Annotated in this window: 53 protein-coding genes; 43 read left to right on the top strand and 10 right to left on the bottom strand. The window is 75.1% G+C overall.

All coding sequences use genetic code 11. The features are described from left to right. Positions 1 to 106: 106 nt before the first annotated feature. Positions 107 to 1,306, top strand: a complete 1,200-nt coding sequence (locus ACPCUX_RS16825) for a Vms1/Ankzf1 family peptidyl-tRNA hydrolase (protein ID WP_114553103.1) — start codon at positions 107 to 109, stop codon at positions 1,304 to 1,306. Positions 1,307 to 1,369: 63 nt separating this feature from the next. Here the strand turns inward: ACPCUX_RS16825 and valS are convergent, their stop codons facing one another. Next, positions 1,370 to 4,177, bottom strand: a complete 2,808-nt coding sequence (gene valS / locus ACPCUX_RS16820) for a valine--tRNA ligase (protein WP_423389213.1) — start codon at positions 4,175 to 4,177, stop codon at positions 1,370 to 1,372. A 206-nt stretch (positions 4,178 to 4,383) separates the two neighbouring features. Here valS and ACPCUX_RS16815 point away from each other — a divergent pair, with 206 nt between their 5' ends. From ACPCUX_RS16815 to ACPCUX_RS16800, 4 genes are all read left to right on the top strand, one after another. Beyond that, entirely contained in the window at positions 4,384 to 6,312 is a 1,929-nt protein-coding gene (locus ACPCUX_RS16815; RefSeq protein WP_085388146.1) for a DUF4914 family protein, read from the top strand. 101 nt (positions 6,313 to 6,413) lie between these two features. Next, entirely contained in the window at positions 6,414 to 7,412 is a 999-nt protein-coding gene (locus tag ACPCUX_RS16810) for a TIGR03557 family F420-dependent LLM class oxidoreductase (RefSeq protein WP_085388145.1), read from the top strand. Then, complete coding sequence (gene cofE, locus ACPCUX_RS16805; RefSeq protein ID WP_423389212.1) at positions 7,409 to 8,332, top strand: coenzyme F420-0:L-glutamate ligase; 924 nt, start codon at positions 7,409 to 7,411, stop codon at positions 8,330 to 8,332. Before ACPCUX_RS16810 ends, cofE begins: the two co-directional genes overlap by 4 nt. Before the next feature lie 66 nt (positions 8,333 to 8,398). After that, the gene (locus ACPCUX_RS16800) at positions 8,399 to 8,788 is read left to right on the top strand and encodes a hypothetical protein (protein WP_043654766.1); all 390 of its coding nucleotides are present in this window, start codon (positions 8,399 to 8,401) and stop codon (positions 8,786 to 8,788) included. Positions 8,789 to 8,816: 28 nt separating this feature from the next. Here the strand turns inward: ACPCUX_RS16800 and ACPCUX_RS16795 are convergent, their stop codons facing one another. The 4 genes from ACPCUX_RS16795 to ACPCUX_RS16780 all read right to left on the bottom strand — a co-directional run bounded on the left by ACPCUX_RS16795 (position 8,817) and on the right by ACPCUX_RS16780 (position 11,581). Next, on the bottom strand, positions 8,817 to 9,182 hold the full coding sequence (locus tag ACPCUX_RS16795) for a VOC family protein (RefSeq protein ID WP_086151368.1): 366 nt from the start codon (positions 9,180 to 9,182) through the stop codon (positions 8,817 to 8,819). Positions 9,183 to 9,284: 102 nt separating this feature from the next. Further along, complete coding sequence (locus tag ACPCUX_RS16790) at positions 9,285 to 10,496, bottom strand: AI-2E family transporter (RefSeq protein WP_423389211.1); 1,212 nt, start codon at positions 10,494 to 10,496, stop codon at positions 9,285 to 9,287. Between the two features lie 60 nt (positions 10,497 to 10,556). After that, a complete protein-coding gene (locus tag ACPCUX_RS16785) occupies positions 10,557 to 11,150 on the bottom strand; it encodes an HhH-GPD-type base excision DNA repair protein (RefSeq protein ID WP_137280287.1) in 594 nt (197 codons plus the stop codon). Further along, on the bottom strand, positions 11,147 to 11,581 hold the full coding sequence (locus ACPCUX_RS16780; protein WP_043654772.1) for a hypothetical protein: 435 nt from the start codon (positions 11,579 to 11,581) through the stop codon (positions 11,147 to 11,149). The genes ACPCUX_RS16785 and ACPCUX_RS16780 overlap by 4 nt, the downstream gene beginning before the upstream one ends. A gap of 50 nt (positions 11,582 to 11,631) precedes the next feature. On the opposite strand from ACPCUX_RS16780, the gene ACPCUX_RS16775 reads away from it, so the two are divergent. After that, on the top strand, positions 11,632 to 12,135 hold the full coding sequence (locus ACPCUX_RS16775; RefSeq protein WP_043654774.1) for a metallophosphoesterase family protein: 504 nt from the start codon (positions 11,632 to 11,634) through the stop codon (positions 12,133 to 12,135). A gap of 4 nt (positions 12,136 to 12,139) precedes the next feature. On the opposite strand, the gene ACPCUX_RS16770 is transcribed toward ACPCUX_RS16775, so the two are convergent. Beyond that, positions 12,140 to 13,090: an AraC family transcriptional regulator gene (locus tag ACPCUX_RS16770; RefSeq protein WP_043654777.1), complete on the bottom strand. Its 951-nt coding sequence runs from the start codon at positions 13,088 to 13,090 to the stop codon at positions 12,140 to 12,142. Positions 13,091 to 13,220: 130 nt separating this feature from the next. Here ACPCUX_RS16770 and ACPCUX_RS16765 point away from each other — a divergent pair, with 130 nt between their 5' ends. From ACPCUX_RS16765 to ACPCUX_RS16750, 4 genes are all read left to right on the top strand, one after another. Beyond that, positions 13,221 to 14,159 (top strand): NAD(P)H-binding protein, encoded by a 939-nt coding sequence (locus ACPCUX_RS16765; protein ID WP_170963623.1) that lies wholly within the window; start codon positions 13,221 to 13,223, stop codon positions 14,157 to 14,159. Next, positions 14,156 to 14,623, top strand: a complete 468-nt coding sequence (locus ACPCUX_RS16760) for a DUF1772 domain-containing protein (RefSeq protein ID WP_423389210.1) — start codon at positions 14,156 to 14,158, stop codon at positions 14,621 to 14,623. Before ACPCUX_RS16765 ends, ACPCUX_RS16760 begins: the two co-directional genes overlap by 4 nt. 67 nt (positions 14,624 to 14,690) lie before the next feature. Further along, positions 14,691 to 15,134, top strand: coding sequence for a CoA-binding protein (locus ACPCUX_RS16755; protein WP_021483339.1), 444 nt, complete (start codon positions 14,691 to 14,693; stop codon positions 15,132 to 15,134). A gap of 2 nt (positions 15,135 to 15,136) precedes the next feature. Next, positions 15,137 to 15,562 (top strand): TIGR03667 family PPOX class F420-dependent oxidoreductase, encoded by a 426-nt coding sequence (locus ACPCUX_RS16750; protein WP_137280291.1) that lies wholly within the window; start codon positions 15,137 to 15,139, stop codon positions 15,560 to 15,562. Between the two features lie 7 nt (positions 15,563 to 15,569). Here ACPCUX_RS16750 and ACPCUX_RS16745 read toward each other — a convergent pair whose 3' ends face one another. Genes ACPCUX_RS16745 through ACPCUX_RS16735 form a run of 3 tightly spaced genes read right to left on the bottom strand, consistent with a single transcriptional unit; the run spans position 15,570 to position 18,534 of the window. Then, positions 15,570 to 16,391, bottom strand: a complete 822-nt coding sequence (locus ACPCUX_RS16745) for a putative F420-0 ABC transporter ATP-binding protein (RefSeq protein WP_423389209.1) — start codon at positions 16,389 to 16,391, stop codon at positions 15,570 to 15,572. Then, complete coding sequence (locus ACPCUX_RS16740) at positions 16,388 to 17,482, bottom strand: putative F420-0 ABC transporter permease subunit (RefSeq protein WP_423389208.1); 1,095 nt, start codon at positions 17,480 to 17,482, stop codon at positions 16,388 to 16,390. The genes ACPCUX_RS16745 and ACPCUX_RS16740 overlap by 4 nt, the downstream gene beginning before the upstream one ends. Continuing rightward, positions 17,479 to 18,534 (bottom strand): putative F420-0 ABC transporter substrate-binding protein, encoded by a 1,056-nt coding sequence (locus tag ACPCUX_RS16735; RefSeq protein WP_034651349.1) that lies wholly within the window; start codon positions 18,532 to 18,534, stop codon positions 17,479 to 17,481. The genes ACPCUX_RS16740 and ACPCUX_RS16735 overlap by 4 nt, the downstream gene beginning before the upstream one ends. Positions 18,535 to 18,730: 196 nt before the next feature. Here ACPCUX_RS16735 and ACPCUX_RS16730 point away from each other — a divergent pair, with 196 nt between their 5' ends. The 32 genes from ACPCUX_RS16730 (at position 18,731) to ACPCUX_RS16575 (ending at position 55,078) form a co-directional block, all read left to right on the top strand. Beyond that, on the top strand, positions 18,731 to 19,570 hold the full coding sequence (locus ACPCUX_RS16730) for an SDR family oxidoreductase (protein WP_423389207.1): 840 nt from the start codon (positions 18,731 to 18,733) through the stop codon (positions 19,568 to 19,570). 88 nt (positions 19,571 to 19,658) lie between these two features. Further along, positions 19,659 to 21,227 carry a molybdopterin-dependent oxidoreductase gene (locus tag ACPCUX_RS16725; RefSeq protein WP_423389206.1) on the top strand — a complete coding sequence of 523 codons (1,569 nt, stop codon included), beginning with the start codon at positions 19,659 to 19,661 and terminating at the stop codon, positions 21,225 to 21,227. 358 nt (positions 21,228 to 21,585) lie between these two features. Next, positions 21,586 to 21,837, top strand: coding sequence for a hypothetical protein (locus tag ACPCUX_RS16720; RefSeq protein WP_144722802.1), 252 nt, complete (start codon positions 21,586 to 21,588; stop codon positions 21,835 to 21,837). Between the two features lie 245 nt (positions 21,838 to 22,082). Then, positions 22,083 to 25,532 (top strand): isoleucine--tRNA ligase, encoded by a 3,450-nt coding sequence (gene ileS / locus ACPCUX_RS16715; protein ID WP_085388803.1) that lies wholly within the window; start codon positions 22,083 to 22,085, stop codon positions 25,530 to 25,532. Further along, positions 25,529 to 26,950 (top strand): bifunctional folylpolyglutamate synthase/dihydrofolate synthase, encoded by a 1,422-nt coding sequence (locus ACPCUX_RS16710; RefSeq protein WP_423389205.1) that lies wholly within the window; start codon positions 25,529 to 25,531, stop codon positions 26,948 to 26,950. The genes ileS and ACPCUX_RS16710 overlap by 4 nt, the downstream gene beginning before the upstream one ends. 144 nt (positions 26,951 to 27,094) lie before the next feature. Beyond that, complete coding sequence (gene dhaK / locus ACPCUX_RS16705) at positions 27,095 to 28,090, top strand: dihydroxyacetone kinase subunit DhaK (RefSeq protein WP_043658407.1); 996 nt, start codon at positions 27,095 to 27,097, stop codon at positions 28,088 to 28,090. Positions 28,091 to 28,159: 69 nt separating this feature from the next. Then, entirely contained in the window at positions 28,160 to 28,804 is a 645-nt protein-coding gene (dhaL, locus tag ACPCUX_RS16700) for a dihydroxyacetone kinase subunit DhaL (protein ID WP_061269007.1), read from the top strand. Next, the gene (dhaM, locus tag ACPCUX_RS16695; RefSeq protein ID WP_051028644.1) at positions 28,801 to 29,538 is read left to right on the top strand and encodes a dihydroxyacetone kinase phosphoryl donor subunit DhaM; all 738 of its coding nucleotides are present in this window, start codon (positions 28,801 to 28,803) and stop codon (positions 29,536 to 29,538) included. The genes dhaL and dhaM overlap by 4 nt, the downstream gene beginning before the upstream one ends. Positions 29,539 to 29,613: 75 nt before the next feature. Next, complete coding sequence (locus tag ACPCUX_RS16690; RefSeq protein ID WP_255218755.1) at positions 29,614 to 30,303, top strand: TetR/AcrR family transcriptional regulator; 690 nt, start codon at positions 29,614 to 29,616, stop codon at positions 30,301 to 30,303. A 134-nt stretch (positions 30,304 to 30,437) separates the two neighbouring features. Further along, entirely contained in the window at positions 30,438 to 32,159 is a 1,722-nt protein-coding gene (locus ACPCUX_RS16685) for an MDR family MFS transporter (protein WP_085388130.1), read from the top strand. Positions 32,160 to 32,163: 4 nt separating this feature from the next. Further along, a complete protein-coding gene (locus ACPCUX_RS16680) occupies positions 32,164 to 32,658 on the top strand; it encodes a DUF4233 domain-containing protein (protein WP_306303334.1) in 495 nt (164 codons plus the stop codon). 77 nt (positions 32,659 to 32,735) lie between these two features. Next, positions 32,736 to 33,188, top strand: coding sequence for a nucleoside-diphosphate kinase (ndk, locus tag ACPCUX_RS16675; RefSeq protein WP_031317103.1), 453 nt, complete (start codon positions 32,736 to 32,738; stop codon positions 33,186 to 33,188). A gap of 135 nt (positions 33,189 to 33,323) precedes the next feature. Further along, positions 33,324 to 36,878 carry a chromosome segregation protein SMC gene (gene smc, locus ACPCUX_RS16670; protein WP_423389204.1) on the top strand — a complete coding sequence of 1,185 codons (3,555 nt, stop codon included), beginning with the start codon at positions 33,324 to 33,326 and terminating at the stop codon, positions 36,876 to 36,878. A gap of 151 nt (positions 36,879 to 37,029) precedes the next feature. Continuing rightward, positions 37,030 to 37,413 carry a hypothetical protein gene (locus tag ACPCUX_RS16665; RefSeq protein ID WP_043660617.1) on the top strand — a complete coding sequence of 128 codons (384 nt, stop codon included), beginning with the start codon at positions 37,030 to 37,032 and terminating at the stop codon, positions 37,411 to 37,413. 29 nt (positions 37,414 to 37,442) lie between these two features. Continuing rightward, positions 37,443 to 38,624 carry a signal recognition particle-docking protein FtsY gene (gene ftsY, locus ACPCUX_RS16660; RefSeq protein WP_144722805.1) on the top strand — a complete coding sequence of 394 codons (1,182 nt, stop codon included), beginning with the start codon at positions 37,443 to 37,445 and terminating at the stop codon, positions 38,622 to 38,624. Positions 38,625 to 38,906: 282 nt separating this feature from the next. Further along, complete coding sequence (locus ACPCUX_RS16655; RefSeq protein WP_085388128.1) at positions 38,907 to 40,220, top strand: ammonium transporter; 1,314 nt, start codon at positions 38,907 to 38,909, stop codon at positions 40,218 to 40,220. Then, positions 40,217 to 40,555, top strand: a complete 339-nt coding sequence (locus ACPCUX_RS16650; RefSeq protein ID WP_021483028.1) for a P-II family nitrogen regulator — start codon at positions 40,217 to 40,219, stop codon at positions 40,553 to 40,555. The genes ACPCUX_RS16655 and ACPCUX_RS16650 overlap by 4 nt, the downstream gene beginning before the upstream one ends. A 16-nt stretch (positions 40,556 to 40,571) precedes the next feature. Beyond that, on the top strand, positions 40,572 to 42,419 hold the full coding sequence (locus tag ACPCUX_RS16645; protein WP_423389203.1) for a [protein-PII] uridylyltransferase: 1,848 nt from the start codon (positions 40,572 to 40,574) through the stop codon (positions 42,417 to 42,419). A gap of 111 nt (positions 42,420 to 42,530) precedes the next feature. Then, positions 42,531 to 44,144: a signal recognition particle protein gene (gene ffh / locus ACPCUX_RS16640; RefSeq protein ID WP_034652454.1), complete on the top strand. Its 1,614-nt coding sequence runs from the start codon at positions 42,531 to 42,533 to the stop codon at positions 44,142 to 44,144. 147 nt (positions 44,145 to 44,291) lie between these two features. Beyond that, positions 44,292 to 45,413: an amidohydrolase family protein gene (locus ACPCUX_RS16635; RefSeq protein ID WP_423389202.1), complete on the top strand. Its 1,122-nt coding sequence runs from the start codon at positions 44,292 to 44,294 to the stop codon at positions 45,411 to 45,413. 179 nt (positions 45,414 to 45,592) lie between these two features. Then, positions 45,593 to 46,030 carry a 30S ribosomal protein S16 gene (rpsP, locus tag ACPCUX_RS16630; RefSeq protein ID WP_021482888.1) on the top strand — a complete coding sequence of 146 codons (438 nt, stop codon included), beginning with the start codon at positions 45,593 to 45,595 and terminating at the stop codon, positions 46,028 to 46,030. Further along, positions 46,030 to 46,269 (top strand): RNA-binding protein, encoded by a 240-nt coding sequence (locus ACPCUX_RS16625; protein ID WP_021482889.1) that lies wholly within the window; start codon positions 46,030 to 46,032, stop codon positions 46,267 to 46,269. Before rpsP ends, ACPCUX_RS16625 begins: the two co-directional genes overlap by 1 nt. A 135-nt stretch (positions 46,270 to 46,404) precedes the next feature. Then, positions 46,405 to 46,995, top strand: a complete 591-nt coding sequence (rimM, locus tag ACPCUX_RS16620; protein ID WP_086151345.1) for a ribosome maturation factor RimM — start codon at positions 46,405 to 46,407, stop codon at positions 46,993 to 46,995. A gap of 1 nt (position 46,996) precedes the next feature. Then, entirely contained in the window at positions 46,997 to 47,815 is an 819-nt protein-coding gene (gene trmD / locus ACPCUX_RS16615) for a tRNA (guanosine(37)-N1)-methyltransferase TrmD (RefSeq protein ID WP_144722807.1), read from the top strand. A gap of 273 nt (positions 47,816 to 48,088) precedes the next feature. Further along, the gene (rplS, locus tag ACPCUX_RS16610) at positions 48,089 to 48,448 is read left to right on the top strand and encodes a 50S ribosomal protein L19 (RefSeq protein WP_021483307.1); all 360 of its coding nucleotides are present in this window, start codon (positions 48,089 to 48,091) and stop codon (positions 48,446 to 48,448) included. Positions 48,449 to 48,591: 143 nt separating this feature from the next. Then, positions 48,592 to 49,407: a signal peptidase I gene (gene lepB / locus ACPCUX_RS16605; protein ID WP_170982093.1), complete on the top strand. Its 816-nt coding sequence runs from the start codon at positions 48,592 to 48,594 to the stop codon at positions 49,405 to 49,407. Next, positions 49,404 to 50,234, top strand: a complete 831-nt coding sequence (locus ACPCUX_RS16600) for a ribonuclease HII (protein WP_369824901.1) — start codon at positions 49,404 to 49,406, stop codon at positions 50,232 to 50,234. The genes lepB and ACPCUX_RS16600 overlap by 4 nt, the downstream gene beginning before the upstream one ends. A gap of 50 nt (positions 50,235 to 50,284) precedes the next feature. Further along, positions 50,285 to 50,584 (top strand): DUF2469 domain-containing protein, encoded by a 300-nt coding sequence (locus ACPCUX_RS16595; RefSeq protein ID WP_024840525.1) that lies wholly within the window; start codon positions 50,285 to 50,287, stop codon positions 50,582 to 50,584. A gap of 113 nt (positions 50,585 to 50,697) precedes the next feature. Beyond that, the gene (locus ACPCUX_RS16590; protein ID WP_021483325.1) at positions 50,698 to 51,057 is read left to right on the top strand and encodes a YraN family protein; all 360 of its coding nucleotides are present in this window, start codon (positions 50,698 to 50,700) and stop codon (positions 51,055 to 51,057) included. Next, entirely contained in the window at positions 51,057 to 52,595 is a 1,539-nt protein-coding gene (locus ACPCUX_RS16585) for a YifB family Mg chelatase-like AAA ATPase (RefSeq protein ID WP_423389201.1), read from the top strand. The genes ACPCUX_RS16590 and ACPCUX_RS16585 overlap by 1 nt, the downstream gene beginning before the upstream one ends. A gap of 25 nt (positions 52,596 to 52,620) precedes the next feature. Then, entirely contained in the window at positions 52,621 to 54,000 is a 1,380-nt protein-coding gene (gene dprA, locus ACPCUX_RS16580; protein WP_144722808.1) for a DNA-processing protein DprA, read from the top strand. A gap of 181 nt (positions 54,001 to 54,181) precedes the next feature. Beyond that, positions 54,182 to 55,078 carry a tyrosine recombinase XerC gene (locus ACPCUX_RS16575; RefSeq protein ID WP_061268943.1) on the top strand — a complete coding sequence of 299 codons (897 nt, stop codon included), beginning with the start codon at positions 54,182 to 54,184 and terminating at the stop codon, positions 55,076 to 55,078. Positions 55,079 to 55,139: 61 nt separating this feature from the next. Here ACPCUX_RS16575 and ACPCUX_RS16570 read toward each other — a convergent pair whose 3' ends face one another. After that, complete coding sequence (locus ACPCUX_RS16570; RefSeq protein WP_255438105.1) at positions 55,140 to 55,829, bottom strand: murein hydrolase activator EnvC family protein; 690 nt, start codon at positions 55,827 to 55,829, stop codon at positions 55,140 to 55,142. Positions 55,830 to 56,260: 431 nt separating this feature from the next. Between ACPCUX_RS16570 and rpsB the strand changes: the two genes are divergently transcribed. Then, the coding region (gene rpsB, locus ACPCUX_RS16565) for a 30S ribosomal protein S2 (RefSeq protein ID WP_423389200.1) at positions 56,261 to 57,216 on the top strand (956 nt) is incomplete at its 3' end.

Genomic DNA, 57,216 nt, shown 5'->3' with positions numbered 1-57,216 from the left:
GTCGATCTGACGGACCCTGGTGGGGACCCAGGGCGGGCCCCCGGCGTCGGCACCGCCGCGTCGGGCGGCCCTCCCGCCACGCCGACGGACGTCATGAGGTGTTCGCATGAAGATCGATTGGCTCAAGCCCCTCCTCGGCCATCCTGGCCCCTTCGCGACGGTGTACATCGACGCGACGCGCGCCAACGAGGCCGGGGACCGCGAGGTCGAGAACCGCTGGAAGGGAGTGCGGCGCCAGCTGCACCAGGAGGGCGCGCCGGACGCGGTCCTCGACGACCTCGAGGAGGTGGTGCTGCGGCCGACGCGGGTCGGGGGCACCCACGGGCGGGTGCTGATCGCCGACGACACGGGCGTGCTCGTCGACCGGGTCGTCAAGGACCCGCCCGCGCTCACGAAGGGCTCCTGGGGGCCCGTGCCCGCGCTGCTGCAGGCGGCGCGCGCGGCGGACGAGTCGGTCGACTACGTGCGCGTCGTCGTCGACCGGCAGGGCGCGGACCTCACGTGGTCCGTCGCGGGCGGCCACCTGCCCTACTCGGAGCCGGAGACGGTCGAGGGCGGCCACGACGTCATCAACAAGGTCCGCACCGGCGGGCTCTCGCACAAGCGCATCGAGTCCCGCGCGGAGGACTCCTGGGAGCGCAACGCCGAGGCGGTCGCCGCGGAGCTGGAGCGCCAGGCGGCCGAGTACCGGCCCGAGCTCGTGCTGCTCACCGGTGACGTGCGCGCCGTGCCGCTCGTGCGGGGCGCGCTCGGGCACGCGATCTCCGAGCTCGTGGTCGAGGTCCCGGGCGGCGGCCGGGGCGCGGGCATCAACGAGGCCTCGTTCGAGGCGAACGTGGCCGACGCGCTCGACAGCTACCGGGAGCGTCGCCGCGAGAAGGTCCTCGCGGAGTTCCGCCAGGAGCAGGGCCGTGAGTCCGGCGCGGTGACGTCCGTGGAGGACGTCGTCGCGGTGCTCGCGCGCGGCCAGGTCAAGGAGCTCGTGCTGGCCGACGAGTACGGGCAGGACGGCGCGCTCGACGACCGCTCGCTGTGGATCGGGCCCAGCCCGCTGCACATCGCGGCGACCCGCGAGGAGATCGAGTCCCTCGGCGTGACGGACGGCCTGGAGAAGCTGCCCGCCACGGTCGCGCTCGTCCGGGCCGCCGTCGGGCAGGACGCCGGGCTGACGTTCGCGCCCGAGGGCAGCGTCGAGCTCATCGAGGGCGTGGGCGCCACGCTCCGCTGGGCGGACGAGGGGACGCCGCGCGAGGTCGCGGCGACGATGTCCGGCGACGACTCGCGGCTGCGCGGCGAGATCATCTAGGCCCCAGCCACCGACGACGACGCCCTCCCCGGCCGCGGCCGGGGAGGGCGTCGTCGTACGGGGTCAGCCCTTCTTGCGGGCCTCGGGCTCGCCGAGCTCCGAGGAGACGACGATGATCCCGCCCTGCACGGCCGGGTCGCCCTGGCCCTCGGCCGCCGCGACGAGGTCGAGCGTGCCGGTGACGCGCCCACCGTTGCGGACGTCGACGACGGACGCCTCGACGCCGGGGAGCGACGCCGCCGGCACCGCGACCTGCGCCGCGAGGATCGGGGTGCGCATCGACACCTTCGCCTCGGACTTGATCTTGCGCAGCGCCGCGAGCGCGTGGCCCGCCGCGGTGAGGACGGCCGGGTCGGCGTCGCCCGCGGCCGAGCGCGCGACGTCGGGGGTGGGCCACGGTGCGCGGTGGATCGAGCCCTCCGACGCGCGCCACCACGACCACACCTCTTCCGTCGCGAACGGCACGAACGGCGCGAACAGGCGCAGGAGCGTGTCGAGCGCGATGGCGAGCGCGACGCGCGCGGACCGGGTCTCGGCGGAGACGTCGGAGGCCGCGGCCCCGGCGCCGTACGCGCGGTCCTTGACGAGCTCGAGGTAGTCGTCGCAGAACGTCCAGAAGAACGTCTCGGTGACCTCGAGCGCGCGCGTGTGGTCGTACGCCTCGAACGCCTCGGTCGCCTTCTCGACGACGGTCGCGAGGCCCGCGAGCATCGCACGGTCGAGCGTCTCGGTGACGAGCGCCGGGTCGAGGACGATCTCGCCCGTCCCGGTCTCGGCGTCGACCCCGAACGACAGCGCGAACTTCGACGCGTTGAGGATCTTGATCGCGAGGCGACGGCCGATCTTCATCTGCCCGACCTCGAACGCCGCGTCCGTGCCGAGGCGGGCCGACGCCGCCCAGTACCGCACGGCGTCCGACCCGTGCTCCTCGAGCAGGCCCATGGGCGTGACGACGTTGCCCTTGGACTTCGACATCTTCTTGCGGTCGGGGTCGAGGATCCAGCCGGAGATCGCGGCGTTCTTCCACGGCAGCGAGCCGAACTCGAGGTGCGAGCGCACGACCGTGGAGAAGAGCCACGTGCGGATGATGTCCTGGCCCTGCGGGCGCAGGTCCATGGGGAAGACGCGCTCGAACAGGTCGGGGTCGACCTCCCAGCCGCCCGCGATCTGCGGCGTGAGCGACGACGTCGCCCACGTGTCCATGATGTCGTTCTCGCCGACGAACCCGCCCGGCACGCCGCGCTGGTCCTCGGTGTACCCGGCCGGCACGTCGGACGACGGGTCGACGGGCAGCGCGTCCTCGGACGGCACGATCGGGTGGTCGTGGTCGACCTCGCCCGACTCGAGCACGGGGTACCACAGCGGGATCGCGACGCCGAAGAAGCGCTGGCGCGAGATGAGCCAGTCGCCGTTGAGGCCGCCGACCCAGTTCTCGTAGCGCACGCGCATGAAGTCGGGGTGGAACGCGAGCTCCTTGCCGCGGTTCAGCAGCTCCTGGCGCAGGTCGCGCGTCGTGCCGTCGGCCGTCGTCCAGTCGCGGCCGCCGTTGCGGATGTACCACTGGCGCGACGTGACGATCTCGAGGGGCTTGTCGCCCTTCTCGAAGAAGTTCGCCTTGCGCTGGGTCGGCACGGGCTCGCCGTCGAGGTCGCCCGCGTCGCGCAGCGCGTCGACGACGACCTGGCGTGCCGAGAACGTCGTCTTGCCCGCGAGCTCGGCGAACACGCCCTGGCCGGCGTGCGAGGTGATCCAGTCCGGCGTCTCGCGCACGATCCGGCCGTCGCGCGTGATGATCGAGCGCGTCGGGAGCTGCAGCTCGCGCCACCACTGCACGTCGGTGAGGTCGCCGAACGTGCAGCACATCGCGATGCCCGCGCCCTTGTCGCGCTCGGCGGCGGGGTGGGCGAGGACGGGCAGCTCGACGTCGAACAGCGGCGAGCGCACCGAGGTGCCGAACAGGTGCTGGTACCGCTCGTCGTCGGGGTGCGCGACGAGCGCCACGCACGCCGCGAGCAGCTCGGGGCGCGTGGTCTCGATGAGGACGGGTGCGCCGTCGTCCGGGGTGCCCGGCGCGACCCGGTGGAACGCGACCTTGTGGAAGTGGCCCGGGTAGTCGCGCGCCTCGAGCTCGGCCTGCGCGACGGCGGTCTGGAACGTCACGTCCCACAGCCCGGGGGCCTCGGCCTGGTACGCCTCGCCGCGCGCGAGGTTGCGCAGGAACGCGCGCTGCGCCGCGGTGCGGGACCGTGCGTCGATCGTCTGGTAGTGCTGCGCCCAGTCGACCGAGAGCCCGAGCCGGCGCCACAGCGCCTCGAACTGCTTCTCGTCCTCGGCCGTGAGCCGCTCGCACAGCTCGATGAAGTTGCGACGGCTCACCGGTACCTGGTCGGCGGCCTTGACGGACTTGCCCTCGCCGCCCTCGTGCGGGGGCTCGAAGCCCTCGACGTAGGGGAGCGTGGGGTCGCAGCGGACGCCGTAGTAGTTCTGGACGCGCCGCTCGGTGGGCAGGCCGTTGTCGTCCCAGCCCATGGGGTAGAACACCTCGAGGCCGCGCATGCGCTGGAACCGCGCGACGACGTCGGTGTGCGTGTAGGAGAACACGTGGCCCACGTGCAGCGAGCCCGAGACGGTCGGCGGCGGGGTGTCGATGGAGAAGACCTGCTCGCGGGTCTTCGAGCGGTCGAACGCGTACGTCCCCTGCTCGGCCCAGCGCGCGTCGTAGGTGTCCTCGAGCCCGTCGAGGCTCACCCGGTCGGGTACTCCCGCGACCACCGCGCGGACGACGTCACCGGCTACGTGCCCGGCGGAGGAGGTCGTTGCTGCAGCGGGTTCGGCCGCGCCCGTCGGCGCGTTCGTCGGGAAGTCGCTCATGGTCGCCCATTCTCCCAGATCCCGGGGCCGTGCCGGACGCCGTCTCGGCGTCCGGCGGGCGTCGCCGCGGCCGTCCGCGGCGTGCGGACCGAGACGGGTCGAAGGTCCCTGGGTCGAATGGTCATCGAGTCGTAATCTGCACGCAAAGCGACAGGTGCTCGTGGGCGCACCTCGACCCGATCCCCGCGCCGACCCCTGGAGCACCCATGACCGCCACGACCACCGACCGCACGCGCGCCGACGGGGCGATCCCGCCCGGCGTCGTCCTGCCGCCCGCCCTCGCCGCCGCCCTCGCGGCGTGCCCGCGCCTCGTCGTCCCGGCGTCGCGCGACGAGCTCTACCGCCTCGCGCTCGGGCCCGACGGCGGCCCGCGGTTCGCCGTCGAGTACGACGCCGGGGGCGAGCGCGTCGTCGAGGCGGAGGTCGTGCGGTGCCGCAACGGGATCGCGGTGAACTACCCCGAGGACTACATGCGCCGCCGGGACCCGGACTGCATGCGGATCGCCGACGACCTGCCGACCGACAAGCCGCGCTACCGGGACGTCTTCGGTGCGGAGTTCGGCCCGGTCAAGGACGAGACGCTCGCGTGGCTCGCCGCGCAGGAGCTCGTCGTCGTGCCGTTCCGCGCCGGGGGGCGCACGCACGGCTACCCGTCGCTCGCCGTCTGCCCCGTCAACGCGGCGTTCTTCGCGCTCGCCCTCGTCGACCTCCAGGGCTGGGCCACGTTCGACGAGCTCGGCCCGTTCGCGCCGCGCTCGATCCTCTACGTCGCGCCGCCGCTGCGCCACACCCGGTTCGGCGGGCGCCAGGTCGTCGTGCACGACCGCTCCGAGACGCTCCACGAGGTGTTCGCCTACAACCTCTACCCCGGGCCGAGCGCCAAGAAGGGCGTGTTCTCGGTCCTGCTCGACGTCGGCGAGCGGGAGGGCTGGGTCACCGCGCACGCGTCGTCGGTCCGGGTCACCACGCCGTACGAGAACGAGACCGTGATCATGCACGAGGGCGCCTCGGGCGGCGGCAAGTCGGAGATGTGCCAGGACCTGCGCCGTCAGGAGGACGGCAGGATCCTGCTCGGCACGAACGTGGTCACGCGCGAGCCGTACGTCATCACGCTGGGGGAGACGAGCGCGCTCGCCCCGGTCACCGACGACATGACGCTGTGCCACGCCGCGCTCCAGACCGGCGACGGCCGCCTCGTGGTGACCGACGCCGAGGAGGGCTGGTTCGTGCGCGTCGACAACCTCACCGGGTACGGGCAGGACGCGCACCTCGAGCGCGCGTGCATCCACCCCGACGTGCCGCTCGTGTTCTTCAACATCGACGGCGTCCCCGACGCGACCGTGCTGCCCTGGGAGCACTCGCTCGACGCCGACGGCCGGCGGTGCCCCAACCCGCGCGTCGTCGTGCCGCGGCACCTGCTCACCGACGTCGCCGGGCCGGCCGAGGTCGACGTGCGCACGTTCGGCGCCCGCATGCCGGCCTGCACGCGCGACCACCCCACCTACGGGATCATGGGCATGACCCACGTGGTGCCCGCGGCGCTCGCCTGGATCTGGCGGCTCGTCGCGCCGCGCGGCGACAAGAACCCGTCGATCGGCGAGTCCCGCACGGCGACGGAGGCGCTCGCCCACGGCGGCATGGTCGCCGAGGGCGTCGGGTCGTACTGGCCGTTCGCGACGGGGACGAAGGTCGCGGCGGCGAACCTCCTCCTGCGCCAGCTCGTGGAGACGGACCGGACGCGCTACGTGCTCACCCCCAACCAGCACATCGGCGCCTACCGGGTGGACTTCGCGGCCGAGTGGCTCACGCGCGAGTACCTCGCGCGCCGCGGCGGGGGCCGGCTGCGGCCGGACGAGCTGACGCCCGCCCGCTGCCCCCTGTTCGGCTACACGCTCACGGAGATGAAGATCGACGGCCAGCTCGTGCGCCCGACCTTCCTGCGGCCCGAGCTGCAGTCCCAGGTGGGGGTCGAGGCCTACGACGCCGGGGCGCGGATCATCACCGACTTCTTCGCGAGCGAGCTCCGGCAGTTCCTCACCGACGACCTCGACCCGCTGGGTCGCCGGATCATCGAGGTCTGCCTGCGCGGCGGCTCGGTCGAGGAGTACGCGGACCTGACGCCGCTGTACGTCTGACGCGCCCCGTCCGGTCCTCGCCCGGCGAGGACCGGACCGGTGCGGGACGGGCGCCGGCGCCCGCTCGCCCAGGACGGTCCGCGGAGGGTTAAGGTCGGCCCATGGGTCTGACGATCGGCTACGCCGCCATGCTCGAGCAGTTCCACCCGACCGAGGCCGTCGCGCTCTCGGCCTACGCGGAGGAGCACGGCTTCTCCGGGACCATGGCGGCCGACCACTTCCAGCCGTGGGTCCCGGCGCAGGGCGAGTCGTCGTTCGTGTGGAACGTGCTCACGGCGCTCGGCGAGCGGACCCGGGGCGACCTGGGCCCCGGGGTCACCGCGCCGACGTTCCGTTGGCACCCCGCGATGGTCGCCCAGGCGTCCGCGACGCTCGCCGCGATGTACCCCGGCCGGCACTGGCTCGGGCTCGGCTCGGGCGAGGCGCTCAACGAGCACGTCGTCGCGGGCTACTGGCCCGAGGCGCCCGAGCGCATCAACCGCATGTTCGAGGCGATCGACGTCATCAAGAAGCTGTTCCAGTCCGGGCTCGACAACAAGGACGTCAAGCACTCCGGGCAGTTCTACAAGATGGAGTCCACGCGCCTGTGGACCATGCCCGAGGTCGCGCCGGAGATCCTCGTCGCGACCGCCGGTCCGGTGACCGCGAAGCGCGCGGGGCGCCACGCCGACGGCCTCATCACCGTCGGGGCGCCGCTCGAGAAGATCTCCATGCTGTTCGGCAAGTTCGACGACGGCGTGCGCGAGTCCGGCCGCGACCCCGAGGCGATGCCCAAGGTGCTCCAGCTCCACCTCTCCTGGGCCGCGACCGACGAGGAGGCGCTCGCGAACGCGATGACCGAGTGGCCCAACGGCGGCATGAAGTTCCCCAAGGCGGACATCCGCTCGCCGCACGACTTCGAGCAGATGGCCAAGCTCGTGCGCCCGGAGGACTTCGAGGGCCGCATGGTGATCTCCGCCGACCCGGACGAGCACCGCGCGTACATCCAGAAGTTCGTCGACCTCGGGTTCGACCGCATCTACCTGCACAACGTCGGCCGCAACCAGCGCGAGTGGATCGAGGTCTTCGGCCGCGAGGTGCTCCCGAAGCTCGCGCGATGAGTGAGCACGACGCCGCACCTGGCGGGCCCGACGGCGGCGCGGGCCCCAGCCGGTCCGCGCGCCTCACGGTGTGGGCGCCCGAGGGCCTCGGCGAGGTCCGGCCGGGCGACGACCTCGCGGCGCTCGTGGGCGACCTGCTGGCGGGGGAGGCGCTCGCGGACGGCGACGTCGTCGTCGTGACGAGCAAGATCGTCTCGAAGGCCGAGGCCCGCGTCGTCGCCGCGGCGGACCGCGAGCAGGCGATCACGGACGAGACGGTGCGCGTCGTCGCGACGCGCGAGCGTCCCGGCCAGCCGCCGCTGCGCATCGTCGAGAACCGGCTCGGCCTCGTCATGGCCGCGGCGGGCGTCGACGCGTCGAACACCCCGGAGGGCACGGTCCTGCTGCTCCCGCTCGACCCCGACGCCTCCGCGCGGGCGCTGCGCGGCGCGCTCCGCGAGCGGTTCGGCCTCGACCGGCTGGGCGTCGTCGTGACGGACACCTCCGGCCGGGCGTGGCGCGACGGCCTCGTCGACATCGGCATCGGGGCAGCGGGGGTCGTCGTCGCGGAGGACCTGCGCGGCGGCGTGGACTCCCACGGGCGGCCGCTGTCGGTGACCGTGACCGCCGTCGTCGACGAGGTGGCGGCCGCGAGCGAGCTCGTGCGCGGCAAGGCGGCGGGGCGGCCCGTCGCCGTGGTGCGCGGGCTCGGCCGGTACGTCGGGAGCGAGGACGGTCCGGGCGCCCGCGTGCTCGTGCGCGGCTCGGGCGACGACCTGTTCCGCGAGGGCAGCGCCGAGGCGTACGCCCGCGGGCAGGCCGACGCGCGCCGCGAGCAGGGGGACGACGCCGCGCGGGAGGCCGCGTACGCCGACGGCTACCGGGCCGGGTTCGCCGAGGGGTACCGCGAGGGCTCCGGGAACGAGCCGGTCGCGGACTGAGGCGGGGCGCGCCCGCGGCGGCGAAACCCCTGGCGTGCGCCCCGTCGTCGCCGCTAGCCTGCCCGGATGCTCCCCTCCGACTGGATCGCGCACCGCCGCCCCGACGACCGTGAGCACGTGGGCTGGATCCGCCCCGAGGGCGACGCCTGGGTGGCCGTGTCGCTGCTCGGGCACGAGCTCACCGGACCGGTCGACTGGCTCGAGGCCGAGGAGGCGCTCGACGCGAGCAGCCTCGCGTGGCTCGCCGACGTCTGGATGCTCGAGCAGGACGACGCGCCGCCGCTGCGGGTCCGGCTCGTCGAGGTCACGCCGGACGGCGTCGTCGTGCAGACGGACGACTTCGGGGCGATCGACGTCCCCGTCGAGCGCTACGACCTCCCGTGGCCGCCGCCGCCCACGCTGCGACCGCGCCGGCCCGACGACCCGGACGGCCGCGTGCTGTCGTCCCGACCCTGACGGCCGTGCGGCTGCGCGCCGCGCGCGGTCAGCCCGCGTCCGTCGTGCCCTCGTAGAGACCGATCTGGTTCCCGTCGGCGTCCTCGAACGCGGCCCACCACGAGGTGGGGCTGATCTGCGACTTCTCCAGCACGACGCGCCCGCCGAGCTCACGGACCTTGGCGAGCGTCTCCTCGATGGAGTCGACCTCGACGTAGCTGCGCGGGCTCGTGAACCCCTCGGAGCGCGGGGCGAGGCCGCCGCCGCTGATCTTGTTCGGGGCCTGCCACATGGGGTAGCCCTCGAAGCCGGGCACTTCCGCGATCTCCCAGCCGAAGAGCTCGCCGTAGAACTGGGTGGCCCTGCCGTTGTCGCTCACCGGGATGTCGATGTGCGTGATGTCTCCGTGCGCCATGGTTCCTCCCCGTGCCGGTGACGGGCGGACACCCGCCGAGCACCAGCCTAGGGACGGCGGTGGCGCGCGCACCAGGGCCCGGGCCGGACCGTGCGGCGGGGGTCAGCGCTCGTCCGGTGCGGGGAAGCGCTCGACGGAGGAACCCTCAGGCTCCACCTGAGGGTCGGCCTCGGGGTCCGCGGGCTCCGACGGAGCGGCGCCGTCCCCGTCCGGCACGGCGTCGGCGGTGGGAGGGGAGCCCGCGCCGCGCGGGTCCTCGGCGGGCCGCGGCGCGTCGTCGCCGGAGAGCCACCGCAGCCAGCCCGAGCCCGGGTCGGGCTCCAGCACGAGCGCCCGGACGAGCAGCGTGAGCGGGATCGCGAGGATCGCCCCGAGCGGCCCGATGACGAACGTCCAGAAGACGACGGAGACGAAGCTCAACGTGAGGCTGAGGTTCACCGCGTCGGCGACGAACTTCGGCTGGACGAGGACCTGGAGCACGACGTTCACCACGCAGTAGACCGCGACGACGGCGAGCGCGAGCTGCCAGCCCCCGACCACGAACGCCATGACGACAGGCGGTACGAGCCCCAGGACGAAGCCGATGTTCGGGATGAAGTTCGTGACGAACGCGAGGATCGCCCACACGGTCGGGGCCGGGACCGACAGGAGCCACAGGGCGACGCCGTCGATCACGGCGACGACGGCGCCGAACGACGCGTTGACCACGAAGTAGCGGCGCACCCCGCCGCTGAACCGGGTCGCCCGGTCGACCGTCGCGGCGCGCTCGGCGCCGAACACCGAGCCGGCGGTGGAGTACCGCGCGGCGTCGGCGGCCATGAAGATCGCGTAGGCGAGCACGAAGAAGAACGCTGTCGCGATGCCCAGGGCCATGCCGGACACGTTGCCCGCGAGGCTGACGACGCGTCCCGGGTCGAGCCACGACGTGGCCGCCTCGGCGATGTCCGTGTCGATGCCGACCGCGGCGAGCTGGTCCACGACGTCGTCGACCGCGCGCACGAGCGCCGGGAGGTACTCGCGGACGAGGTCCACGAACCGGACGCCCGCGAACGCGAGCATCGCGACGAGCGCCGCGAGGATGAGGTACGCGACCGTGACGACGGCGGACGTCGCGGCCCACCGCGGCCAGCCCCGGCGCTCCAGGGGGAAGCGCACGGGGTGGCAGATGATGACGATGACCGCCGCGAGGAACATCGGGGCGAGGACCTCGCGGGCGGCGTGGACGCCGGCGAGGACGACGACGCCGGCGGCGAGGGCCAGGAGCGTGCGCGTGGCGGGAGGGAGCCCCGGGGCGGGAGGCGTCGTCGTGGTCACGCGCCGACGATAGCCGCCGGGGTGCGTCGCGCACCCGGGCGTCCGCGCGCGGCGCGGCGGTCAGCCCTTCGCGGCCTTGGCCGCGGCCTTCTGGGCCTTTTTGAACGTGCGGACCTCGGCGAGCGACTCGGGGCTCGTGACGTCCGCGATGGACCGGCGCGAGCCCTCGTCCCCGTAGTGGCCGGCCGCCTCGCGCCACCCCGCGGGCCGCACGCCCCGCTGCTTGCCCAGGAGCGCGAGGAAGATGCGCGCCTTCTGGTCGCCGAACCCGGGCAGCGCCCGCAGGCGCGCGAGCACCTCCGCGCCCGTCGGCTCGCCGTCCGCGCCCGGCGCGGTCCAGATCCGGGTCGCGTCGCCGTCGTACTCGTCGACGACGACGCGCGCGAGCTCCTGCACCCGGCCCGCCATCGAGCGCCCGTAGCGGTGGATCGCGGGCGGCGTCGTGGCGAGCGTGACGAACGCGTCGGGGTCGGTGTCCGCCACGGTGCGCGGGTCGATCGAGCCGAGGCGGTCGCGGATCTTGCGGGGCCCGGCGAACGCGTGCTCCATCGGGTACTGCTGGTCGAGCAGCATCCCCACGAGGAGCGCGAACGCGTCGTCGCTGAGCAGCGCGTCCGCGTCGGGGTCGCCGGTGATCCAGAGCTGGTCGGTCATGCCCCCATCATGGCAGCCGGCTGGCCGGGTGCCCGGCGCAGCCGTCCGGTCCGGAACTCGTCGACGCCCGCGCGCCGCAGGATCGCGCTCGTCCAGCCGGGCAGGAGCCGCAGGCCGTCCGCGCCGGTCACGCGACGCACGTCGTCGACGACGTACTCCACGCCGCGGCGCTCGAGGACGAACTCCCCGGCCGCCTCGACGTTGCGGACCCAGTCCACGTCGGGGCCGTACGTGAGGGCGAACGCGACGCGGACCGGACCGGTCGGGCCGTCGCGGTAGGCGAACGCGAAGACCGGGGTGCGGTACTCGCGCCCGCTGCGCCGCCCGACGTGGCGGACGACGGCCATCGGCCCGACGCCCGTCGCGACGCGAAGCATGACGGGGTTGAGGAAGCGCCTGTTGCTGCGGGCTACCCAGCGCGGGATCGGCATGGGCCCATCGTCACCCGGCGTGCCCCGGGACCGCGACCTATCGTGGCGGCGTGCCCACCCGACTCCTCCTGCTCAGCGACACGCACGTCCCGGTCCGCGCCCGGGCGCTCCCGGACCAGGTGTGGCGCGCGGTCGACGACGCGGACGTCGTCGTGCACGCGGGCGACTGGGTGAGCGCCGACCTGCTCGACGCGCTGGAGGCGCGCGCGGCGCGCCTCGTCGGGGTCGCGGGGAACAACGACGGCCCCGACCTGCACGCGCGCCTGCCCGAGGTGGCGCGCACCACGGTCGAGGGGCTGCGGCTCGCCGTCGTGCACGAGACGGGCGGGAAGGACGGGCGTGAGCGTCGCGCCGACGCCGCGTTCCCCGACGTGGACGTGCTCGTGTTCGGGCACAGCCACATCCCCTGGGACACGACGTCGCCGGGCGGCCTGCGCCTGCTCAACCCCGGATCGCCGACGGACCGCCGTCGGCAGCCGGTCGGGACGTTCCTCACGGCCGTCGTCGACGACGGCGCGCTGCGGGACCTCGAGCTCGTGCCCGTCGCGCGCTGAGTGCTCACGCCGCACCGGCGCGCGCCCGGTGCTCCGCCGGGCTCACGCCGCGCACGCGCTTGAACGCGGCGCTCAGCGCGAACGGCGTCGCGTACCCGACGGCGCGCGCGACCGCGGAGAGCGTCGCGTCCGGCTCGAGGAGGAGGTCGGCGGCCAGGTCGAGCCGCCAGCCGGTGAGGTAGCCCATCGGCGGCTCGCCGACGAGCACCGTGAAGCGGCGCGAGAACGCCGCGCGCGACAGTCCCACCTCCCGCGCGAGCGCGTCGAGGGTCCAGGCACGCGCCGGGTCGTGGTGGATGAGCCGCAGCGCGGCCCCGACGACGGGGTCGGCATCGGCGCGGTACCAGCCCGGCGCGTCGTCGCGCGAGAGCCACGTGCGCAGGCACGAGATGAGGAGGAGGTCGAGGAGGCGGTCGAGCACCGCCTCCTGCCCCGGGAGGTCCTGCACGACCTCCCGGGCGAGCATCTCGACGAGCGTCCCGTCCACGTCCCCGCGGCGCAGGACCACGCGCTGGGGCAGCACGCGCAGCACCCGGCGCCCGACCTCGCCGTCGAGCGGGTACGTGCCCGTGACGATGACGGTCTCGCCGTCCGGGTCGTTCCCCCACGACCGCACGCCGAGCACGGTCATGGGGGAGGGGCCGCCGTCGACCGCCCGGCACATGTCGGACGCCGGGCCGACGACGACCTGGGGCGCCGTGGTCGGCGCGTCGGCGACGACGTAGTGGTCCGGGCCGCGCAGGAGCACGACGTCGCCCGCGGCGACGCGCTCGCCCGGGTCGGACGACGTGCCGCCGGCCCCGGGGCCGACCCACCCGGACCCGCGCAGGACGGGCACGATCGTCAGCGGCGCCTCGTCCTCGATGCGCATGCCCCACGGCGCGCGCAGGTGGCTCCGCAGGAGGAAGGCGCCGCGGGCGCGCGGCCCGTCGAGTAGCCCGGCGACGACGTCCATCGCGTCAGCGTACGCCGCGCGCGGCGAGACGATCGCGTATGCGCGCGAGCCGGTCGGCCATGGAACGTCTCGCGGCGCCGGGGTTGGGTGGGACCCGTACCGCTCCACCCGCCGCACCTCGGGAGACACCATGCCTGCCTCGACCCCGCCCACCGCCGCCGCCCCGTCGGCGGCACCCGTCCGCACGTCGGCACCCACGGCCGCACCGGCACCTGCGCCCGGCACCGTGCTGGTGCTCGGCGCGACCGGCAAGACCGGCCGCCGCATCGCCGACCGGCTCGACGCGGCCGGCGTCCCCGTGCGCCGGGCGTCGCGCTCCGGCGACGTCCGCTTCGACTGGGACGACGACGCGACGTGGGAGCCCGCGCTCGCGGGGGCCGCGGCCGTGTACGTCGCGTACGCGCCCGACCTCGCGGTCCCCGGGGCCCCGGAGACCGTGGCCCGGCTCGCGGCCCGCGCGCACGACGCCGGCGCGCGCCGCCTCGTGCTGCTCTCGGGGCGCGGCGAGGACGAGGCGCAGCGCGCGGAGGGGCTCGTCGGCGCGGCGTTCCCGGCGCGCACGGTCGTGCGATGCGCGTTCTTCGACCAGAACTTCAGCGAGAGCTTCCTCCTCGAGCCCGTGCTCGACGGCGTCCTCGCGCTCCCGGTCGACGACGTCGCGGAGCCGTTCGTCGACCTCGAGGACGTGGCCGACGTCGCGGTCGCGGCCCTCACGGACGACGCCCTCGCGGGGCGCGTCCTCGAGCTCACCGGGCCGCGCGCGCTGACGTTCCACGAAGCGGTCGCGGAGATCGCCGCCGCGAGCGGGCGCGACGTCCGCTACGAGCCCGTCGCCATGGAGGCGTTCGTCGCGGGCCTCGCTGCGGCCGGGCTGCCCGACGACGTCGTCGACCTCATGCGGTACCTCTTCACCGAGGTGCTCGACGGGCGCGGGACCCCCGTGACCGACGGCGTCCGCGTCGCGCTCGGCCGCGAGCCGCGGGACTTCCGCGAGTACGCGGCGCGCGAGGCGGGCGCGTGGGTCGCGGGCACCGTCGCCGGCACGCGCACGGTGGAGACCACGCCGTGACTGCCTTCGCGACCCTCGTCGTGGCGGCCGCCGTCGCGACGGGGCTCGCGGGCGGCGTGCTCTTCGCGTTCTCGACGTTCGTGATGGGTGGGCTGCGCCGCCTCCCGCCGGGCGAGGGCGGCGCCGCGATGGTCGCGATCAACCGCGACGCGCTCCGGCCGCCGCTGATGCTCCTGCTCGCCGCGAGCGTCCTGCTCCCCGCGGCGGCGGCCGTCGTCGGACTCGTCGGCGGGGACTCCGGGGCGGGACGGGCGCTCGCGGGCGCGGTTGTCGCGGTCGTCGGGATCCTCGGCGTGACGGCCGTGGGCAACGTCCCGCTCAACGAGCGGCTCGACGCCGCGGCCCGCGAGGGCGACCTGGCGGCGGCGTGGACGGCGTTCCTGCCGCGCTGGCTCGCGTGGAACCACGTGCGGACGGTGGCCGGTGCGGCGTCGAGCGCGCTGCTCGGCCTCGCGCTGGTCTGAGGTTCGCGGATGCCCGCGCCGGGTCCGGCCGCGGAATAGCCGCGGCCGGGACCCGGTTGCGCACGACATGAGCGACGTCACAGCGGCCGTGCCGGCCGACGAGCAGGACACCGTCCGTCGGGTCCTGGAGGGCACCGAGACCTGGGCCGTCGTCGGCCTGTCGAACAACACCGCGCGCGCCGCGTACGGGGTCGCGCGCGTGCTGCAGCAGCACGGCAAGCGGGTCGTGCCCGTGCACCCGTCGGCGGAGACCGTTCACGGCGAGCAGGGGTACGCGAGCCTCGCGGACGTCCCGTTCCCCGTCGACGTCGTCGACGTGTTCGTGCGCTCCGAGCTCGCGGGCGACGTCGCCGACCAGGCGATCGCGATCGGCGCGAAGGCGGTGTGGTTCCAGCTCGACGTGATCGACGAGGACGCCGCGCGGCGCGTGCGCGACGCGGGCCTCGACATGGTCATGGACCGCTGCCCCGCGATCGAGCTGCCGCGCCTCGCCGCGGCCGAGGAGGCCTGACCGTGCCCGCGGTCGACAGCACGACGCGCCTCGGCTCACGCGCTGCGGCGCGGCTCGCCGACGAGCAGGTCGTGTGGCTCGTCACCGTGGACCCGCACGGCACGCCGCAGCCGACGCCGGTCTGGTTCCGCTGGGACGGCGCCGACGAGGTCGTCGTGAAGTCCCAGCCGCGCACGGCCAAGCTGCGCAACGTCCGCGCGAACCCCCGCGTCGCGGTGCACCTCAACAGCACCCCGTCGGGCGGCGACGTCGTCGTGCTCACCGGCACGGCGTCGGTCGACGACGACGGTCTCTCGGCCGCGGAGCGCGCGGCGTACGACGCGAAGTACGACGACGGCATCCGCGGCCTCGGCACGACGCCCGACGGCTTCCACGACGACTACGCCGTGACGCTGCGCGTGCGCCTCGAACGACTGCGCGGCTTCTGAGGGTTCCTCAGGCCGGGGGCTCGAACGTCAGCACCGGCCTGCCGGTGCGCGGGTGCGTGAGGACCTCGCACCGCACGCCGTAGACGGGGTCCAGCACGTCGGGCACGAGCACGTCGTGGACGTCGCCCGCCGCCACGACGCGGCCGTCCGCCAGCACGACGACGTGGTCGCACGTCTGGGCCGCGAGGTTGAGGTCGTGGAGCGCGGCGAGCACGGTGACGCCGTCGTCCGCGAGGTCGCGCAGGACGCGCATCGTGTCGAGCTGCGCGGCGATGTCGAGATGGTTGGTCGGCTCGTCGAGCAGCAGGAGGGCGGGCTCCTGCGCGAGGGCGCGCGCGAGGTGCACGCGCTGGCGCTCGCCGCCGGAGAGCGTCGCGACCTCGCGGTCCGCGAACCCCGCCATCCCGACGCGGGCGAGCGCCGCGCGGGCGAGGTCGCGGTCGGTCGCGGAGTCGCCCGCGAGGAGCGACCGGTGCGGGATGCGGCCGAGCAGCACGGCGTCGAGCACGGAGAGCGGGAGGTCGGTCGTCGCGTCCTGCTCGACGAGCGCGAGCACCCGCGCCCGCTGCCGGCGCGGCAGCGCGAGCAGGTCGGCGCCGTCGAACCGCACGCGGGCGCCCTCCCCGCCCGGGTCCGCCGACGGCGCCCGGACGCCCGCGAGCACGCGCAGGAGCGTGGACTTCCCGGAGCCGTTCGGGCCGAGCAGCCCGCTCACCGCACCCGGGGGCGCGGTGCAGTCCACGCCGTCGAGGATCAGCCGACCGTCGACCGACCACGACACGCGCTCCGCGTCGAGCCCGGTCGTGCCCACGACGGCGGGGGCGCTCACGCGGTCCTCCGTCCGCGCCACAGCAGCAGGGCGAACACCGGGGCGCCGATCGCGGCGGTGACGATGCCGACGGGCAGCTCGCGCGGCGCGAAGACCGTGCGCGCGAGCGTGTCGGCCCAGACGAGGAACGTCGCGCCGAACAGCGCGGAGAGCGGCAGGAGCAGCCGGTGCCGCGCGCCGGTGAGGAGCCGCACCGCGTGCGGCAGGATCAGGCCGACGAACCCGATGGACCCCGACTGGGACACGAGCGCGCCGGTGAGCAGCGCGACGCCCACGAGGAGCGTCCAGCGCACGCGCGCGACGTCGACGCCGAGCGCGGAGGCCGCCGTGTCGCCGAAGGTGAAGGCGTCGAGCACCGAGCCGGTCGACGCGAGCAGCGTCCCGAGCACGAGCGTCGCGCCGCCCGCGACCGCGACCGAGGTCCACGTCGCGCCCGCGACGGACCCCATGAGCCACGACAGGATCTCGCGGTACGAGTCGCCGGTGGCCGACCAGAAGATGACGAAGCTCGTCGCGGCCGCCGCGAGCTGGCTCACCGCGAGCCCGGCGAGCACGGTCCGTGTGGGCGTGAGCGCGCCGAGCGCGCCCGCGAGCCCGAGCGCGGCGACGAGCGCGAGCACCGCGCCGCCGAACGCCGCGACGGGGAGCAGGACCGTCCAGCCCGCGACCAGGACGAGCACCGCGCCGAGCGACGCGCCGGAGGACAGCCCGAGCAGGTAGGGGTCGGCGAGCGGGTTGCGCGTGAGCGACTGCATGACGACGCCGCACACGGCGAGCCCGGCGCCCACGGCCGCCGCCGTGAGCACGCGGGGGAGCCGCAGCTGCCACACCATGCCGTCCTGCAGGGCGCCGAGCGGCTCCAGGCCCAGCGGCCCGCCGAGCCCGAGGTGCGTCGCGACCGAGCGCCACACCTCGCCCACGGCGAGGTCCGCCGGCCCGATCGTCACCGTGACGAGTACCGTCGCGACGAGCGCGACGACGCCGGCCGGCACCCACCAGGCCGCGCCGCGCCGCGCGCGACCGGCCGGGTCGGTGCCGTCCGGGCGACGGTCGGCGGCGGCGGGCGCGGGCCGGGTGCGCAGGGTCGTCACAGGTCGAGCGCCTCCAGCTGCGCGGCGAGGTCCACGACGGCGTCGACGTTGCGCACGCCCGCCTCGGTCGCCGGGAACGGGATCGTCAGGTAGCGGCCCTCGCGGACGGCCGTCATCTCGGCCGTGGCCGGGTTGGACTCGAGCCGCTCGATCTTCGCCTCGGCGGTGTTCCAGGCGGCGTCGACGAGGACGAGCACGTCCGGGTCGGCGGCGACCGCCTCCTCCCACGCGTACGACGTCCAGGTGTCGTGCACGTCGCCCGCGACGTTCTCGAGCCCGACGGCGTCCATGATCATCTGCGGCGCGCCGATGCCCGCCCCGACGTACGGGATGTCGTCGCCCGACGAGTACCACAGGGCGGTCAGGCCGCGGTCGTCGCGGACGACGCCGTCGAGCGTCGCGCGCTGCTCCGCGACGAGGTCCGCCGCGGCGTCCTGCGCGTCGAAGATCGTGCCGACCTCGGTGATCTCGGCGAACACGTCGTCGAACGTCAGCGGGTCCGGCATGTACTCCGGCGCCTTGCACGCGGCGGGGGAGACGTAGGTCGCGACGCCGAGCTGCGCGAGGGTCTCGCGGTCGCCGGCGCCGTCGGCCGTGAGGTTGGACTCCCAGCCCGCGTAGACGAGGTCGGGCTCGGTCTCCAGGACCGCCTCGGCACCCGGGACCTGGTCCGAGAGCGGCTCCACGACGGCGGGGACGTCCGCGGCGGCGTCGGCCAGCGAGTCGGGCACCGGCCCGTCGGCGAACGCGCTCGCGACGATCCGGTCGCCGAGCCCGAGGGCCAGGAGCATCTCCGTGGTGCTCGACTTGATCGTCACGACGCGCTCGGGCGCGGCGTCGAACGTCACCTCGAACCCGCAGTCGTCGAGCGTGAGCGGGTACGCGGTGCTCCCGGGCGTGCTCGACGAGGTCGCGCCGCCCGCAGAGGTCGGGTCGCCCCCGGGCGTCGTGCCGGACGAGCAGGCGGCGAGCACGAGGGCGAGGGCCGACGCGCCGACGGCGGCGCGGACGGGTCGGCGGGAGACGGGGGACGGCGTGAGGCGCGAGGGCACGGAGCTGCTCCGGGTGCGAGGCGGGGAGAGAGCCGGACGGCTGCCCCCGGGCGGGGACGCGGGCTCTCCAGGGTCGGACGCGCCATCTCGCGTCGGGCGGACCCGCGACCCAAGGACGAGGTCGCTCCGGCGAACGATCGAGGGGTTCGCGGTCCGTCGTCCAGCCTACACACGCGGCCGTGACAGAGTGTGCGTCGTGACCGAGACGTCGTACCCGCCCGCCCCCGCCCCTGCGACCTCGCCCCTGCGCGCCGTGGTGACCGGCGCGTCGTCGGGCATCGGGGAGGCGTGCGTGCGGTTCCTGCGCGCCCGGGGCTGGGACGTCGTGGCGTTCGCGCGCCGCGCGGACCGGCTCGCCGAGGTCGCGGAGCGCACGGGCGCCCACCCCGTGGTCGGCGACGTGACCTCCGACGACGACGTCGCGCGCCTCGTCGCCGAGGCAGGTGCACGCGGGCCCGTGCACGCGCTGCTCAACATCGCGGGCTTCGGCCTCGGCGTCGACCCGGTCGACGAGGCGAAGATCGACGAGTGGCGCGCGATGTACGAGACGAACGTGCTCGGCACCGTGCGCGTGACCCGGGAGTTCCTGCCGCTCCTGCGCGCGTCGCGTCGCGGCGACATCGTGCTCATGACGTCGACCGCGGGCCACGACACCTACGTCGGCGGCTCCGGCTACGTCGCGTCCAAGCACGCGCTGCTCGGCGTCGCGAAGACGCTCCGCCTCGAGCTCGTGGGCGAGCCGATCCGCGTCATCGAGATCGCGCCGGGCCTCGTGCGCACGCCCGAGTTCTCGCTCAACCGCTACCACGGGGACCAGGCGGGGGCCGACGCCGTCTACGAGGGCGTCGTGGACCCGCTCACCGCCGACGACGTCGCCGACGTCGTGACGTTCGCCGTGACGCGCCCGCACCACGTGAACATCGACTCGCTGATCCTGCGGCCCGTCGCGCAGGCCTCGACGTACTCCCTGTGGCGCGCGCCGCTCGTCCCGAAGGGCGTGGAGCCCGCTCCCGACGCCGACGCGTCCGCCCGCTGACCCCGACCCGTCCGGGAGCGGCGCCGCTCCGAACCGAGGATGGCGCCCGGGGCACGCCCGGCGTCTACTGGACCACGGGAGGACGCGCATGACGGGGCAGCGGCAGGCAGCCGGGCACGCGGGTGCACGGGCGGCGCTCGCGGGCGTCGTCGCGGCGGCCGTCGGGTTCGCCGTCGCCGAGCTCGTCGCGGCCGTCGTCGCGCCCGGGTCGAGCCCGCTGTTCGCCGCCGGTGCGGGCGTCGTCGACGCGGTGCCCGGGCCCCTCAAGGACTGGGCCGTCGCGACCTTCGGCACCGCGGACAAGGCCGTGCTGCTCGGGGTCATGGGCGTCGCGCTCGCCGCGGGCGCGGCCGTCAGCGGCTGGCTCGAGCTCCGCCGCCCGCCAGCCGGCGCGCTGCTCCTCGCCGCCGTCGGGGCGGTCGGCGCGGTCGTCGCCGCCTCCCGGCCGGGCGGGAACGTGGCCTGGGCGCTGCCGAGCCTGGTCGGCGTGGGGGTCGCCGTGCTGCTGCTGCGCGCGACGCTCCGGACGCTGCGCGGCCCGGCCGCGCCCTCCGGCTCCGACGACGCGACGACGACGCCCGGCGGCCTCGACCGCCGCCGGTTCCTCCTCGTCACGGGACTCGCCGCGGCGGCTGGCGTCGTCGCGCTCGCGACGTCGCGCGCGGTGTCCGCCGGCTCGCGCGCCGTGACGGCAGCGCGCGACGCGCTGCGGCTGCCCGCCCCCGCGACCCCGGCCCCCGCCGTCCCCGCCGGGGCGGACCTGCGCGTCCCCGGGCTCGCGCCGTACGTCACCCCGAACGCGGACTTCTACCGCATCGACACGGCGCTGCGCGTGCCGCAGGTCGACCCGGCGTCGTGGACGCTGCGCGTCTCGGGGCTCGTCGACGACCCGTTCGAGATCACGCTCGACGAGCTGCTCGCGCTCCCGCTCGTCGAGCACGACCTCACGCTCACGTGCGTGTCCAACGAGGTCGGCGGGGACCTCGTGGGCAACGCGCGGTGGCTCGGGTACCCGGTGCGCGAGCTGCTCGCGCGCGCGGGCGTGCAGGACGGCGCCGACATGGTGCTCTCCACGAGCGCCGACGGGTGGACGGCGAGCACGCCGCTCGACGCCCTCACCGACCCCGACCGGGCGAGCCTGCTCGCCGTCGGGATGAACGGCGAGGCGCTGCCGGCCGAGCACGGGTTCCCCGCCCGGCTCGTCGTGCCCGGGCTGTACGGCTACGTGTCCGCGACGAAGTGGGTCACCGAGCTCAAGGTCACGACCTTCGCCGACGACGTCGCCTACTGGTCCACGCGCGGGTGGTCGGAGCGCGGGCCGATCAAGCTCGCGTCGCGCGTCGACACCCCGCGCGACGGCGCGGCCGTGGACGCGGGGGACGTCGTCGTCGCGGGCGTGGCGTGGGCCCAGCACACGGGCGTCGAGGGCGTCGAGGTGCGCGTGGACGACGGCCCGTGGCGCGCCGCGACGCTCGCCGCCACCGTCGGCCCGGACACGTGGCGGCAGTGGTCGTACGCGTGGGACGCGACGCCGGGGGAGCACCGGCTGACGGTCCGGGCGACCGACGCGGACGGGCGCACCCAGACGGCCGACGTCGCCCCGCCCGCGCCCGACGGCGCCTCGGGCTGGCACGAGGTCGCCGTCCGCGTCCGGTGACCGGCCCGGCCCGTGCCGGAGACCGGGGGCAGGCGAGGGGCAGGCGAGAGGCCCGGGTCCTGGACCGGAGGTTGTCCCGCGACGGGCGTGCTGGCACCATGTGCGGGTGACCTCCGCGCGCCCCACGAGCAGCCCGCTCGTCCTCGCGCGCCCGCGGGTCCGCGCCGCCACCTGTTGTTGAGGGCTCGCGGCGCCCTGCGCAGCCTCGACCTGGTGTCCGCGAGCAGCCTCCCGCCCCTCCCTCCCTGCGACGGGGCGTGACGGTCGCCGGTCCCGCGCCACGGCTCAGCGATGAGTCCGACGCCACGACCGGGTCTGCACCCACGGACGCCAGCCGAGCACAGGACGCGAGACCACCATGTACGTTCCCCCGCACTTCCCCCGCTACCGCCCGACCACGGTGCCGTCGTCGGCACCCGCCCTCCCCGCCGCTCCCGCCCCGTCGGCCGCCGCCGGGCCGCCGCTCACGCTCGAGTGGCTCGTCGCGCGCGACATCGACGCCTACACCGCGCGCCGCCGGGCGGCGGCTACCATGGAGGCACAGGCGTCGACCCGGCCATCACCGGCGAGCCTCCGGAAGAACGGGAACCCCGCCGCGGGGCAGGCCTGACGGCCCGCGGCAGGTCCTCACTAGACCCGGACGGGTGGGCCCGTCACAGCCTGCGACGAGCGGTCGGCGACCGCCCGTGGTGCCCGACGCCGTCGGGCACCTGCGGGGACGGCGCCGGCAAGCGAGGTGGTACCGCGGCGAGCCCGCCCCAGGTGGGGGAGTCGTCCTCGCAGGAGAGCACGACCGACCCGTACCACCACGGCGGACACCCCGCCGACCGCTACCTCACCGGAGTCCTCGAGACCATGGCCTACCCGCTGCACCGCGCACCCTCGTCCGCCGCCGACGCGCACCCCGGAGCCGCGTTCGGCGTCCCCGCCTCCCCGGACCTGCCCGCGATCGAGCGCGAGGTCCTCGCCTACTGGGAGGCGGACGACACGTTCCGCGCCTCGGTCGAGCGCAACCCCGCCGGGGAGAACGGCAGCAACGAGTTCGTCTTCTACGACGGCCCGCCGTTCGCCAACGGCCTGCCCCACTACGGGCACCTGCTCACGGGCTACGCGAAGGACGTCGTGCCGCGCTACCAGACGATGCGCGGCAAGCACGTCGAGCGTCGCTTCGGCTGGGACACGCACGGCCTGCCCGCCGAGCTCGAGGCGATGGACCAGCTCGGGATCAAGACCAAGGAGGAGATCCTCGAGCTGGGGATCGAGCGGTTCAACGACGCGTGCCGCGCGTCGGTGCTCAAGTACACGAGCGAGTGGCAGGACTACGTGACCCGCCAGGCGCGCTGGGTCGACTTCGAGCACGACTACAAGACGCTCGACCCGACGTTCATGGAGTCGGTCCTGTGGGCGTTCAAGCAGCTCTACGACAAGGGCCTCGTCTACGAGGGCTTCCGCGTGCTGCCCTACTGCTGGAACGACCAGACGCCGCTGTCCAACCACGAGCTGCGCATGGACGAGGACGTGTACCAGGTCCGCCAGGACCCGGCGGTCACCGTCGGCTTCCGGCTCGAGACGGGCGAGCTCGCGCTCATCTGGACGACGACGCCCTGGACGCTGCCGTCCAACCTGTTCGTCATGGTCGGCCCCGACGTCGAGTACGTCGTCGTGGAGTCGTCGTTCACGGGCGTCAAGGAGCGCTACGTGATCGCCGCGGAGCGCCTCGAGGCGTACGCGCGCGAGCTCGCCGACGAGGGCGTCGAGGACGTGACGACGCAGGTCGTCGAGCGGCTCACGGGCGCCGACCTCGTCGGGCGGTCGTACACGCCGCCGTTCTCGTACTTCGCCGGGCACGCCGGCGCGCACCGGGTCGTCGAGGCCGACTTCGTCACGACCACGGACGGCACCGGGCTCGTGCACAACGCCGGCGCGTTCGGCGAGGAGGACAAGGTCGTCTCCGACCGCGAGGGCGTCGAGCCGGTGCTGCCGGTCGCGTCCGACGGCAAGTTCGTCTTCCCCGTCGTCGACTACGAGAGCCTCCAGGTCTTCGACGCGAACGCGCTCATCATCGACCACCTCAAGGGCCGCACGCGCCACGACGCCGCGGCCGCGCAGGGGGAGGAGACGCCGGACCTCCCGCTCGGCGCGACGAGCCCCGGCACGGTGCTGCTGCGCCGTGAGTCGTACGCGCACTCCTACCCGCACTGCTGGCGCTGCCGCAAGCCGCTCATCTACATGGGCGTGTCGTCGTGGTTCGTCGCGGTGTCGAAGTTCAAGGACCGCATGGTCGAGCTCAACGAGCAGATCTCGTGGACGCCCGACCACATCCAGCACGGCCAGTTCGGCAAGTGGCTGGAGAACGCGCGCGACTGGTCGATCACGCGCAACCGGTTCTGGGGCAGCCCGGTGCCCGTGTGGCGCTCGGACGACCCGCAGCACCCGCGCGTCGACGTGTACGGCTCGTTCGCCGAGATCGAGCGGGACTTCGGCACCCTCCCGCGCAACGAGAAGGGCGAGCCGGACCTGCACCGGCCGTTCGTCGACCGCCTCACGCGCCCCAACCCGGACGACCCGACGGGCCGCTCGACCATGCGCCGCGTCGAGGACGTCATGGACGTCTGGTTCGACTCGGGGTCCATGCCCTACGCGCAGGTGCACTACCCGTTCGAGAACACCGACTGGTTCGAGCACCACAACCCCGGCGACTTCATCGTCGAGTACATCGGCCAGACGCGCGGCTGGTTCTACACGCTGCACGTGCTCGCGACCGCGCTGTTCGACCGCCCGGCGTTCCGCTCGGCCGTCTCGCACGGCATCGTGCTGGGCTCCGACGGCCGCAAGATGAGCAAGTCGCTGCGCAACTACCCGGACGTCAACGAGGTCTTCGACCGCGACGGCTCCGACGCGATGCGCTGGTTCCTCATGAGCTCGCCCATCCTGCGCGGCGGCAACCTCGTCGTCACCGAGGACGGGATCCGCGACGCGGTGCGCCAGGTGCTGCTGCCGCTTTGGAGCACGTACTACTTCTTCACCCTGTACGCGAACACGTCGAAGGCTCAGGCGCGGGCGGGCGAGCCCGTCGAGCCCGCCGGGTACGTCGCGCAGAAGGTGGCCCCCGAGCGCGTGGCCGGGCTCCCGGCCCTCGACCGCTACCTGCTCGCCCGGACCCACGACCTCGTCGTGCGCGTCACGGGGCAGCTCGACGCGTACGACATCGCCGGCGCGTGCGAGACCGTGCGCGAGCACCTCGACGTCCTGACCAACTGGTACGTGCGCACCCAGCGCGACCGGTTCTGGGCGGAGGACGCCGACGCGTTCGACACGCTGTACACGGCGCTCGAGACGCTCACGCGCGTCATGGCGCCGCTCGCCCCGCTGCTCGCGGAGGAGGTGTGGCGCGGCCTGACCGGCGGGCGCTCGGTCCACCTCACGGACTGGCCGGCGTCCACCGAGGAGGTCGGCGAGCGGTTCGTCGGCGAGGACGGCTCGTCCGCCGTGGCCGTGCGTCACGTCCCGGACGCGTCCCTCGTCGCCGACCCGGCGCTCGTCGCCGCGATGGACGAGGTCCGCGCCGTCGCGTCGGCCGCGCTCGGCCTGCGCAAGGCGCACCAGCTCCGGGTGCGCCAGCCGCTCGCGCGGCTCACGGTCGTCGTGGACGACCCGGGGGCGCTCGCGCCGTACACGGACCTGCTGGCGCGCGAGCTCAACGTCAAGGCCGTCGAGCTCGAGCCGACCGACTCGGACGCCGCGGAGCGCTTCGGCATCACGCAGCGCCTCGCGGTCAACGCCCGCGCCGCGGGCCCGCGCCTGGGCCGCGGGGTCCAGGCCGTCATCAAGGCGGCGAAGGCCGGTGCGTGGCGCGTGGACGAGGCCGGGGAGGTCGTCGTGACGACGGACGACGGCGACGTCGCGCTCCTGCCCGCGGAGTACGAGCTGACGACGGTGGTCGCCGACCGCGGCGTCGCCGAGGGCGAGGCGCCGAGCGTCGCCGCCGCGGTGCTCGCGAGCGGCGGGTTCGCCGTCCTCGACCTCGCGCTCGACGACGCGCTGCTCGCCGAGGGCTACGCACGCGACGTGATCCGCGACGTGCAGGACGCGCGCAAGGCCGCCGGGCTCGACGTCGCCGACCGCATCCGGCTCTCGCTCGACGTGCCGGGCGAGTGGCTCGCGGCCGTCGAGGAGCACCGCGACCTCGTCGCGCGCGAGACGCTCGCGGTCGAGGTCGTCGTCGAGACGTCGCCGACCGACGTGCGCTCCGTGCGCGTCGAGAAGGCCGACGGCACCGTCCCGGACACGGCGGTGATCCTGTGAGCGCCCCGCGCAAGGACCCCGGCGCCGCACGCCGGCAGAGCGCGAAGGACGCCCGCGCGGCGGCGGAGGACGCCGCCGCGCAGGCGGACCTCGAGCGCGTCTACCAGCACATCGTGTCCCGTGCTCCCGAGCACGACTTCGACCCGACGATCGACCGGGTGCGGCGCCTGTTCGAGCTGCTGGGCGACCCGCAGCACGCGTTCCGGACGATCCACCTCACCGGGACCAACGGCAAGACGAGCACCGCGCGCGTCGCCGAGCGGCTCGTGCGCGAGCACGGCCTGCGCACCGGCCTGTTCACGAGCCCGCACCTGACGAGCGTCACCGAGCGGATCGTCGTCGACGGCGAGCCGCTCTCGCCGCGCCGGTTCGTCGAGGTGTGGGAGGACGTCTACCCCTACGTGCAGGTCGTCGACGCCGAGCTCGCGGAGACCGGGCAGTCGCAGCTGAGCTTCTTCGAGGTCCTCACGGGCGTGGCGTTCGCCGCGTTCGCGGACACGCCCGTCGACGTCGCGATCGTCGAGGTCGGCATGGGCGGCGAGTGGGACTCGACCAACGTGGTCGACGCGGAGGTCGCCGTCGTGACGCCCGTCGCGCTCGACCACGAGCGGTGGCTCGGGAGCACGCTCGAGGAGATCGCGACGGTCAAGTCGGGCATCGTCAAGGAGGGCGCGACCGTCGTCTCGGCGGCGCAGCGCGCCGAGGTCGAGGAGGTGCTGCGGGCGCGGGCGGAGCGCGTCGGCGCGCGCCTGCTGCGCGAGGGCGTCGACCTCGACGTCGCCGCGCGCCAGGTCGCGGTCGGCGGACAGCTCCTCGACCTGCGCACGCCCGCCGCGCTCTACACCGAGGTGTTCCTCCCGCTGCACGGCGAGCACCAGGCGCACAACGCGCTGCTCGCGCTCGGCGCGGTGGAGGCGTTCCTCGGCGGACGGGCGCTCGACGGCACGCTCGTCGAGGCGGCGTTCGCGGACGTCACGTCGCCGGGCCGGCTCGAGGTCGTGCGGTCCAGCCCGACCGTCCTCGTCGACGCGGCGCACAACGCCGCGGGGGCCGAGGCGCTCGCGACGGCGCTCGGCGAGGCGTTCGACCTGCGCCACCTCGTCGGCGTCGTCGCGATCATGGCCGACAAGGACGCCGAGCCGCTCCTCGCGGCACTCGAGCCGGTGCTCGCGGAGATCGTCGTGACGCGCAACAGCTCGGAGCGCTCGGCCGACCCGACGGAGCTCGCCGAGCTCGCCGCCGACGTCTTCGGCGAGGACCGCGTGCACAGCACCGAGCGCCTCGACGAGGCGCTCCAGGTGGCGGTCGACCTCGTCGAGCGCGACGACGCCGTGGGCGTCGGCACGGGCACGGGCGTCCTGGTCACGGGCTCGGTCGTGACGGTGGCCGACGCGCGCGTCCTGCTCGGTCGCGGCTGACGCCCGGACGCCGCGCGGCGCGCGGCGGCCGGGTGTTTGATGGAGGCGACGACGGCGGCGGGCACGCCGGGCGCGCCCTGCCGACGTCGCGGGGGCTGTCGGCGCCCGGAGGACCGGGCGCACGGACCGATGGAGGGATGACCGGTGAAGAAGCTGCTCAACGATCCCCAGGACGCGGTGACGGAGTCCCTCGAGGGCTTCGGCCAGGCGCACGCCGACCTCGTGCAGGTGCACCTCGCACCCCCGTACGTGTCGCGCGCCGGCGGCGCGGTGGCCGGCAAGGTCGGGCTGGTCTCGGGCGGCGGCTCGGGCCACGAGCCGCTGCACGCCGGCTTTGTCGGGCCGGGGATGCTCGACGCCGCGGTGCCGGGCGCCGTGTTCACCTCGCCGACGCCCGACCAGATCGTCCCGGCGATCCTCGGCGCCGACTCGGGCGCCGGCGTGCTCGCGATCGTCAAGAACTACACGGGCGACGTGCTGAACTTCGAGACGGCGGTCGAGCTCGTCGAGGCCGAGGGCACCCAGGTCACGAGCATCCTCGTCAACGACGACGTCGCGGTCGAGGACTCGCTCTACACCGCGGGCCGGCGCGGCGTGGCGGGGACGGTCGCGGTCGAGAAGATCGCGGGCGCGGCGGCCGAGCGCGGTGACGACCTCGGGACCGTGACGGAGATCGCCGGGCGCGTCGTGGCGAACGTGCGCTCGATGGGCGTCGCCCTCACGGCGTGCACCGTGCCGCACGTGGGCCGGCCGAGCTTCGACCTCGGCGACGACGAGGTCGAGATCGGCATCGGGATCCACGGCGAGCCCGGGCGGCACCGGATCCCGCTCGCGTCGGCGGACGAGATCACGCAGCGGCTGGTCGATCCCGTGGCCGACGACCTGGGCCTCGCCGACGGCGAGGACGTGTTGCTGTTCGTTAACGGAATGGGCGGTACCCCGCTGTCCGAGCTGTACGTCGTCTATCGTCAGGCGAGGAGGCTGCTCGAAGGGCGCGGCGTACGCGTGACGCGCTCGCTCGTCGGCAACTACGTCACGTCGCTGGAGATGCAGGGTGCGTCGGTCACCGTGCTGCGCCTGGACGACGAGCTCACCGCCCTGTGGGACGCTCCCGTCCACACGGCCGCGCTGCGCTGGTGAGCGGGTGCCCTTTCGTGCAGTCTCCGGGAGCCGGCGCACCGCCGGCTCGACGGCGAGGAGAGGTGGGGCATGACGCTGGACGTGGCCTGGGCCGAGCGATGGACCCGGCTGAGCGCGGAGCGGATCGCGGCGGCACGGGACGAGCTGACGGAGCTGGACCGCCAGATCGGTGACGGCGACCACGGCGAGAACCTCGACCGGGGTTTCCGCGCGGTGGTCGCCAAGCTCGACGGGGCGGCCGCCGGGGAGCAGCCGCCCGGTCAGATCGGCGACGTGCTCAAGCTCGTGGCCACGACGCTCATGTCGTCCGTCGGCGGCGCCTCGGGCCCGCTCTACGGGACCGCGTACCTCCGTGCCGCGAAGGTGACCGGTCTCGCGGAGCTCGACGCGCACGGCGTCGTGGCGCTGCTCGAGGGCGCGCTCGAGGGCATCTCCGCGCGCGGCAAGGCGCAGGTCGGCGAGAAGACCATGGTCGACGCCTGGCAGCCCGCGGTCGACGCGGCGGAGGCCGCGGCCGACGCGGGCGGCTCGACGGCCGACGTCCTCGCGGCCGCCGCCCGGGCCGCGCGCGAGGGCGCCGAGGCGACCGTGCCGCTCGTGGCGACGAAGGGCCGGGCGAGCTACCTCGGCGAGCGCAGCGCGGGCCACCAGGACCCGGGCGCGACGTCGACCGCGATCCTGCTCGAGGCCGCGCGCGACGCGGCGGCGGCGTGAGCGGCGTGGCCGGACCGGTCGGCACGCGGGCCCGGGTCGCGCTCGTCCTCGTCTCGCACTCGCAGCGCCTCGCGCAGGGGGCCGTCGAGCTGTCCGCGCAGATGGCGCCCGGCGTCCTGCTGCTCGCGGCGGGCGGCACGGACGACGGCGGTCTCGGCACGAGCTACGACCGCGTCTCCGGGGCGATCGAGGAGGCGCTGCGCGTCGCGGACGGCGTCGTCGTGCTCGCGGACCTGGGCTCGGCCGTGATGACGGTCGAGTCGGTGCTGGACCTGGAGGACGGCTTCGACGGGCGCGTGCTGCTCGCGGACGCGCCGTTCGTCGAGGGTGCCGTCGCGGCGGCCGTCACCGCGCACGGCGGCGGCGACGTGGCCGAGGTCCTCGCGTCCGCGGAGCACGCGGGCGGCACGTTCGCCGTCCCCGCCGCGGCACCGGAGGCCGGGGAGGAGCACGCTGCGGACGGCGCCCCGCCGGCGGGGGAGGCCCGCGCCGTCGTGACGCTGCGCAACCCGCTCGGCCTGCACGCCCGGCCCGCCGCGGTGCTCGCGCGCCTGGTCGCGGGGTTCGACGCGAGCGTCGCGATCGACGGCGTCAACGGGGCGAGCGTCCTCGAGCTCATGAAGCTCGGCGCGACCGGCGGGCAGGAGCTCACGGTCACGGGGGAGGGGCCGCAGGCCGCGGACGCGGTGCGCGCGGTGGTCGAGGCCGTCGAGGGCGGGTTCGGCGAGGTCTGACGCCGCGAGGGTGTGACCTCCGTCACCCGATATTGCAGTTGATGCAAAATTGCAGAGGATGCAAGAATGGTCCTCGTGCCGACGACTCCGCCTGACGTGCCCGCTCGCCCCTCCGTGGCCGAGCGGGCCGCGGCGTGCGTCGCGCCGTCGCCCGGCGGGCTGCGCGAGCGCAAGAAGCGCGCGCGCCGCGAGGCCCTCGTCGACGCCGCGCAGACCCTCGTCCTCGACCGCGGCCTCGACGCCGTGACGGTCGAGGACATCTGCGCGGCCGTCGGCGTCTCGCCCCGCACGTTCTTCAACTACTTCCCCGCGAAGGACGACGCCGTGCTCGGCCTCGAGGACTTCTCGGTCCGAGCCGACGTCGTCGCCGCCTTCGTCGCCGGCGGTCCGACGGGCGCGCTCCTCGACGACCTCGAGGTCGTCGTGGCCGACGTGCTCGCGCACGAGGTCGTCACCCCCGAGCGCATGGCGCGCACGCTCGAGCTCGTGCAGCGCGAGCCGCACCTCGTCGCGCGTCACGTCGCGTGGGTCGAGGGCCACCGTGCGGAGCTCGTCGAGATGCTCGTCGCACGCCGCGCGGTCCGGCCGTTCGTCCCGGACCCCGAGCTCCTGGCGCTCGTCGTCATGAGCCTCCTGCGGGCGAGCACGGTCGAGTGGCAGCAGCGGGGCCGCGAGGGCGAGCCGGTGGACCACCTGCCGGGCGTCGTAGACCAGCTCCGCGCGCTGCTCCGCGACACGCGCGCCCCCGATCCCGCGGCCCCCTGACCGCACCCCTCGCCCCGCGCGAGGACTCCACCGGCTCGGGCCTCCCACCCGACCGGCCGCACCTCCAGCCTCCACCCGACGACGGGCCGCGCCCGTCGGCGCGCGCCCGCCCGTCCCGACCGAACCGGATCCTCATGGCCTCCTCCACCGCAGCACCGCCCGTCGACGGCGGCAAGCCGCTCGTCGTGCTCACCCCGCGCACCGTGTGGGTGATCTTCGGCGCGCTCATGGCGTCGATGTTCCTGTCCTCGCTCGACCAGTCGATCGTCGGCACCGCGATGCCGACGATCGTCGGCGAGCTCCACGGCGTCGAGCACCAGGGCTGGGTCATCACGGCCTACATCCTGGCGATCGCCATCGTCATGCCGCTCTACGGCAAGTTCGGCGACCTCTGGGGCCGCCGCTGGCCGTTCCTCGTCGCGATCGGCCTCTTCACGGTCGCGTCGGCCGGCGCCGGGTTCGCGCAGTCGTTCCCCGAGCTCGTCGCCTGGCGCGGCGTGCAGGGCCTCGGCGGCGGCGGCCTGATGATCCTGTCGCAGGCGATCATCGCCGACATCGTCCCCGCCAAGGACCGCGGCAAGTACATGGGCCCCATGGGCGCGCTCTTCGGCATCGCCGCGGTCATCGGGCCGCTCCTCGGCGGCTGGTTCACCGAGGGCCCGGGCTGGCGCTGGGCGTTCTGGATCAACGTGCCCATCGGCGTCGCCGCGTTCGTCGTGGCGTGGGTCGCGCTCAAGCTCCCCTCGCACCGCGCGGGCCGCAAGATCGACGTCGCGGGCATCTTCTTCCTCGTCGTCGCGACGTCCGGCATCGTCCTGGTCACGAGCTGGGAGTCGCTGACGACGTCGTCCGGCTACGACTGGTCCGACCCGTGGCTGCTCGGCCTCGTCGCGGCCGTCGTGGTGTCGGTCGTCGCGTTCGTCCTCGTCGAGAACCGCGCCGAGGAGCCGCTGCTCCCGCTGCACCTGTTCAAGAACCGGACCTTCACCATCGCGACGCTGATCGGTCTCGTGCTCGGCATGGGCATGTTCTCGGCGCTCGCGTTCCTGCCGACGTTCCTGCAGATGTCCACGGGTGCCGGGGTCACCGAGTCCGGGTTCCTCATGCTCCCGATGATGGTCGGCGTCATGATCACGGCCATCGGGTCCGGTATCGCCATCACCAAGACCGGGCGGTACAAGATCTACCCGGTGGTGGGTCTCGCGATCACCGCGGCGGGGATGGTCTGGCTCACGCGCATCACGGGCGACATGTCGATGTGGCTCTTCGGCGCGATGATCTTCGTCATGGGCGCCGGGATGGGCCTCGTCATGCAGACCATCGTGCTCGCCGTGCAGAACTCGGTCGACCCGCACGAGATCGGGACCGCCACGAGCGCGAACAACTTCTTCCGCGAGATCGGCGCGGCCGTCGGGACGGCGCTGTTCAGCACCATCTTCACGTCGCGGCTCGCCGACAACCTCGAGGGCGTCTTCGCGGGCGTGCCCGGAGGTGCGGCCCCCGCCGGCGCGGAGGGCTCCTCGCTCACGCCCGAGATGGTGCAGCAGCTCCCGGAGCCGATCCACACGGGCGTCGTCGACGCGTTCACCGACGCGCTCGCCCCCGCGTTCTGGTACCTGGTCCCGCTCGTCCTCGTCGGGTTCGTGCTCGCGCTGTTCCTGCGCGAGGTCAAGCTCTCCGACGTCGCCGGGATGGTCGCGCGCGGCGAGGCCGTCGCCGACCACGGCGACCTGCGCGAGGACGCCCCCGCGACGGGCGAGGCTGAGGGCGCCGCGGTCGTCGTGCCCGCGGGCGGCCGGGGACCGGACGACGAGCGCCCCGGGAGCCGGGACCGCGACGGCGCGCCGGTATCCTGACCGGGTGAGCACCTCGCCGTCGCAGCCCGCCGCGCAGCCGTCCCGCCACGGCCGCGCGGCGGGCCCGGTGCGCCCGTCCCCGGGCGACCGCATCAAGCCCAAGAAGCCCGCGAAGGTCCAGTTCGCGTCGACCACGCTCCTGCTCGAGGCGTTCCTCGTCGTGTTCGCGACGCTCGTGGCCTACGGCCTGCGCGACGTGCCGTACTCGCGCGGCCCGCTCGAGCTGCCCTCCGCGACGTCGATCTGGGTCGTGGGCGGGGTGCTCGCCGTCGTGCTCGTCGTGCTGTCGCGCATGGTGGGCACGCCCGGCGGGTACGTCGCCGGGTCCGTGGTCCAGGTGCCCGTGCTCGCGCTCGGGCTGGTGGTGCCCATGATGTTCCTCGTGGGCGGCCTCTTCGTCGTCCTGTGGATCGTCTCGATCCGCCTCGGCGGGCGCATCGACCGCGAGCGCGCGGCCTACGACGCCGAGCACCCCGAGACCGCGCCCAACGCCGGCTGACGGCGCGGCGCGCACGCGGCCGGGCGGCCGCCCGCCGGGCGCGGCGCACGGGCCCGCGGCCGGTAGGCTCGGCGACCATGACCGACGTCGCACCCGCACTGACCGAGACCATCGAGCGCACCCTCATCCTCGTCAAGCCCGACGGCGTCCGCCGCGGCCTGTCCGGCGAGATCCTCCGGCGCGTCGAGGCCAAGGGCTACACGCTCGCCGCCGTGCGCCTGCTCGACGCGACGCCCGAGCTGCTCGCCGCCCACTACGCCGAGCACGAGGGCAAGCCGTTCTTCCAGCCGCTCGTCGACTTCATGCTCTCGGGCAAGATCCTCGCGGTCGTGGCCGAGGGCCAGGGCGTCGTCCCCGGCTTCCGCTCGCTCGCCGGCGCGACCAACCCGACCGAGGCGCTGCCCGGCACGATCCGCGGAGACCTCGGCCGCGACTGGGGCCTCAAGGTCCAGCAGAACCTCGTGCACGGGTCGGACTCGCCCGAGTCCGCCGCGCGCGAGATCGCGCTCTGGTTCCCCGAGCTCGGCTGACCCGCACACGCACGTCCGCCCCGTCCCGGGCCTCCGGGGCGGGGCGTTCGCGTGCCCGCCGCGGTGTCCGCGGTCCGCCACGGCCGGTCGCGGACGTCCGCAGGATCGTGGGAGCGCCGCACTAGGCTCGGGTTCGTGCACCTCAAGACCCTGACGCTGCGCGGCTTCAAGTCGTTCGCGTCCGCGACGACGCTGAGCTTCGAGCCCGGCGTGACGTGCGTCGTCGGGCCGAACGGCTCGGGCAAGTCGAACGTCGTCGACGCGCTCGCGTGGGTGATGGGGGAGCAGGGCGCCAAGACCCTGCGCGGCGGCAAGATGGAGGACGTCATCTTCGCCGGCACGTCGGGCCGGCCCCCGCTCGGGCGCGCCGAGGTGTCCCTGACGATCGACAACACCGACGGCGCCCTGCCGATCGACTACACCGAGGTGACCATCTCCCGCACGCTGTTCCGCAGCGGCGGGTCCGAGTACGCGATCAACGGCAGCGCGTGCCGCCTGCTCGACATCCAGGACCTCCTCTCCGACTCGGGCCTCGGCCGGGAGATGCACGTGATCGTCGGCCAGGGGCAGCTCGACGCCGTCCTGCGCGCGACGCCCGAGGACCGCCGCGGCTTCGTCGAGGAGGCCGCGGGCGTCCTCAAGCACCGCAAGCGCAAGGAGAAGGCGCTCCGCAAGCTCGACGCGATGCAGGCCAACCTCACGCGGCTCGCGGACCTCACGACGGAGATCCGGCGCCAGCTCGGCCCGCTGGGGCGGCAGGCGGAGATCGCGCGCAAGGCCGCGACGATCCAGGCCGACCTGCGCGACGCGCGGGCCCGGCTCCTCGCCGACGACCTGGCCCAGCTCACCGCGACGCTCGAGCAGGAGATGGCCGACGAGGCGGCCCTGCGCACGCAGCAGGCGGAGGTCGAGCGCGCGCTCGCGACGGCGCGCGACACGCTCGGCCGGCTCGAGCGCGAGGCCGCGGAGGCCGCGCCCGCCCTCGGGGCCGCGACGGACGTCTGGTTCCGGCTCTCGTCACTGCGCGAGCGGCTGCGCGGCACGCGCACGCTCGCCGAGGAGCGCGTGCGTCTCCTCGGGCGCCCCGAGGCGGCGCCCCGCGGGCAGGACCCGGACGAGCTCGAGGCGCAGGCCGAGCGCGTGCGCGCGACCGAGGCGGAGCTCGAGGCGGAGGTCGCCCGCGCGCGCGACGCGCTCGCCGCCGCGGTCACCGACCGGGAGGACGCCGAGCAGGCCGCGGGGGAGGCGGAGCGCGCCGTCGCGACGCTGCTCCGCGGTGCCGCGGACCGCCGCGAGGGTCTCGCGCGGCTCGCCGGGCAGGTCGCGGCGCAGCGCACGCGCGTCGAGGCGGCGGAGGCCGAGATCGGGCGGCTGCGCGAGTCGCTCGCGGAGGCCGAGCACCGGGGCACGCATGCGCGCACCGAGTTCGCGGTGCTCGAGACCCAGGTGGTCGGCGCCGAGGAGGGCGAGGAGGGCCTCGACGCCGAGCACGAGGCCGCGGCAGACGCGGTCGAGCGCACGACCGCCGCCGTGACGGGCCTGGAGGCGGACGCGTCCGCCGCGGACCAGGAGCGCGCGACGTGGAGCGCACGCATCGAGGCCCTCGAGCTGAGCCTCGACCGCAAGGACGGCGCGGGCGCGCTGCTCGCGGCGGACGGCGTCGGCGTCGTGGGGTCGCTCGCGGCCCTGCTCGGCGTCGAGGCGGGATACGAGGACGCGGTGGCCGCGGCGCTGGGCCCGGCCGCCGACGCGGTCGCGGTCGAGTCGGTCGACGCCGCGGTCGACGCGCTGCGCTACCTGCGCACGGAGGACGCCGGGCGTGCTGGCCTCGTCGTGGCGACCGCGGAGCCCGGCCCTGGCCCTGCCGCCGTCGACCTGCCCGACGGCGCACGCTGGGCCGTCGACGTCGTCACCGCCGCCGGCGGCGTCGGCGAGGCGGTGCGGTCCCTGCTGGCGGGGGTGGCCGTCGTCGACGACCTGGGCCAGGCGCGCGCGCTCGTGGCGCGGCACCCGGGCGTCGCCGTCGTGACGCGGGGCGGGGACCTCCTCGCGACGACGCGCGCGTGGGGCGGGTCGGCGTCGGCGCCGAGCGTGCTGCACCTGCAGTCGGCGCTCGACGAGGCGCGCACCGCGCACGCCGACGCGACGGCCCGCGCCGAGCGGGCCCGGTTCGCGCTCGTGGGCGCGCGCGAGGCGGCGCAGGAGGCGCGCGCCCGGTACGAGGACACGCTCGACCGGCTCAACGAGTCCGACGCGCAGCTCGCCGCGGTCGCGGAGCAGCTCGGGCACCTGGGGGCGACCGCGCGCTCGGCCGCCGCGGAGGCCGAGCGCGTGCGCACGTCGCTGGAGCGGGCGTCCCAGGGTCTCGACGACGCACGCGAGACGCTCGCGGGGCTCGTCGAGCGGCTCGAGGTCGCGGAGGCGGCGCCGGAGCAGTCCGAGGACGCGGTGGCGGAGGCGAGCGCCGAGCGCGACCGACTCCTCGCACGTGCTTCGGCGGCGCGCACGGCCGAGACCGAGGCGCGGCTCGCCCTGCGCACGAGCGAGGAGCGCTCGCGGGCGGTCGCGGGCCGGGCCCAGTCGCTGGCCCGGGCGGCCGCCGCGGAGCGCGACGCGCGCGAGCGGGCCGCGCGGCGCGAGGCGGCGCGGGTGCGGCAGGCGGGCCGAGCGTCCGCGGTGCGCGACGGCGCGACGCTCGCCCTCGCCGCGATCGACCGGTCGCTGGGCCGGGCGGGCGCGGAGCGGGACGCCGCGGAGGCGGCACGGGCCGAGCGCGACACCGCGGTGACCGCCGCGCGCCGCGAGGTCGACGACCTGGCGGCGCGCCTGCGCGAGCTGACGGACGTCGCGCACCGCGACGAGGTGGCGCGCGCGCAGCAGCAGCTGCGCATCGAGCAGCTCCAGGCACGCAGCGTCGACGAGCTCGGGCTCGACCCGGCCGTCCTGGTCGAGGAGCTCGGCCCGCACCGCGAGGTCCCCGTCCCCTCCGACGACGGCGAGCCCCGCACGGTCCCGTACGACCGCGCCCAGCAGGAGAAGCGCCTGCGTGCCGCGGAGCGTGACCTCGGCCGCCTCGGCAAGGTGAACCCGCTCGCGCTCGAGGAGTTCGCCGCGCTCGAGGAGCGGCACAAGTTCCTCGCCGACCAGCTGGCCGACCTCAAGAAGTCGCGCGCCGACCTGCTGGAGATCGTCAAGGAGATCGACGAGCGCGTCGAGCGGGTGTTCTCGGACGCGTACCGCGACACCGCCGAGCAGTTCGAGCGCGTGTTCGCCCGCATGTTCCCGGGCGGCGAGGGGCGCCTGGTCCTCACCGACCCGGACGACATGCTGACCACGGGCATCGAGGTCGAGGCCCGTCCCGCGGGCAAGAAGGTCAAGCGCCTGTCCCTGCTGTCCGGCGGCGAGCGCTCGCTCACGGCGGTCGCGCTCCTCGTCGCGATCTTCAAGGCGCGGCCCTCGCCGTTCTACGTCATGGACGAGGTCGAGGCCGCCCTGGACGACGTGAACCTCGGTCGCCTGCTCGAGATCTTCCGCGAGCTCCAGGAGGACTCGCAGCTCATCGTCATCACGCACCAGAAGCGCACCATGGAGATCGCCGACGCGCTCTACGGCGTGACGATGCGCGGCGACGGCGTCACGACGGTCATCAGCCAGCGCATGTCCGAGGCGCGCGAGGAGGTCTCCGCCTGACCGGCGCGGGGCGGTCCGTCCGCCTCGTCCGCACCTGGGCGGAACCTCCAGGATCGTTGCAATTCCGGGCCTTGTGAAGATGTGGTGCTGATCGCCGAGCCCCGGCGTGGCTGCGGTCGCGACGCATTCCGGCGCCCGGATACTGGAGGGCATGGTCTGGATGTTCGTGTGGCTGGGGCTCACGCTCGGCGTCGCCGCCGTCGTGTTCCTGTTCGCGAGCGTCGTCGCGCGCGCCGAGGCGCAGTCGACCGGTGCGACGGGTGACCGACGGGACGGCGAGCAGGGGATGCGCGCCTTCTGGCGCGACTTCCGCTCGGGGCTGCGGCGGCGTCGCCGCCGGGGCGACAACCCGGGCCAGCACGTCGCGACCGTGCGCATGCCGCGGCCGGTGGACACGAGCATCGACGACTTCTTCACGGCCACGCAGGTGTCGTCCAACGCGTACGTCGACGCCGAGGAGCTCACCGACGTCCTGCACCGCGCGCGCGAGCGCGTGCGCCCGCTGCACCCGGGGGAGCGCCCTCCCGAGGCGTGAGCACCGCATCGGTCTGAGAGACTTCCGGGGTGAACGACCTCCTCCCGCTCTGGATCGTCCTCGGCGTCCTCCTGGTCGTCGGCCTCGTCACCGCCGGGACCGTGTCGGTCCGTCGCCGCGGTCGCCGCGACCTCGTCGAACCCCCGCCCACGGCCCCTGCCGCGCCCCCCGCGACCGCGCCGGACGCCGTGGAGGCACCGCCCGGCACGGCGACCGTGGAGGCGCCGCCGGAGCCCGACGTCGCCGCCCCGCCCGCGCTCGAGCGCCCGGAGCCGGTCGGTGGTCGGCTCGTCCGGCTGCGCGAGCGCCTCGCTCGCTCCGGGTCGCCGCTCGGCGCCCGCCTGCTGTCCGTCCTCTCGCGGGACCACCTCACCGAGGACGACTGGGACGAGCTCGAGGAGACCCTCCTCCTCGCGGACGTCGGCGCCGGGCCGGCCGGCGAGCTCATCGACGCGCTGCGCACCAAGGTCCGCGTCCTCGGGGTGCGCGACGCCGCGAGCGTGCGCGACCTCCTGCGCACCGAGCTCGTCGCGCTCGTCGACCCGACGCTCGACCGCTCGCTCGCGACGTCCCCGCGCACCGCCGAGGACGGGTCCACGGTGCCCGCCGTCGTGCTGGTCGTCGGCGTGAACGGCACCGGCAAGACGACGACCGTCGGCAAGCTCGCGCGCGTGCTCGTCGCCGAGGACCGCAGCGTCGTGCTGGGCGCGGCGGACACGTTCCGCGCCGCGGCCGCAGACCAGCTCGAGACCTGGGGCTCGCGCGTCGGGGTCCCGACCGTGCGGTCCGACCGCGACGGCGCCGACCCGGCGGCCGTCGCGTTCGACGCGGTGCGCCGCGGCCGCACCGAGGGCGCGGACGTCGTGCTCGTCGACACCGCCGGGCGCCTGCAGAACAAGCAGGGCCTCATGGACGAGCTGGGCAAGATCCGGCGCGTCATCACCAAGGAGGCCCCGCTGTCGGAGGTGCTCCTCGTGCTCGACGCGACGACGGGGCAGAACGGCCTCAACCAGGCACGCGTCTTCGGCGAGGTCGCGGGCGTCACGGGCATCGTCCTGACGAAGCTCGACGGCACCGCGCGCGGCGGCATCGTCGTCGCGGTCCAGCGCGAGCTGGGCGTGCCCGTCAAGCTCGTCGGCCTGGGAGAGGGGCCCGACGACCTCGCCCCGTTCGACCCGGAGCAGTTCGTCGACGGGCTCCTCGGCGCCTGAGGCGCGGGCGCGGCCGGGCGCGACGCCCGGCCGCAACGCCCGGCCATAGTGCCCGGCCGGGTGCCGGTCCGGGTCGCCCGGCGGGTCACGGTCGTGTCACGGCGCGATCACGGCCCGGTCGCGGCGCCGGGCTCCGGGCGCCCGCGCGGTGCGGCGAAACCGAACGTTTACGTCCGGGCCGCCCTTGTCACGCCGGCGTAACGCGGCGACACCGCCGGGGAAACCCGCCCGCACCACCGTAGTCCCCGACCGGCCGCCCGGCCGGCGAGGGGAGATGATCCGATGGAGTGGGACACCGGGGCGACCGCGTGGATGCTGACCTCAGCATCCCTCGTGCTCCTGATGACGCCCGGACTGGCGTTCTTCTACGGCGGCATGGTCCGCGCCAAGTCCGTGCTGAACATGATGATGATGTCCTTCGGCGCGATGGCCGTCGTGGGCGTCGTCTACGTGCTGTGGGGCTGGTCCATGTCCTACGGCGAGGCCGGCACGGGTGGCCTGTTCGCCAACCCGTTCGCGCAGTTCGGTCTCTCGGGGGCGATCACGGACGCCGACGGCAGCGCCGTCGCGAGCACGCTCGGCAACTACCCGAACGTGGTCGACATCGCGTTCCAGGTGACGTTCGCGATCATCACGGTCGCGCTCATCTCGGGTGCGCTCGCCGACCGCGTCAAGTTCGGCACGTGGCTGACGTTCACGGCGATCTGGGTCACGGTCACGTACTTCCCGCTCGCCCACATGGTGTGGGGCGGCGGCTTCCTCTCGGCCAACGAGAACGGTCTCGCCGCGAAGGTGTTCGGGGTGACCGACGGCGCCGCCACGGTCGCGCCGATCGACTTCGCGGGCGGCACCGTCGTCCACATCAACGCCGGTGTCGCGGCGCTCGTGCTCGCGCTCCTCATCGGCAAGCGCAAGGGCTTCGGCACCGAGCCGATGCGCCCGCACAACCTGCCGTTCGTCATGCTGGGCGCGGCCCTGCTGTGGTTCGGCTGGTTCGGCTTCAACGCGGGCTCCGCGTTCGGCGCGAACGAGACGGCCGGCCTCGCCTGGATCAACACCACGAGCGCCACGGCGGCCGGCATCATCGGCTGGCTCGTCACGGAGAAGATCCGCGACGGTCACGCCACGTCGCTCGGTGCCGCGTCCGGCGTCGTCGCGGGCCTCGTGGCGATCACGCCCGCCGCCGGCGCGCTCAACCCCGTCACGTCGATCGTCCTGGGCCTCGTCGCCGGCGCGCTCTCCGCGCTCGCGGTCGGCCTGAAGTACCGCTTCGGCTACGACGACTCGCTCGACGTCGTCGGCGTCCACCTCGTCTCCGGCCTCTGGGGTACCGTCGCGATCGGCTTCCTCGCGACCGACACGGGCCTCTTCTTCGGGGGCGGCGCGCAGCAGCTCGTCGTCCAGGTGCTCATCGCGCTCGTCGCGATCGTCTTCACCGCGATCACGACGACGGTCATCGGCCTGATCCTCAAGGTCACGATGGGCTGGCGCGTGAGCGAGGACGCGGAGGTCGGCGGCATCGACCTCGCGGTCCACGGCGAGACGGCGTACGAGTCCATCCAGCAGGGCAGCGTCATCAGGGAGGTGCGGGCATGAAGCTCGTCACGGGAATCATCCAGCCGCACCGGCTCGACGACGTGAAGTCGGCGCTCGAGGCCGCGGGCGTGCGGGGCATGACGGTCAGCGAGGCCAGCGGGTACGGCCGCCAGAAGGGCCACACCGAGGTCTACCGGGGCGCCGAGTACACGGTGGACCTGGTCCCCAAGGTCCGCATCGAGGTCCTCGTCGACGACGCCGACGCCACCGCGGTCACCGAGGTGATCGTCAAGGCGGCGCAGACCGGCAAGATCGGCGACGGCAAGGTCTGGACGGTGACCGTGGACGACGTCGCCCGGGTGCGCACGGGCGAGCACGGCCCCGGCGCCCTGTGAGGAGACGGACCCTCGGATGACCCACCACGCCGACACCCCGACCACGGGCGGGGTCGCAGGGGGATCGGCGGGGCGCCCGGCAGGGCCGGGAGAGCACGGCACGCAGGTCCCGCACCCCGACGGGGTGCGGGACCTGCGTGCGCGGATGCTCGACGTCGCGCGGTCCATGAGCGGACCGGGCCGCAGCGGGGTCGCGCGCCGCGCCGCCGTCGTCGACCTCGTCACGTCCTCGCTCGCGGGCCTCTGGCTCGAGGCGACCGACGGCGTCGCACCGGAGGGGCTCGCGCTCGCCGCGGTCGGCAGCCTCGGGCGGGGCGACATGGGCCCGGCGAGCGACCTCGACCTCGTCCTCGTCCACGACGGCCGCACCCACACCGCCGACGACGTCGCGCGCGTCGCCGAGCGGCTCTGGTACCCGCTGTGGGACGCGGGCGTCGACCTCGACCACGCGGTGCGCTCCCTGTCGCAGTGCCGCCAGGTGGCGTCGAAGGACGTCCCCGCCGCCGTCGGGTGGCTCGACGTGCGCGCGGTCGCGGGGGACGCGCTCGTCGTGCACCGCGCCTCGTCCGCGGTGCTCACCGACTGGCGCTCCGCGTCGCGCCGCCGCCTGCCCGACCTGCTCTCCTCGACGCGCGAGCGCGCCGAGCGGTCCGGCGAGCTCGCCTATCTGATCGAGCCCGACCTCAAGGAGTCGCGCGGCGGCATCCGGGACGCGGTCGTGCTCTCGGCGCTCGCGGCGACGTGGCTCACCGACCGCCCGCACGGGTCGGTCGACCGCGCGCACGCCCACCTGCTCGACGTCCGCGACACGCTCCAGGTCGTCACGGGCCGGCACACGAGCCGCCTCCTGCTCGCCGACCTCGACGAGGTCGCCGCGCTGTCCGGATACGACGACCCCGACGAGCTGCTCGCGAGCCTCGCCGCGGCGGGCCGCGAGATCTCCTACGCGCTCGACACCACGGTCCGCCGCGCCCGCCAGGCGCTCCAGCGGCCGTCGGTCGCCCGCCGCCCGGTGCTCGTGCGGGGACGCCGCGCGGCGCCACGGCTGCGGCCGGTCGGCGACGGCCTCGTCGAGCACGACGGCGAGCTCGTGCTCGCCGTGGACGCCCACCCCGAGTCGGACCCGCTCCTGTCGCTGCGCGCCGCGGCGACCGCGGCGCGCACGGGCCTGACGCTCTCGCCCGTGTCCGTCGCCAGCCTCGCGCGCTGCCCCGCCCTGCCGGAGCCGTGGCCGCGCGCCGCGCGGGCCGCGTTCCTCGCCCTGCTCGGGTCCGGCCAGGCGCAGGTCGCGGTGTGGGAGGCGCTCGACCTCGCGGGCGTCGTCACGACGTGGATCCCCGAGTGGGCGGGCGTGCGCAACCGGCCGCAGCGCGCGGCCGTGCACCGGCACACCGTCGACCGGCACCTCGTCGAGGTCGTGGCGCGCGCCGCGCGCGCCCGCAAGGAGGTCGAGCGCAGCGACCTGCTGCTGCTCTCCGCGGTGCTGCACGACATCGGCAAGCGGGCCGGCGCCGCCGACCACTCCGTCGAGGGCGCACGGCTCGTGCCCGCGATCCTCGGCCGCATGGGCTTCGAGCCGGACGTCGTGGCCGACGTCGAGCGCCTCGTGCGCCACCACCTCACCCTCTCGCGCCTCGCCGTGAGCGAGGACCCCGACGACCCGGCGACGGTCGAGGAGCTCGCGGACGCCGTCGACCACCGCGCCGATCTGCTCGTGGTGCTGCGCGCGCTCACGGAGGCGGACGCGTCGTCGCTCGGCCCGAGCGCGTGGACGGCATGGCGCGCGCGCCTCGTGGACGACCTCGTGGGCGAGACGCTCCGTGCGCTGGGCGCCGTGCCGGGGGGACCGGGCGCCGCCGGGTAGGCTGGACCCTCGCGGACGGCCCGTCCCGTGCCCGCTCCACGTCTGCCGGGGAGCGGGGACGACGGAGGGCCGACGCGCACGAGACTTCCGACGACTGGTGAGGATGACGCGGTGTTCAACACGCTGTCGGACCGACTGACTTCGACCTTCAAGAACCTGCGTGCGAAGGGCCGGCTGTCCGAGGCGGACATCGACGCGACGATCCGGGAGATCCGGCGCGCGCTGCTCGACGCCGACGTCGCGGTGCCCGTCGTGCGCGAGTTCAGCGCGACCGTGCGCGAGCGCGCGCTCTCGGCCGAGGTCTCGGGGGCGCTCAACCCGGCGCAGCAGGTCGTCAAGATCGTCAACGAGGAGCTCGTCGGCATCCTCGGCGGCGAGAGCCGCGGGCTGCGCTTCTCCAAGACGCCCCCGACCGTCATCATGCTCGCGGGCCTCCAGGGCGCGGGCAAGACGACGCTCGCGGGCAAGCTCGCCCTGCACCTGCGCGAGCAGGGGCACACGCCGCTCCTCGTCGCCGCCGACCTGCAGCGCCCGAACGCCGTCACCCAGCTCTCGGTCGTCGCCGAGCGCGCCGGCGTCCCCGTGTTCGCGCCGCACCCCGGCAACCAGAGCGGCGTCGAGGTCGACGACGTGATCGGCGACCCGGTCGCCGTCGCGCGCGAGGGCGTCGAGACGGCGCGGCAGCGCCAGCACGACGTCGTCATCGTCGACACCGCGGGCCGCCTCGGCCTGGACGCCGTCCTCATGCAGCAGGCGTCGGACATCCGCGACGCCGTGCAGCCCGACGAGGTCCTGTTCGTCATCGACGCGATGATCGGTCAGGACGCCGTCGCGACCGCGAAGGCCTTCGAGGAGGGCGTCGACTTCACGGGCGTCGTGCTCACCAAGCTCGACGGCGACGCGCGCGGCGGTGCCGCGCTGTCCGTCCGCGGGGTCACGGGTCGCCCGATCCTCTTCGCCTCCACGGGTGAGAAGCTCACCGACTTCGAGGCGTTCCACCCGGACCGCATGGCGTCGCGCATCCTCGACATGGGCGACGTCCTCACGCTCATCGAGCAGGCCGAGAAGGCGTTCGACGCCGAGCAGGCCGCGAAGATGGCCGAGAAGGTCGCCACGGGTCAGGACTTCACGCTCGCGGACTTCCTGGTGCAGATGCAGCAGATGAAGAACATGGGCTCGATGAAGAAGATGCTCGGCATGCTGCCGGGCATGGGCCAGATGCGCGAGGCCATCGAGAACTTCGACGAGCGCGAGGTCGACCGCATCGAGGCCATCATCCGGTCGATGACCCCCGCGGAGCGGGACAACCCGAAGATCATCAACGGCTCGCGGCGCGCGCGCATCGCCCGCGGCTCCGGTGTGACGACGAGCGACGTGAACCAGCTCCTCGAGCGCTTCGCGGGCGCGCAGAAGATGATGCGGCAGATGAGCCGCGGCGGCGGGATGCCGGGGATGCCGGGCATGGGCAGCCTCCCGGGCATGGGCGGCAAGAAGGCGCGGGGCCGTCAGGCGCCGCAGCGCAAGGTCAAGGGCAAGTCGGGCAACCCGGCGAAGCGAGCCGCGCAGGAGCGTGCGGCCGCCGCGCGCGCGGCGGGGGAGCTCACGGGTCCCGCGGCGCCGTCGGGCTCCGCGTTCGGCGTGGGGGGCACGGACGCGCCGTCCACCCCGACGCCGGACGACCTCCAGCTCCCGCCCGGCTTCGAGAAGCTGCTCGGCGGCCGCTGAGCCGCGGCCGTCCCGGACGGCCGTCCTCGAGCCCGGGTGCGACCCGCAGCCGCCCGGGCGCTAGGTTATGTCCGTGGCACCGCCCGGTGCCGCACCGCGCCCCGACCGGGCCGTCTCCCGTCCCGTCCGTCCTCACCCAGGAGCCGCATGTCCGCGCTGGAAGGCCCCACGCTGCACGTCCGCGGCCACGTCATCGTCGGCGACGACCGCGAGGTGGGCGACCTGTGGGTCAAGGACGGGCGGATCAGCCTCACCCGGCCGTCGGCGCAGGGCACCAACATGGTCGAGCTCGAGGGCTGGGCCCTGCCCGGCCTCGTCGACGTGCACTGCCACGTCGGTCTGGGCGCGCAGGGCGCCGTCGACGCGACGACCGCGCAGGAGCAGGCGCTGACGGACCGGGACAGCGGGGTGCTCCTGGTGCGCGACGCGGGCTCGCCGCTCGACACCCGGTGGGTGCACGGGCGTCGCGACCTGCCGCGCCTCGTGCGGGCCGGGCGCCACCTCGCCCGGCCCAAGCGCTACCTGCGCCACTACGGGCTCGAGCTCGACGACGTCGCCCAGCTCCCCGAGGCCGTGCGCCGCGAGGCGCGCCAGGGCGACGGGTGGGTCAAGATCGTGGGGGACTGGATCGACCGCGACCTCGGTGCCCAGGGCGACCTGCGGCCGCTGTGGCCCGACGACGTCCTCGCCGAGGCGGTCGCGGCCGCGCACGCGGAGGCCGCCCGTGTGACCGTTCACGCGTTCTCCGACGAGGTGATCCCGTCGCTGCTCGCCGCGGGCGTCGACGGCATCGAGCACGGGACGGGGATCCACCCCGACCTCATGTACGAGATCTCCGAGCGGGGCGTCGCGGTCACCCCGACGCTGCTGCAGATCGGGCAGTTCGAGAGCATCGCGCGCCAGGCGGACGCCCGGTACCCGGTGTTCGCGGCCCGCATGCGGCGCCTGCACGAGCGCCGGTACGAGCAGGCCCGGGCGCTGTACGAGTCCGGCATCCAGATCCTCGTCGGCACCGACGCGGGCGGGACGATCGGGCACGGCCGCCTCGCCGACGAGTGCGCCGAGCTCGTTGCCGCGGGCATCCCCGACGCCGCCGTCGTCGCGGCCGCGAGCTGGCAGGGCCGCGAGTACCTCGGCTACACGTCGCTCGTCGAGGGCGCGTCGGCCGACTTCGTCGTCTACCCGCAGGACCCGCGCCAGGACGTCGGCGTCCTGCGCGCCCCGACCGCCGTCGTGCTGCGCGGCGAGATCGTCGCGCCCGCCGCCTGACGCGGTCCGCCGCCGCCGGCAGGTTGGTCGATGCCCTCGCCGTCTGGCACAATGTCCCGGTACTCGGCGTGCCCCGGCCCCTCTCTCCGGCGCGTGCCGTGTCCTGAACCCCTTCCTCGTCCTGTCCCCACGGGACGATCGCGGGTTCGCCCGAACCAGAACCAGGAGAGACCACCACTGTGGCCGTCAAGATTCGTCTGAAGCGTCTCGGCAAGATCCGTGCGCCGTACTACCGTGTCGTCGTCGCCGACTCGCGCACCAAGCGCGACGGTCGTGTGATCGAGGAGATCGGCAAGTACCACCCCACCGAGGAGCCCTCGTTCATCGAGATCACCTCGGACCGCGCCCAGTACTGGCTCGGCGTCGGCGCGCAGCCGACGGAGCAGGTGCTCGCGCTCCTCAAGGTCACCGGCGACTGGCAGAAGTTCAAGGGCCTGCCCGGCGCCGAGGGCACGCTCAAGGTCAAGGGCGAGAAGGTCGACCCGACCGCCGCCATCGAGGCCGCCGCCGCGGACGCCGAGAAGGTCAAGGCCAAGGCTGCCGAGAAGAAGACCGAGGCTCCGGCCGAGGAGACCGCCGACGCGGCCGACGAGGCCGCTGCCGACGAGCAGGCCTGATGATCGCCGAGGCCCTCGAGCACCTCGTGCGCGGCATCGTGGACAACCCGGACGACGTCCGCGTGGCCACGAAGACGCTGCGTCGCGGTGACCTGCTCGAGGTCCGGGTGCACCCGGAGGACCTCGGCCGCGTCATCGGTCGCGGCGGGCGCACCGCCCGTGCCCTGCGCACGGTCGTCGGCGCGCTCGCGACCGACGGGCCGGTCCGTGTCGACGTCGTGGACGTCGACCGCCGCTGAGGCCCGCACGACGACGCCCCGCGAGGGGCGACGGGCAAGGCCCGGCCCGCCACCGGCGGGCCGGGCCTTCCTGCGTCCGCCGCCGGAGGACCGGCGCGTACCGTCCCATCCCGCACCACACGAGGAGTCACGACGATGGAGCTGACCGTCGCGCGCGTCGGCAAGGCGCACGGGCTGCGGGGCGAGGTAGCCCTCGACCTGCGCACCGACGACCCCGAGGAACGCCTCGCGGTGGGCGAGCGTCTGGAGACGCGGCCCGCCGACGCCGGCCCCCTGACCGTCGCCACCGTGCGCGTCCACCAGGGCCGCTGGCTCGTCGGGTTCGAGGGCGTGCGCGACCGCACGGGCGCCGAGGCGCTGCGCGGCGTCGAGCTCGTCGTCGAGGCCGAGGCGTCCGACGAGGAGGACGCGTGGTACCCGCACGAGCTCGCCGGGCTGCGCGCCGAGGGGACGGACGGCCGCGTGCTGGGCCGCGTCGAGGGCCTCGAGCACCTGCCCGCGCACGACGTGCTCGTGCTGCGCGAGCCCGACGGCGCCCGCACGCTCGTGCCCTTCGTCCGGCAGATCGTGCCCGTCGTCGACGTGGCCGGCGGCCGGGTCGTGCTCGACCCGCCGGGCGGCCTGCTCGCGTCGGACGCGGAGCACCTGGAGGTCGCGGCGCCGAGCGCCGGCGACGCGGCGGGCGAGCCCGGGCCGCAGGACGCCTCCGCCGACGGCGAGGCCTGACGTGCGGATCGACGTCGTCACGATCTTCCCCGACTACCTCGCCGCGCTGGACCTGTCGCTCGTCGGCAAGGCCCGCACGGCCGGGATCCTCGACCTGCGCGTCCACGACCTGCGCGACTGGACGACGGACCGGCACCGCACGGTCGACGACACGCCGTTCGGCGGCGGCGCGGGCATGGTCATGCGCCCCGACGTGTGGGGGCGGGCGATCGACGACGTGTCCGGCCTGTCGACCGACACGGTCGCGGGAGAGGCGAGCGCGGTGCACCTGGTCGTGCCGACGCCGTCGGGCACGACCTTCACCCAGCGCACCGCCGAGGAGCTCGCGACGGAGGAGCACCTCGTCGTCGCGTGCGGACGCTACGAGGGCATCGACGCGCGCGTGGCGGAGCACTACCGTGCCGCCGGGATGCGCGTCAGCGAGCTCTCGATCGGCGACTACGTGCTCAACGGCGGCGAGGTCGCGGCGCTCGTGATGATCGAGGCCGTCGGGCGCCTGCTGCCGGGCGTCGTGGGCAACCCGGAGTCGCTCGTCGAGGAGTCGCACGGGGCCGCGGGGCTCCTGGAGTACCCGGTCTACACGAAGCCGCCCGTGTGGGGCGACCTCGAGGTGCCCGAGGTGCTGCTGTCCGGGCACCACGCCCGGATCCGGCGCTGGCGCCGGGACCAGGCCCTGCGTCGCACCGCCCGCCGCCGCCCGGACATGGTGCGTGCGCTCGACGTCGCGGCCCTCGACCGGCACGACCTGGAGGTCCTCGCGGGGGCCGGCTGGGGCGTCGTCGACGGCCACCTGGAGCGCACCGCCCCTGCCGACGACTGAGCGGGGACCCTCCCGGCGCGCGCCCGTGGCCCGCGAGGACTGCCGCCCCGGCCGACGGGTGTGGCAGAATGGTCGATCGGTGTGTGCCGCCCCGGACCTCTGCCACAGGGGAGCCCGCGCCCGATCCTCGGGCGGACTGGCACGACGGACCCGACGACCGCGAGGTCGACGACCGTCCACGCGCAGCACGGCACACCCCACCGATACGACGACGGCCCGGTCTGCCCGGGCCACGAGCACGCGTCCGACCTGTGGCGGGCGAGGAGAAGCACCATGCACACGCTGGACAGCGTCGACGCAGCATCGCTGCGCAGCGACGTCCCGGAGTTCCGCCCCGGTGACACGCTCAAGGTCAACGTCAAGGTCGTCGAGGGCACCCGCTCCCGCGTCCAGGCGTTCCAGGGTGTCGTCATCGCCCGTCAGGGCAGCGGCGTCCGCGAGACGTTCACGGTCCGCAAGATCAGCTTCGGCGTGGGTGTCGAGCGCACGTTCCCCGTGCACTCGCCGTCCATCGAGTCCGTCGAGGTCGTGACGCGCGGTGACGTGCGTCGCGCCAAGCTGTACTACCTGCGCGCGCTGCGCGGCAAGAAGGCGAAGATCAAGGAGAAGCGCGAGACCGCGCCCAACCGCTGATCGGCTGTCGGCGACACCGCCGCTCCGCTCGTCCCGACGGCGGCCGTCCCTCCCGGGACGGCCGCCGTCGGCGTACCCGGGGGGCGCTGTCCGCGGGCCGGTTCCGTTTCCCGGATCGCCCCCCGAGGTGGCATTGTGAACGCGTGACCGACAGCGCCCCGCCCCGCGGCCCGCACCCCGACGCCGGCACCGAGCGCGCGGCGCTCGGCCCCGAGGACGACGGGCGCCCCCCGCACGGCCAGCACCTCGCGGCCGAAGGGGACGAGGTCGCCCCGCGCGAGCGCCCGCGCAGGTCCTCGCTGCTGCGCGAGACCGCGATCATCGTGGTCAGCGCGCTGGTGCTGTCCCTGCTCATCAAGACGTTCCTCGTCCAGGCGTTCTTCATCCCGAGCGCCTCGATGGAGGACACGCTCGTCGAGGGCGACCGCGTGATGGTGTCCCGCCTCGTGCCCGGCGCGTTCGACGTGCACCGGGGCGACGTCGTCGTGTTCAAGGACCCGGGCGGCTGGCTGCCGCCGCAGGAGCCCCAGGACCAGAGCGCGGTGTCCGAGGCGGTCCGTGCGGCGCTGACGTTCGTCGGCCTCCTGCCGCAGGACACGGGGGAGCACCTCATCAAGCGCGTCATCGGCGTGCCGGGCGACCACGTCGTGTGCTGCGACGCCGAGGGCCGCGTGAGCGTCAACGACGTGCCGATCGACGAGACGTACATCAAGCCGGGGTCGATCCCCAGCCAGGACGCGTTCGACCGCACGGTCCCCGCCGACATGCTGTTCGTCATGGGCGACAACCGGCAGAACTCCCTGGACTCGCGCTACAACACGGGCAAGCCCGGAGGCGGGTTCGTGCCGATGAGCAACGTCGTGGGGACGGCGTTCGTCAAGGTGTGGCCGCTGTCGCACGTCGGTCTGCTGCGTAACCCCGGCGACGTGTTCGCCGACGTCCCCGAGGTGGAGCCGTGACGCTCGACGCCGTCGCGCGTCCGGAGCCCGCGCGGGCACCGGCGCGCCGGGCACCCGCGCGTCGTCGGCCGGACCTGCGCCAGGAGCGCGCCATGCTGCGCGACGGCGCGCGGCTCGTCGCCGGGATGGACGAGGTCGGTCGCGGCGCGCTCGCCGGGCCGGTGTCGGTCGGGGTCGTGGTCGTCGACCTCGCGACGAAGCCGTGCCCGCCCGGGCTCACGGACTCGAAGCTCCTCACCGCGGCGGCGCGCGAGGCGCTCGTGCCCCTCGCGCGGTCGTGGTGCGTCGCGTGGGCGGTGGGCCACGCGGGTCCGGCCGAGATCGACGCGCACGGGATCGTGGGCGCGCTGCGGCTCGCGGGCCGCCGTGCGCTCGCCCAGGTGCGCCGGACGGTCGGCGACGTCGACGCGGTCCTGCTCGACGGCAAGCACGACTGGCTGAGCCGCCCCTCGGCGGTGGACCTCTTCGAGGCGTTCGACCTCGACCCGCACGACGACGTCCGGCTCGTCGACCCGCGCGTGCGCACGCTCGTCAAGGCGGACCTGCAGTGCGCGTCGGTCGCCGCCGCGAGCGTGCTCGCGAAGACCGAGCGCGACGGCCTCATGACGAGCCTGGCGCGCCAGTACCCCGCCTTCGGGTGGGACCAGAACAAGGGCTACGGGGCGGCGGCGCACGTCGAGGCCCTGCGCGAGCACGGCCCGACGCCGCAGCACCGGCGGTCCTGGCGCCTGCCCGAGCGCGGTGACGAGGGCATCGGCGTCCCGGCGTACGGCGACCCGGTCGACGTGCTCGAGCTCGACCCCGAGGCCGGTCTGCCGACGAGCTGACCGGTGTCCTCCGTCCGGTCCGGTGGCCGCCGATGGTCCATGATGGAGCCGTGAGCGCCGAAGACCTGGAGAACTACGAGACCGAGATGGAGCTCGCGCTGTACCGCGAGTACCGCGACGTGGTGGGCCTGTTCTCGTACGTGGTGGAGACCGAACGCCGCTTCTACCTGGCGAACCAGGTCGACCTGCAGGTGCGTTCCGCCGCCGGTGAGGTCTACTTCGAGCTGCGGCTCGCCGACGCGTGGGTCTGGGACGTGTACCGCTCCGCGCGGTTCGTGAAGTCCGTGCGCGTCGTGACGTTCAAGGACGTCAACGTCGAGGAGCTCGCGAAGGCCGAGCTCCAGCTCTGACGCCGTTTGTGGCCGTGCACAGGACCACTGGCTGACGGCGGTCCCACAGGCCCCCCGGCGCACCTGGCGCCGCTCCCGCGCCGTGCCCCACGGTGGGCCGCGGAGGTGAGCCCATGGGAGCGAACGACGCCGTCGGGCGGTACGGGGAGAAGGTGGCCGCGGCCCACCTGGTCGAGGCGGGCTGGACGCTCCTCGACCGCAACTGGCGCGGGACGCGCGGCGAGCTCGACGTCGTCGCGCTCGACGGTGACGTGCTCGTGGCCGTCGAGGTCAAGACCCGGCGCGGCACGGGGTTCGGGCACCCGGCGCAGGCCGTCACGCCCGCGAAGCTCGGCCGTCTGCGCCGGCTCACGGGGGAGTGGCTCGCGACGCACGACGTCCGCGCCCGGTCGGTCCGGATCGACGTCGTCGCGGTCCTCGTGGCTCGCGCCGGCGCGGCACGGGTCGAGCACCTCGTCGGGGTGAGCGCCTGATGGGGCTCGGGACCACGCGCGCGGTCGCGCTCGTCGGGCTCTCCGGTCACGTCGTCGAGGTGCAGGCCCACCTCGCGGCGTCCGTCCCCGGCTTCGTCCTCGTCGGGCTGCCGGACACCGCGCTCAGCGAGTCGCGCGACCGCGTGCGCGCAGCCGTGACGTCGTCGGGCATCGCGTGGCCCCAGCGCAAGGTCACGATCAACCTCTCGCCCGCGGCGCTGCCGAAGTCCGGGACGGGCTTCGACGTCGCGATCGCCGTCGCGCTGCTCGCCGGTGCCCAGGTGCTGCCCGCGGGCGCGGCGGACGGCGTCGTACACCTGGGCGAGCTGGGCCTCGACGGTCGGCTCCAGCCCGTGCGCGGCGTCCTGCCCGCCGTGGCGGCCGCGGTCGCGGCCGGTTTCCCGGACGTCGTGGTGCCGGCGGCCGACGTGGCGGAGGCGCGCCTCGTGCCCGGGGCCCGGGTGGTCGGGGCGGCGAGCCTCGCGGACGTCGCGCGGCTCCACGGCGCGTCGCTCGAGGGCGCAGACGAGGCGGCCGCGCCGGTCGTGGTCCCGCGCCCCGTCGTGCCGGCGGCCCGTCCGGGAGACCTCTCGGAGGTCGTCGGCCAGGACGAGGCGCGGCACGCGCTCGAGGTGGCGGCCGCGGGCGGCCACCACCTGCTCCTCGTCGGGGCGCCGGGCGCAGGCAAGACGATGCTCGCGTCGCGGCTCCCCGGGATCCTGCCAGACCTCACGGAGAGCGAGGCGGTGGAGGTCACCGCCGTCCACTCCGTGGCCGGGGTGTTCGACCCGGGCGCGGGACTGGTCCACCGCCCGCCCTACGAGGACCCGCACCACACCGCGACGCCCGCCGCCATCGTCGGCGGGGGCAGCGGTCAGCCCCGACCCGGGGCCGCGTCGCGGGCGCACCGGGGCGTGCTCTTCCTCGACGAGGCGCCCGAGTTCGGCGCACGCGTGCTCCAGACGTTGCGCCAGCCGCTCGAGCACGGCGAGCTCGTCATCCACCGGGCGGGCGGGACGGCGCGCTACCCTGCCCGTTTCCAGCTCGTGCTCGCCGCCAACCCGTGCCCGTGCGGCCAGGGCGTCGGCAAGGGGCTCGAGTGCACGTGCTCGTCGGTGGCACAGCGACGGTACTTCGGTCGGCTCTCCGGCCCGCTCCTCGACCGCGTGGACGTGCAGGTCGAGGTCCGGCCGGTGACGCGGGTCGAGCGCGCGCGAGCCGCCGCCCCCGAGCCGAGCGCGGTCGTCGCGGCCAGGGTCGCCGCGGCCCGGGAGGCGGCCGCGTCCCGGCTCGCCGGCACGCCGTGGCGCACGAACGGCGAGGTGCCCGGCACGTGGCTGCGCGAGCAGCTCGGCCCCGACGCGGGCCTCCTGGCCGACGTGGACCGCGCGCTCGACCGCGGCACGCTCAGCCTGCGCGGCGCGGACCGCGTCCTGCGCCTCGCCTGGACCGTCGCGGACCTCGCCGGGCGCGCCGCGCCCACCCGGGCGGACGTCGGGACCGGGCTCGCGCTGCGCACTCGGGGCTACCGTGCCTGACCGCGGGGCCGGGGACGGACGACCGGTGTTCGACGTCCTCGACGAGCGCCTCGCGCGCGCGGCGTGGTCGCGCGTCGCGGAACCGGGGGACCAGGTCGCGGTCGCGCTCGTCGACCAGCTCGGCGCCGGTCCGGCGCTCGAGTGGCTCCACGAGGCGGCTCGTGACCCGGCCGGCGCGCGCCGCGCGCTGGTCCGGCTCGCCGACGACGGCGCGCCGGGCGGTACCTCTCCGGCATGCGAAGGGCCGACGGGCGTCCCCGTGCTCGGTCCCGCTCCCGGCGCCCGCGAGGACGCGCCCGACCCGGCGGCACGGTCGGCCGGCCGGCGCGTGGCGGAGCGCGACGCGGTGGGACGGTCGACCGACGCACGCGTGACGGACCACGACCCGCGCGCCCGGTCGGTGGCGCGGCTCCTGCGGGCCGTCGGGCGCTGGGCTCCCCGCCTCGACGGGCTGGACCCGCGCCGTGAGCTGCGCGTGCTCGAGCGCCTCGGCGGCACGCTCGTCGTGCCGGGCGACGACCGGTGGCCGTCCGGCCTCGACGACCTCGGGCCCGTCCGCCCGCTCGCGCTGTGGGTGCGGGGGAGCGCCGCGGTGCAGGACCTCGCGGCGCGCTCGGTCGCGGTGGTCGGCGCCCGCGCCTGCACCGACTACGGCCGCCACGTGACGGGCGAGATCGCAGCAGGCCTCGCGGCGCGAGGGTTCACCGTCGTGTCCGGGGGCGCGTACGGGATCGACGCGGCGGCGCACCGGGCGGCGATCCTCTCGGGTGGACCGACGGTCGCGTTCCTCGCGGGGGGCGTGGACCGGTTCTACCCGGCCGGGAACGTCGAGCTGCTCCGCTCGGTCGTCGAGTCGGGCGGCGCGGTCGTCTCGGAGGTCCCGCCCGGGTCCGTCCCGAGCCGGGTGCGGTTCCTGCTGCGCAACCGGCTCATCGCGGCGTTCGCGCGGGCGACGGTCGTCGTGGAGGCGGCCTGGCGCTCGGGCTCGCTGAGCACGGCGTCGCGCGCCGCGGAGCTCTCCCGTCCGGTCGGTGCCGTGCCGGGCCCCGTGACGTCGATGGCGTCGACCGGGTGCCACCGGCTCCTGCGCGACGGCGTGGCGGTGTGCGTCACCGACGCGGACGAGGTCGTCGAGCTCGCGGGCGACCTCGCGCGCGACGCGGCGCCCGCCGCGCCCGCCGCGACCTCGTGGCGAGCACCCCACGACGCCCCGTACGACGACCTGGACCCCGTCGAGACGCGCACGTGGGACGCGCTCCCGCTGCGTGCGGGAGCCTCGACCGAGGCGATGGCCCGCGCCGCGGGTCTTGCCGTGGCGGACGTGGTCGGTGCGCTAGGGAGGCTCGAGGCCCGGGGGCTCGCCGAGCGGTCGCCCGTCGGCTGGCGGCGCGTGCGTGAGCCATGAGTCATGGGCCGTGCGAGGTGCGCTGAGCGTGCGTGGGCCCTGAGCGGCGAGCAGAGCGGAGCGCCTCCCCGGGCCAGGGCTCGCCGCGCGCGAGACTGGGGGCGTGACACGAGCAGACACCTCCGAGGAGCACCCCGCGGACGAGCGCGTCGCGGAACCCGCCGTCGCGCTGCCCGAGGCGATGCGTGCGGCGCTCGCGGACTTCGCGGTGCACCTCGAGGTGGCACAGGGGACGTCGGCGCACACGGTCCGCGCCTACACCGGCGACGTCGAGTCGTTGCTGCGGCACGCCGTCCGCCACGGCGCGGCGGCCCCGCGCGACGTCGACCTCGCCGCGCTGCGTGCGTGGCTCACGACGCAGTCGGAGCGCGGGCTGGCCCGGGCGACCCTCGCCCGACGCGGCGCGGCGGCGCGCGCGTTCTTCGACTGGGCGCGGCGCACGGGGCGTGTCGACTCCGACCCGGCGGCGCGGCTCGCGAGCCCGCGCGTGCCCCGCACCCTGCCGACCGTCCTCGCGGTCGACGCGGCGGCGCGCCTGCTCGACGACGCACGCGAGGCCGCCGTCGAGGGTGAGCCGGCCCGGTTGCGCGAGTGGGCCGCCGTCGAGCTCCTCTACGGGGCCGGGATCCGCGTCGGCGAGCTCGCGGGGGTCGACGTCGACGACGTGGACCTCGCGCAGCGCGTGGTCCGGGTGCTCGGGAAGGGCGACAAGGAGCGCGTCGTGCCGTTCGGCGTGCCGGCGGCGCGCGCGGTGACCCGCTGGCTCGATGTGGGCCGGCCCGCCCTCGTCACCGCGCGCTCGGGCCCCGCGCTCCTGCTGGGCGACCGCGGGGGACGCTGGGGGCAGCGGCAGGTCCGCGAGGCGGTGCACCGCCTCGCCGCGGCGGCGGGCGTCGACGACGTCGCCCCTCACGACCTGCGGCACAGCGCCGCGACGCACCTCCTCGCCGGGGGCTCGGACCTGCGCAGCGTGCAGGAGATCCTCGGGCACTCCTCGCTCGCGACGACGCAGCGCTACACGCACGTGACCGCGGAGCGGCTGCGCACCTCGTTCGAGCAGGCGTTCCCGCGCGCCTGACGGGACGCGCGATCCGCCCTGATCTGGCGCGATCCGCCGTGAACCGCCGCAGCCCGCGCGGTCAGCCCTCCCCGAGCGGCAGCAGCACAATCGGCGGCCGGTCGCCGAGGAGAGCCAGCGGGTCGAGGTAGCGCTCGCCGCGCCGCACGCCCCAGTGCACGCACGTGGCGGCGCAGTGGCTCCCCGCGGCGCTCTCCGCGGCCTGCACCGTGCCGAGCACGGACCCGGACGTCACGCGCTCGCCGCGCCCGACCGACGCCGTCACGGGCTCGAGGGAGGTGCGCAGCCCGTCGTCGTGCAGGACGACGACCACGTCGCGCCCCGCGACGGGCCCGGTGAACGAGACCACGCCGGGGGCGGGGGAGCGGACGGTCTCCGCGGGGGCGGCCGCGAGGTCGACGCCGCGGTGCCCCGGGAGCCAGTCGTGCTCGGGCGGGTCGAACGGCGCGAGCACGCCCAGGTCGGCGACGTCGCGGTCGAGCGGGGGAACCCACCCGCGCGACGCGGCTCCCTGCCCGGGCCCGGGAGTCGACGCCGCTCCTGTCACGGGTGCGGCGAGGACCACGAGCGCGCCGAGCACGAGGGCGGCGCCGCGGACCCGGGCAGGACGCGTGGTCGTGCCGCCGGACCGCCCGACGGCCGGGTGCCCGGGCAGGTGATCGGTCGTGCGGCCGGACGGCCGGTCGGCGAGACGGACCGCACGGCGGGCGGGCGGGTGAGCGGACGGGAGACGAGCGCGGTCGAGGGTCACGGGCTCAGGGTGCCGGAGTCACGCCGACGGGCGCGGACGCGGCGGGCTCGGCTGTGGACGAGCGGTGCGCACGACGGCGCACGGCGGCGGCTGTGGTCGGCCCTGCCGTCGGGTAGACTTGCCGCTGCGACCGGCGCGTTCGCCGTGCCCGGCCCGAGGGACCACCTCGGCCGAGGACGGAGCCGGTCGACTTCGCGCGTCACGTCCTCGCCCTCGTCTCCCGGTCCGTCCGGGTCGGGGTGGGGCCGCGTCCGGCGTCGGTCCTGCTCGCACCGCCCACGGTGCGTCGCAGGCGTCGGCACGGGTGGCGCCAGGGGTGCGACCACCAGGGTCGTCACCGACAACCGCACCGCGGTCCGTCCCACGGGAGGGGCCGCCAGAAGCGTGCGCGCACCGGGTGGATCCCGGGCCGCACGGCGAAAGGACGTGTCATGGCCGTCGTGACCATGCGCCAGCTCCTCGAGAGCGGTGTCCACTTCGGGCACCAGACCCGCCGTTGGAACCCGAAGATGAAGCGTTTCATCTTCACCGAGCGCAACGGCATCTACATCGTCGACCTCCAGCAGTCGCTGTCGTACATCGACCGCGCGTACGAGTTCGTCAAGGAGACCGTCGCGCACGGCGGCTCCATCCTCTTCGTCGGCACCAAGAAGCAGGCCCAGGAGCCCGTGGCCGAGCAGGCCGCGCGCGTCGGGATGCCCTACGTGAACCACCGCTGGCTCGGCGGCATGCTCACCAACTTCACCACGGTGCACAAGCGTCTCCAGCGCCTCAAGGAGCTCGAGGAGATCGACTTCGACGACGTCGCCGGCTCGGCGCTCACGAAGAAGGAGCTCCTCGTCCTGCGTCGCGAGAAGGACAAGCTCGCCCGCACGCTCGGCGGCATCCGCGACATGGCGAAGGTCCCCTCCGCCGTGTGGATCGTCGACACGAACAAGGAGCACCTCGCGGTCGACGAGGCGCGCAAGCTCCACATCCCGATCGTCGCGATCCTCGACACGAACTGCGACCCGGACGTCGTGGACTACAAGATCCCGGGCAACGACGACGCGATCCGCTCCGTGACGCTGCTCACGCGGGTCATCGCGGACGCCGTCGCCGAGGGTCTGCTCCAGCGTCACTCGGGCCGTTCGGGCGCCGAGGCCGAGGCGGGCGCCTCCGCCGAGCCGCTGGCCGAGTGGGAGCGCGAGCTCCTCGCCGGCGCCGAGCAGCAGCTCGAGGCGGACGAGAAGGCCGCCGAGGCGAACGTCGAGGCCGCCGCGGCCGAGGGCGTGGCCGAGGCTGCCGCCGAGGTCGCCGCCGAGGAGCCGGGTGACGCCACCGCCGAGGTCGTCGAGGAGGCCGCCGCCGAGGCTGCCGTCGTCGCGGACGCCGAGGCCGTGGTCGC

Origin of the sequence: Cellulosimicrobium sp. AB352 (assembly GCF_049538415.1) — a bacterium.
Classification (GTDB): domain Bacteria; phylum Actinomycetota; class Actinomycetes; order Actinomycetales; family Cellulomonadaceae; genus Cellulosimicrobium; species Cellulosimicrobium funkei.
This window is presented reverse-complemented; position numbering and strand designations above follow the sequence as displayed.

Bases quoted from the DNA above. Each gene is read 5' to 3' on its own strand.
- ACPCUX_RS16755 (WP_021483339.1), top strand. From the start codon at position 14,691: ATGAGCGACGTCACAGCGGCCGTGCCGGCCGACGAGCAGGACACCGTC.
- dhaL (WP_061269007.1), top strand. From the start codon at position 28,160: ATGACGCTGGACGTGGCCTGGGCCGAGCGATGGACCCGGCTGAGCGCG.
- ACPCUX_RS16825 (WP_114553103.1), top strand. From the start codon at position 107: ATGAAGATCGATTGGCTCAAGCCCCTCCTCGGCCATCCTGGCCCCTTC.
- rplS (WP_021483307.1), top strand. From the start codon at position 48,089: ATGCACACGCTGGACAGCGTCGACGCAGCATCGCTGCGCAGCGACGTC.
- ACPCUX_RS16810 (WP_085388145.1), top strand. From the start codon at position 6,414: ATGGGTCTGACGATCGGCTACGCCGCCATGCTCGAGCAGTTCCACCCG.
- ACPCUX_RS16725 (WP_423389206.1), top strand. From the start codon at position 19,659: ATGACGGGGCAGCGGCAGGCAGCCGGGCACGCGGGTGCACGGGCGGCG.
- valS (WP_423389213.1), bottom strand. From the start codon at position 4,177: ATGAGCGACTTCCCGACGAACGCGCCGACGGGCGCGGCCGAACCCGCT.
- ACPCUX_RS16650 (WP_021483028.1), top strand. From the start codon at position 40,217: ATGAAGCTCGTCACGGGAATCATCCAGCCGCACCGGCTCGACGACGTG.
- rimM (WP_086151345.1), top strand. From the start codon at position 46,405: ATGGAGCTGACCGTCGCGCGCGTCGGCAAGGCGCACGGGCTGCGGGGC.
- ACPCUX_RS16720 (WP_144722802.1), top strand. From the start codon at position 21,586: ATGTACGTTCCCCCGCACTTCCCCCGCTACCGCCCGACCACGGTGCCG.
- ACPCUX_RS16575 (WP_061268943.1), top strand. From the start codon at position 54,182: ATGCGTGCGGCGCTCGCGGACTTCGCGGTGCACCTCGAGGTGGCACAG.
- cofE (WP_423389212.1), top strand. From the start codon at position 7,409: ATGAGTGAGCACGACGCCGCACCTGGCGGGCCCGACGGCGGCGCGGGC.
- ACPCUX_RS16780 (WP_043654772.1), bottom strand. From the start codon at position 11,581: ATGCCGATCCCGCGCTGGGTAGCCCGCAGCAACAGGCGCTTCCTCAAC.
- ACPCUX_RS16655 (WP_085388128.1), top strand. From the start codon at position 38,907: ATGGAGTGGGACACCGGGGCGACCGCGTGGATGCTGACCTCAGCATCC.
- ileS (WP_085388803.1), top strand. From the start codon at position 22,083: ATGGCCTACCCGCTGCACCGCGCACCCTCGTCCGCCGCCGACGCGCAC.
- ACPCUX_RS16800 (WP_043654766.1), top strand. From the start codon at position 8,399: ATGCTCCCCTCCGACTGGATCGCGCACCGCCGCCCCGACGACCGTGAG.
- ACPCUX_RS16625 (WP_021482889.1), top strand. From the start codon at position 46,030: ATGATCGCCGAGGCCCTCGAGCACCTCGTGCGCGGCATCGTGGACAAC.
- ACPCUX_RS16635 (WP_423389202.1), top strand. From the start codon at position 44,292: ATGTCCGCGCTGGAAGGCCCCACGCTGCACGTCCGCGGCCACGTCATC.
- ACPCUX_RS16765 (WP_170963623.1), top strand. From the start codon at position 13,221: ATGCCTGCCTCGACCCCGCCCACCGCCGCCGCCCCGTCGGCGGCACCC.
- ndk (WP_031317103.1), top strand. From the start codon at position 32,736: ATGACCGACGTCGCACCCGCACTGACCGAGACCATCGAGCGCACCCTC.
- ACPCUX_RS16645 (WP_423389203.1), top strand. From the start codon at position 40,572: ATGACCCACCACGCCGACACCCCGACCACGGGCGGGGTCGCAGGGGGA.
- ACPCUX_RS16590 (WP_021483325.1), top strand. From the start codon at position 50,698: ATGGGAGCGAACGACGCCGTCGGGCGGTACGGGGAGAAGGTGGCCGCG.
- ACPCUX_RS16685 (WP_085388130.1), top strand. From the start codon at position 30,438: ATGGCCTCCTCCACCGCAGCACCGCCCGTCGACGGCGGCAAGCCGCTC.
- ACPCUX_RS16585 (WP_423389201.1), top strand. From the start codon at position 51,057: ATGGGGCTCGGGACCACGCGCGCGGTCGCGCTCGTCGGGCTCTCCGGT.
- ACPCUX_RS16795 (WP_086151368.1), bottom strand. From the start codon at position 9,182: ATGGCGCACGGAGACATCACGCACATCGACATCCCGGTGAGCGACAAC.
- ACPCUX_RS16785 (WP_137280287.1), bottom strand. From the start codon at position 11,150: ATGACCGACCAGCTCTGGATCACCGGCGACCCCGACGCGGACGCGCTG.
- ACPCUX_RS16665 (WP_043660617.1), top strand. From the start codon at position 37,030: ATGGTCTGGATGTTCGTGTGGCTGGGGCTCACGCTCGGCGTCGCCGCC.
- ACPCUX_RS16770 (WP_043654777.1), bottom strand. From the start codon at position 13,090: ATGGACGTCGTCGCCGGGCTACTCGACGGGCCGCGCGCCCGCGGCGCC.
- ACPCUX_RS16815 (WP_085388146.1), top strand. From the start codon at position 4,384: ATGACCGCCACGACCACCGACCGCACGCGCGCCGACGGGGCGATCCCG.